The organism is Nocardioides sp. NPDC059952 (assembly GCF_042730435.1).
Classification (GTDB): domain Bacteria; phylum Actinomycetota; class Actinomycetes; order Propionibacteriales; family Nocardioidaceae; genus Nocardioides.
The window spans coordinates 1-55434 of the sequence record NZ_JBHWLY010000021.1; the positions used below are offsets into that span (position 1 = coordinate 1).

Here is a 55434-nt window from a genome sequence, read left to right on the forward strand (position 1 = left end):
TGTCTCGCGAAGCGAAGCGAGCGAGCCGGTCAGGATGAGCCGACTCGGCAGTTCTTTCAGAAACCTAGCTTGCGCAGCTGGCGCGGGTCGCGCTGCCAGTCCTTGGCGATCTTGACGTGCAGGTCGAGGTAGACCGGCATGCCGAGCAGCTCCTTGATCTGCAGGCGCGCGCGCTGCCCGACGTCCTTGAGCCGTGAGCCCTTGTGGCCGATCACGATGCCCTTCTGGGAGTCGCGCTCGACGTACAGGAAGGCGTGGATGTCCATCAGCGGCTTGTCCTCCGGGCGGTCCTCACGCAGGCGCATCTCCTCGACGACGACCGCGATGGAGTGCGGGAGCTCGTCGCGTACGCCTTCCAGGGCCGCCTCGCGGATCAGCTCGGCGATGATGATCTCCTCGGGAGAGTCGGTGAGCTCCCCGTCGGGGTAGAGCGGCGGGCCCTCGGGGAGGAGCTTGATGAGGAGCTCGGAGAGCAGATCGATCTGGTCGCCGCCGACGCTGGAGACGGGGACGATCTCGGCCCACTCGATGCCGAGCTCGACCCCGAGGGTCTGGATCGACATCAGGTGCTCGCCGATCTGCTCGGGGGTGGCGAGGTCGGTCTTGGTGGCGACCGCGACCCGCTTGATGCCCTTCTTGAGCTTGTTGGCGTTCTCCGCGATCCGGCGGTCACCGGGGCCGATCTTCTCGTTGCACGGGAAGCAGATCGCGACCACGTCGACCTCGGTCCAGGTGGCCTCGACGAGGTCGTTGAGGCGCTCGCCGAGCAGTGTGCGCGGCCGGTGGATGCCCGGGGTGTCGACGAGGATCAGCTGGCCGTCGGGCCGGTGGACGATGCCCTTGACCACGGTGCGGGTCGTCTGCGGCTTGTCGGAGGTGATCGCCACCTTGGTGCCGACCAGCGCGTTGGTCAGGGTCGACTTGCCCGCGTTGGGTCGTCCGACGAACGACACGAAGCCGCTCCGGAAAGCTGGCTGGATCTCCGGCTCGGTCACTGTTGCTCCTGTTGCTCGTCGTATCGCTGCCAGATCTGCTCGTCGGTGAGCCCCTGGGCCTTGCCCTCACGCCATACCGGTCCGGGATCGACCGAGCGCGGCTGCCGCTTCTGGCCGCCACCGCGCCAGTAGCCCATCACGTCGTAGGCGTGGGAGTCGAGCTTCCGCTCGCGCATCAGATGCTTGCGGATCGCCCGCATCTGGCTGGACTCACCGGCCATCCAGAAGTAGCCGTCGCCCTCGGGCCAGTCGATCTTCTCCACGGCCGCCGCCAGGTCGGAGGAGGTCTCCGAGGGCGGCGCGGACCAGGTGACCTCGGCGCTCCACGGGAGATATCCAGGCAGGTCGTCGGGGGTCTCCGCCCAGATCCGCGTCGGCAGCGTGGTGGTCTCGGCGATCCGCGCCATGGCCGGCATCGCGGTCAGGTCGCCGACCAGCAGCAGCCACCGGGCACCCTCGGGCGCCGCGTAGGAGCCCTTGGGCTCGGTGATCGTGACCGTCTGCCCCACCGGGTCGAGACGGGTGGCCCACTCGGTCACCAGCCCGACGTCGTGGACGACGACGTCGAGGGCCAGCTCGCCGTCCCGCCAGGACCGCACGGTGTAGTAGCGCGACTGGAACTGCCCCGGCACGATCAGGCCGACCCATTCGTCGGGGATCCCGGTGGACTCGAACCCGGCCAGGCCGGGGCCGCCGAGCACCAGGCGTACGAGGTGGGGCGTGATCTGCTCGCGCCGCAGCACCTCCGCGGCGTACTGCTGGGCCTTGACACTCATCGCCTCAAGGTTATCCGCGCAGACGCGGCCCGCCCGCATCAGCGGCGCACTCACTCGTGGCTGATGGCGAGCAGAGCCTCCCGAGTCGCGTCGTCGGCCGGGAACATCGCCTCGACCGCGATCTCGTCGACCGTCACGTCGCGAGGCGCGCCGATCACGGAGAGGACGTAGAGGAAGGACAGGTCACCGAGGCTCGTACGCAGCAGCAGCGGCAGCACCGGCAAGGCACCGTCCCTCGCGGTGACCGCCGGCGCCTCCACGCCGGCTCCGGCCGGCGCCGGATAGCCCTCGACGTCCTCGAGGAGCTCGGCCAGCCCGTCGGCCGCGGTGCGGTCGAGCTGCCGACGGATCCGGCGTACGACGTGGGCCCGCCACTGGGTGTAGTTGCGCACCTGCGACGCCAGACCGTCGGGATGCAACGTCGCGCGCAGCATGTTGAGCCGCGGCTGCCGCAGCGCGTCCGGCAGCGGAGCCAGGAAGAGGTCCATCGGCCGGTTGGTCGCGACCATGTCCCAGCGGACGTCGACCGCACAGGCCGGATAGGGCTCGTGGGCGGTGAGCACCGCCTCGACGGCGGACCTGGCAACGCCGAGGTCGTCGAGCGGCCGCTCCTGGTGGACGGGCGCGAACCCGGCCGCCAGATAGAGCCGGTTGCGCTCGCGCAGCGGCACCTCGAGCTCCTCGCAGAGCCGCTCGATCATCGTCCGGCTCGGACCCGACCGGCCGGTCTCGATGAAGCTGAGATGGCGAGCCGACACCTCGGCCGCGATCGCCACCTCGAGCTGCGAGCGACGGCGCCGCTCGCGCCAGTCACGAAGCAGCTCTCCGACGCTCAGCTGGGCCGTTGTCATGCGCCCAGGCTGCCGGGCCGAGCGCGGCGCGGCAACTACCCGCGAGGTAATCGACACAGTGCGCCCGAAGGCGGATCGTCGTGGCCATGACGACTGAAACCACACCCCGCTCACCTGCCGCCACCGCCGAGGCGTACGTCTCGTTCTGGAACCTCGCCGCCGACGAGCAGCGCACCCTCGGCGCCACCCTGTTCGCCTCCGACGTCGCTCGCTCCACCCCGATCGGCGAGTCCACCGGTCTCGAGGCGCTGATCGACTTCACCCGCCAGTTCACCGAGGGCGTCGGTGCCTACACGTTCGTGGCGCGCGCCGAGCCCGATTCACACCACGGGCACGTCCGGGTGCGCTGGGAGATCCTCAAGGAGGAGGGCTCGTTCGCCGAGGGCACCGACGTCCTCGGTCTGGACCGGTCCGGACGGATCGCCGCGATCACGGCGTTCATCGATCGCGCCCCCGAGGGCTTCGATCCCGACGCCCACCATGAGGAGGGCTGACGTTTCCTGATCAGGCGGAGCCACCACCCAGACCGATCTCGTTGCCGTCGGGGTCGCGGAAGATCGTCTTACGGACCCCGTTGCCGTACGTCTCCTGCGACTCCGGCCGCAGGCCGCGGTCGGCGATCGCGGCGAGGCGGGCGTCCAGGTCCTCGACGAAGAGGGTGAGGAAGCCACGCCCGGCGTGCCCCGGCTTCACCTCGACGTAGAGGTAGCCGTGCTCGACCACCTCGAAGACGGCCTCGACGTCGTTGGGGTAGAAGGCCGGCGGGCCACCGAGCAGCGCCTCGTACCAGCTGGCCGCTCGCGCCAGGTCGGCGACCGGAAGTCCGGCGAACAGGTCGGTCATCTCAGAACCTCCAGCGGGTCGCACCGTAGGGCTCGACGGTCGCGACCGCGTGGGCGGAGCTCGCGTCGATGCGGAAGACGTGCCAGGGCGCCGGACCGGCGCTCTGCGCGTTGAACGGCGCCGTGACGGCCTCGCCGGAGTCGTCGACCTCGGCCGGCCAGCCCTCGTCGTCGTGGTAGTGCTTGGCCACGCGCTCGAGCTCGTCGCCGAGGACCCGCGTCACGCGGCCCTCCACGACCAGGTCGAACTCACGCACCGTGAGCGACAGCGCACAGCGGGGATCGCGGGCGAGGTTGCGGCCACGCCGCGTCCCCGGGCCGGTGACCAGGTAGAAGCTGCCGTCGAGCCAGACCGCGCCGACGGCGTTCACGTGCGGACCGCCGTCGGCGTTGATCGTGCTCACCCAGGTCGTGTAGCGCCCGGGCTCGCCCTCCTGCGACCCGGGGCCCTGGTTGAAGCCCTGGTCGAGGCGAGCGGTCACCTCCTCCCAGGACATCGGCGGGGCGGCGTACATCTCAGCGAGGTTGTGGGTCTCCATGGCGGTGTCTCCTTCGACTGGTTCAGACTCTTCACCTGTTCCACGAAGGAGTCACCGCCATTTCGACAGTGCGACGATCTCTAGCTAGAAGGTGTGCCGCAGCGGGTAGCCCGAGCTCCCGTCCACCGTCTTGGTGGCCAGCACGTGGTGGAGCTGGATGTTGTTGCGCTCGAAGCCGATCCGGGAACCGGCCATGTAGATGCCCCAGACCTTCGCGGTGCCGAGGCCGACCTCGTTGACGCAGGCGTCCCAGTTGTCGCGCAGGTTGTCGTTCCACGCCGTGAGCGTCTTGGCGTAGTGGACCCGGATGTTCTCGTGGTGCTGCACCTCGAGGTCGGCGTTCTCGATCGCGGACACGATGGTGCCCGACCCGATCAGCTCCCCGTCGGGGAACACGTAGCGGTCGATGAAGGCCCCCGCGTTCGCCCGCGAGACGTTGTCGGGACGGGTGATGCAGTGGTTGAGCAGCCGGCCCCCGTCGCGCAGCTTGGACCTGATGAAGCCGAAGTAGGCCGGGTAGTTGGCCACCCCGATGTGCTCGGTGAGCCCGATGGAGCTGACCGCGTCGAAGTCCCCCTCGACCACGTCGCGGTAGTCGGAGAAGCGCACCTCGGCGACGTCGTCGAGACGATCGGCCTTGATCGCCTTCTGCGCCCAGTTGGCCTGCTCGCGCGAGAGCGTGACACCGAGCGCCTTGACCCCGTAGTGCTTGGCCGCGTGACGCACCATCCCGCCCCAGCCGCAGCCGATGTCGAGCAGCCGCATCCCGGGCTCGAGCCCGAGCTTGCGGCAGATCAGGTCGTACTTGGCCGCCTGCGCCTCCTCGAGCGTGGCGTCATCGGTCGGGTAGAGGGCACAGGTGTAGGTCATCGACGGGCCGAGGACGTACTCGTAGAAGGTGTTGGAGACGTCGTAGTGGTGGTGGATCGCGTCGGCGTCGCGCTCGTGCGAGTGCCGCGTCCACGGCAGCGCGCTGATGGCGCGACCGGAGAGGTGGCGTACGTTCTCGGCCCGCTGTCGCCACGCCGGCAGGTGCTCCTGCGGCGGTGGCTTGGGCGGGACGAAGTTCTTCACCCCCAGGGCGCGCACCATGTCGACCGTCTCCCGAGGGCTGGGCCGCTTGAAGTCGGTCTTGTCCAGGATCAGGTCCAGGAGCGGGTAGGGGTCGCCCGGGTGGATGCCGTGCAGGGCCATGTCACCGCTGACATAGGCACGTGCCAGCCCCAGATCGCCCGGCGCGGTCAGCAGGAACGCGAGCCCGCGCGGGTTGAGGATCTCCATCCCGAAGGGAGAGTCCGTGTCGCCGGCGACACTGCCGTCGTACGCGGTGAGCTTGATCGGCAGCCCACCGTCGAAGAGTTCGTTGATGGTCTCTGCAATATGGTTCACAGTCTCTTCACCGCCTTGCTGTACAGATCGGTCAACCGGTTGCCGGGGTCATACCTCGCCTTCACGGCAGCGAGGTTGTCCCCGTCATAGAGAGCGTCGAAGACATCCTTGTCGTAGAACGCCTCGGAGTAGAGCGATTTATGCCCGCCGAGCTCGTGGACCTGATCCTCGATCGCACGGTTCTTGGGGGCGTTGACGGCCCCGGGGCCGACGTGGACCGTCCCCCAGAAACCGACGTTGACGTACGTCCGGCCTGCCTCGAGCGGGTAGGTCGGCCATTTCTCTCCTGTGTTCGTCCCCCGGGACACCAGTGGGCACAGCCACACCGGCCGCATCCCGATCTCGGCGTCGAACCACTCCAGGAACGCCGGAAGGTTCTCGACCGGGACCTCGATGTCCTGGATCACCCGTTCCCGCAGGAGCCGTCCGGCACGGGCGTCGAGCTTGTCGGCGATGCCGAACCTGCGGTCCAGGCCGACAAGCTTCATGTAGACGTCCGAGCGCCGCAGCCGGCGCGGCCACACCCTGCGGAGGTACTTGTTCTGCGCGCCGAAGGCGCCCGAGCACCAGAACCAGTCGGTGTCCCAGCGCCACAGGTAGTCGTAGGTCGTCAGGAGGTCGACTCCGCCGTTTTCTTGGGAGAGCTGCTGGATCGAGCGGTAATAGATCTGCTGGCCGCCGTAGTCGCTCGGGGTCTGGGTGGCCCTCTCGGTCCAGGTCGCCAGGGTCAGGTAGTACTCCCCCGGCTCGAAGGCGACGCCGTCGAGCCCGTCGACCCGCTCCCCCTCGTACGTCCCGGTCTCGGTGATCTGCGCGATCGTCTTGGTGAGCAGGCCGAGGTCGTCGAAGCGCACGTGCCGCAGCGCGACGTATCCCGGCACCTTCTCCAGCTTGATCTTGAGCCGGGTGGCGTAGCCGAGCGAGCCGTAGGAGTTGGGGAAGGTGTCGAACAGGTCCTCCCCCGGCGTCGTGGTGACGATCTCGCCCGACCCGGTCAGGATGTCCATCTCCAGCACCGACTCGTGCGGCATCCCGTTGCGGAACGAGGTGGACTCGATGCCCATCCCCGTCACCGCGCCACCGAGCGTGATCGTGCGCAGCTGCGGGACGACGTACGGGATCATCCCGTACGCCAAGGTGACGTCGACGAGGTCCTCGTAGGTGCACATCCCCTGTACGTCGGCAGTGCCCGCCTCGGCGTCGACCTCGATCACGCCGCCCAGGCCGGAGACGTCGAGACCCGGGGCATCGGACGCCGCCCGGGCCCGGAAGAGGTTGGTGGTGCGTTTGGCCAGTCTGACGGGAGCGCCGTCAGGGATCCTCGCGTAGGAAGCCGTCAGCCGCTCGACGGCCTCGGTGTGTCGTTGCCAACCAGTCTCACCCGTCACTCCACGCACTTTACTCTCGCCCTGGGATCTCGGGTTTCGATTTTCACGTTCGGTCGCTTACAGTCACCAGCGCCGACTGCTCCCGTCGAGCGCCCCCATCTCGTGCACCCTGGAGGGTCCCCATGTCCAGTGCTGCCCATCGTGACGCTGTCTCCACGCTCGCCGAGAAGGCAACCCCCTACTTCACCGAGAATCAGGTCAAGTGGCGCAACAAGTCCGTGTCCCAGGCCCGGCTCGCGCTGGCGATCGACCAGATCGTCGTACACATGCGTGAGAAGGGCGTCGACATGGCGACCATGAACGGCCTCACCGCCTACCGGGACGAGGACGGGATCCACGTCACGATCGAGCTCGGCACCCTCCCGCTCCTCGCCGAGTCCGGCGGCGCCGGTGGGACCGGCGGCCACCGAGCCGCTCGCTGAGCGGCCCGCAGCAGCTCAGCGGAGGTTGCCGCGCGGATCGCCGACGAGGACAGGGACGTCCTCGCCCGCGAACTCCTTGACGATCGAGAGGTCGTTCGCGGAGGCCTCCTCGGCCTCGCCGAGCACGACCACGGCCTCGAGGCCCTTGGAGCCCGACGCCACCGCCATCGCCACACAGACACCGATCGCGGAGACCTGGAGCGAGGGCAGGTCCACGGTGGCGGCCGCGTAGGTGCGGCCGTCGAGGTCGCGTACGGCTGCTCCTTCGGTCGCGCCGGTGCGGGCGCGCGTCGCGCGGGCCAGGGTGACCAGCTTGCGGTCCTCCGCGGAGGGCTCACTCTGCTCGGGCATGGGCCTCTTTCTTCCTGTCCGTCTTCTCGCTCTGCTCGTCCTCGTCGTCGGCCTCGGGCTCGGCCGGGACGACGACGCTGATGCGTACGGTACCGATCTTGTTCCGCCTGCCGGCGGCCTCCTCGGCCACGAAGCAGAGCCCGTGGGCCTCCACCTCGGTCCCAGGGATCGGCACGAGGCCGAGATGCTTGGCCATCAGACCGCGGACGGAGTCGACGTCGTCCTCCTCGACGGCGACACCGATGAGCTCCTCGAGGTCGCTGACCAGGAAGCGGGAGGGCACCCGCCAGGAGCCGTCGCCGAGATGGAGGGGCTCGCGGTCCTCGATGTCGTACTCGTCGGTGATCTCGCCGACGATCTCCTCGAGGATGTCCTCGATGGTGATCAGGCCGGCGGTGCCGCCGTATTCGTCGACGACGACCGCGATGTGCTGGCGGTGCTGCTGCATCTCGGCCAGCAGCTCGTCGACCGGTTTGGAGTCGGGGACCCAGGTCGGCTTGCGCATCAGGGACTCGACCCGCTGGGTGGTCTCGACCTCCGGCGCCTCGAAGTCGCGCGCGACGACGTCCTTGAGGTAGACCATGCCGATGATGTCGTCGAGGCTGTCGTCGATCACCGGCATCCGGGAGTAGCCCGAGCGCAGGAACAGCGACAGCGCCTGGCGCAGGGTCTTGCGCCGCTCCAGGAAGACGATGTCACCTCGGGGCACCATCACCTCGCGGGCGCGGGTGTCGCCGAGCTCGAAGACCGAGTGGATCATCCGTCGCTCGTCGGCCTCGATCAGGTCGGAGGCCTCGGCGATGTCGACGAGCTCGCGCAGCTCGGTCTCCGTCGAGAACGGGCCCTTGCGGAAGCCCTTGCCAGGAGTGAGCGCGTTACCGAGCAGGATCAGCAGGCTCGGGATCGGGCCGAGGATGGCGGTGATCGCGCCGATCGGGCCGGCGACCGCGAGGGCGATGCCCTCGTGGTGCTGACGCCCGAGCGTGCGGGGAGCGACGCCGATGACGACGAAGGAGACCACGGTCATCGTCGCGGTCGCGGTGAGCACCGTCGGCCACCAACGTCCCTGGTAGAGGTCATAGGCCCACAACGTGACCAGGACGGTGGCGCCGATCTCGCACAGCATCCTGAGCAGCAGGACCGTGTTGACGTAGCGGGCGGGGTCGCCGACAACCGCGACCAGGCGCTTGGCGCCGGCACGGCCCTCGGAGACCAGCTCCGCGGCGCGGGCGCGGGAGAAGGCGCTGAGCGCCGCGTCGGCGGCGGAGAAGATGCCGGCGATCAGGACCAGAACTGCGGCTGCGATCAGCAGCCTCGCATCGTCCATGGGTGGTGGTGGTGCTCCTACTCGGGTGCGGTGGCCGAAGAGCCCCAGGCCTTGAGCAGCTTGGCCTGCAGCCCGAACATCTCGGCGTGCTCGTCGGGGTCCACGTGGTCGTAGCCGAGCAGGTGGAGAATACCGTGGGTGGTCAGCAGCTCGATCTCCGCCACGGTGCCGTGGCCGGCTGCCTCACCCTGCTTGGCCGCGATCGTCGGCGCGATGATGATGTCGCCGAGGTCGCCCTCCTCCGGCTCCTCGTCGAGACGCCCGGGAAGGAGCTCGTCGCCGGGGAAGGACAGCACGTCGGTCGGACCCTCGGTGTCGAAGTAGCGCTCGTTGAGCTCGGTGATCGTGGCCTCGTCGCCGAACTTGATCCGCAGGTCGGCCTGCGGGTGCACGCGCAGCTGCTCGAGCAGGAAACGAGCGAGCTTCGCGACGTGCTCGACGTCGATCTCCTGCTCGGACTCGTTGATGATCTCCGTGCTCATGCCGCCGCCTCCGTAGCGCAGGCGCAATCATACGGACGCGGCGGCCTGAGGCTTATGGTCGCTCGCTGGCGCTCGCTCATCAGCTCTCTCCCGAAGCCCGGGTCTGACTCCGTACGTCGTGCTCCTCGTAGGCGGCGACGATCTTGGCGACCAGCCGGTGGCGGACGACGTCGTGGCTGGTCAGGTTGTTGAAGCTGATGTCCTTGACGTCGTCGAGGATGCCCTCGACGACCCGCAGACCCGACTTCTGCCCGGAGGGGAGGTCGGTCTGGGTGACGTCGCCGGTGACCACGATCTTGGAGCCGAAGCCGAGACGGGTCAGGAACATCTTCATCTGCTCGGGCGTGGTGTTCTGCGCCTCGTCGAGAATGATGAAGGAGTCGTTGAGGCTGCGTCCGCGGAGGAACGCGAGCGGCGCCACCTCGATGGTCCCCGACGCCATCAGCTTGGGGATCATCTCCGGGTCCATCATGTCGTGCAGCGCGTCGTAGAGCGGGCGCAGGTAGGGGTCGATCTTCTCGGTCAGCGTGCCGGGCAGGAAGCCCAGCTTCTCGCCGGCCTCGACCGCGGGGCGGCTCAGGATGATCCGGTTGACCTGCTTGGACTGCAGCGCCTGGACCGCCTTGGCGACCGCAAGATAGGTCTTGCCGGTGCCTGCCGGGCCGATGCCGAAGGTGATCGTGTGCTTGTCGATCGCGTCGACATAGCGCTTCTGGTTGAGCGTCTTGGGACGGATGCTCCGGCCGCGGTTGGAGAGGATGTTGAGGCTGAGCACGTCGGCCGGCTTCTCCGTCGTGTCGGCCTGGAGCATGCCGATCACACGCTCGACCGTCTCGCCACTCACGCCCTGGCCGGTGCGGATGATCTGGACCAGCTCCTCCAGGACCCGCTCGATCATCGCGATCTCGCTCGGCTCGCCGTGGAGGGTGATCCGGTTGCCACGCACGTGCACGTCGGCGTCGAAGTGTGCCTCGATGATCCCGAGGTGCTCATCGGCCGGACCGAGGACGGTCACCATGTCGACGCTGTTCGGAACGACCACTGTGTGCTTGGTCGAGGTCGAGGTCGCCGTCGGAGCGGCGGTCGGGAGCGGACTTGGGTGTCGATCGGTCATGGATGCCCGGCAGGGCCCTTTCTGGTCACGAGGCTGATGCTCCCATGGTACGCGGGCCGCGGCCTTGGCTCCTACTGGATAGTTCGGCCCGCCCGCGTCAGCTGTTCAGCAGGATCTCGACGCGGGAGGTCTCTTCGGCGAGCTCGTCGCGCTCGTCGGGAGAGAGATCGCGGAGCAGCTTGACGACCTCGACCTTGCCGTCGACCGGCTTCCAGAGGCCGACGAGGTGGCCGCCGGCGATGATGACCGCGCCGCCACCCCCGATACCCCATTCCTTCCGGGTCCCCTTGGCGGTGATCCGCTCCCGGTCGGCGTGCGAGAGCCAGACGTTGTCGAACCGCCCCAGCAGCCGCACCGGGGCGTGCTCCTCGCCCGTGGCGAGCGGAGCGTCGGGGACGTCGTAGAGGGTCTTGCCGGCCTCGTCGCGGTAGGTCGCCAGCCCCTCGATCCGCTTGATCACCGGACCCAGTCGGGTCAACGACGACCAGGTGGTGATGTCTGCGGCGGTGGCCGGCCCGAAGGCGAGCAGGTAGCGACGTACGATCTCCGGCGCCAGCGTCGGGACGACATCGTCCACGGTCACCGGAGGCACGCCCGTCCAGCGCGGGAGCAGGTCGTAGACGAGCCCGCCCGAGCCCTTCCACAGCCCCCGCGGCGGCAGCTGGACCAGCGGCAGCTCGTTGCGCGCCCGCAGGCCGAGCGCCTTGGCCGGGACGCCGGGGAAGTGCTCGACCAGACCGGCCTCGAGGGCCGCGTTGGGCAGCGCCCCGAGAGCGAGTACGTCCTCGGCCGCCTCCACGAAACCCTCCAGCTGCGCCGCCGGGCGGACGATCTCGACCCGCTGGGTGTAGAAGTCATGGACCGGCTGGGTCCAGGCCCTGATCAGCGCCGCATCGGCGGCGGTGTGCATGTGGATCGTGGACCGCAGCGAGGAGAGCCGGACCAGCGCGCTCGACTCGAGCTGCGCGCTGAGCGCGTAGGGGTCGAACGACTCCAGCCGGGCGGCCAGCGCGAAGAACGGCGGCGACGTCTCCTGCGCCTGCAGGCCGACCAGATGCTCGATCATCTCGGCCGGGGTGAGAGAGGCCCGCGACAGCAGGTGCTGGCGGAGCAGGAGGGTCCGGTTGAGCTGCCGTTCGGTGAGGATCACGGTAGCGATGATCTCCTACTCGACGGTGATCCGTGCGCCGACTTCTTCAGAAGGCTTCCCCTCGCCGTCGGAGGTGTCGTCGGTGCGGGCGATGAAGAGGTACGTCCCGGGCTCGAGCTCGGAGACGTCGACTGTCGTCGTCCACGGATAGAGCTTGTCCATCCACCCCTCGGCGGTCGCGAACCCGTCCAGCACCGTCTCGCCGGTGGTGTCGCGGACCTCCCACGGCACGTTCGCCTCGTTCGAGTTGGCCTTGCCCGACGCCTCGAAGCTGTCGGAGACCGTCGCCCCCTCGGCCGGCGCCGCCAGCGTGATCAGAGCGGAGGTCCGTGGCAGCGTCGACGGCTCCTCGGACGGCTGGGTCGAGACCTCGGGGTCCTCGGCGACGGCATCGTCGCTGCCGCACCCACCGGCCAGTACGCCGCAGAGAGCAAGAGCGATGATGGCGCCCGCCGGACGCGTACGTGTGCTCCTCATGCCTCCATACTCACCCGGCGCCCCCGAAGGACGAACCCACCACGCCGAGCAGTCGGCGGTCAATCGGCCGGCCGGTCAGTCCCAGCGGCGGGTGCGGGCCAGCAGGGCGGCAGCGGCGGCGACGCCGGCGGTGGAGGTGCGCAGGACCTCGGCGCCGAGGCGGATGGTGGTGGCGCCGGCCTTCTCGAACTGGGCGATCTCGTCCTCCGTGAGGCCGCCCTCGGGGCCGACCACGACGAGGATGGTGCCCTCGTCGACGACAGGGACGGCCCCGAGCGGGAGGGTGCCCTCCTCGTGGAGCACGACGGCGACGTCGGCCGCCTCGATCTTGGCCACGACGGCGTCGGTGGTGGCCAGCGGCTCGACCTCGGGGTGCCACAGCCGGCGGGACTGCTTGGCGGCCTCCCGAGCGGTGGCTCGCCAGCGGGCGAGGGACTTGACCGCGCGCTCGCCCTTCCAGACGGCGACCGAGCGGGTCGCTGCCCACGGGACGATGCTGGCGGCGCCGATCTCGGTGAGCATCTCGACGGCGAGCTCGCCGCGGTCGCCCTTGGGGAGCGCCTGGACGACCGTCAGCGCGGGCTCGGGCGGCGCGTCGCCGAGGATGACGTCCTCGACACGTACGGTCATCGACTTCTTGGTGGTCTGCGTGATCGTGCCGGTGACGCCCTCGCCCGCGCCGTCGGTGAGCACGACCTCCTCGCCCACCCGGAGGCGGCGTACGACGACCGCGTGGTGGCCCTCGTCGCCGCTCACCTCGATGTCGTCGCCGACGCGGGTGCCGACGAGCGACTCGACGAGGTGAACGGGAAGGGTCATGTCAGCTCCGTGCCTGTCTCAGTGCCCGTTGAGGGTGTCCTTGAACCAGGAGAAGACGCCGCCCTTGTGGGCCGCCTTGAGCTGGCCCTGGACGGACTCCTCACCGCGCAGCTCGGCGAGCTGGCGCAGCAGCGCCTCCTGCTCGAGGTCGAGCTTGGTGGGGGTCTCCACGTTGATGGTCACGATGAGGTCGCCACGACCGCCCCGCAGACCGGGCACACCGCGGCCACGCAGGACGTGGTCGGTGCCGGACTGGGTGCCGGCCTTGAGGTCGATGTGGATCGAGGCGTCCTCGGGGTCGATCTGGTCGACGCCCTCGCCGACGAGGTCGGCCTCCAGCGTCGGCAGGTTGAGCGTGGTGCCGAGCGCGGCCGCGGTCATCGGCACCTTCGCGGTGCAGTGCAGGTCGTTGCCCCGGCGCGTGAAGGTGGCGTGCTTGGCGACGTGGATCTCGACGTAGAGGTCGCCGGCGGGGCCGCCGCCGGGGCCGATCTCACCCTGCTCGGCGAGCTGCACCCGGGTGCCGTCGTCGACGCCCGGCGGGATCTTGACGGTCAGGGTGCGGTGGGAGCGCACCCGGCCCTCGCCGCTGCAGTCGCGGCACGGGTCGGGGATGACGGTGCCGAAGCCGTTGCAGGCGCTGCACGGACGCAGCGTACGGATCTCGCCCAGGAAGGAGCGCTGCACGACCGCGACCTCGCCCTGGCCGTGGCAGGTCTCGCACGGGACCGGGTGGGAGCCCTCCGCGGCCCCCTCGCCGCCACAGGTGTCACAGACGACCGCGGTGTCGACCTTGAGGTCGCGGGTGACGCCGAAGGCCGCCTCGGCCAGGTCGATGTCAAGACGGATCAGGGCGTCTTGCCCGCGACGTACGCGCGGACGGGGCCCACGCCCCGCGCCGCCGGTGCCGGCACCGGCGCCGCCGAAGAAGGCGTCCATGATGTCGGTGAACGAGAAGCCCGCGCCCTGTGCGCCGAACCCGCCCGCGAACGGGTCGCCACCGCGGTCGTACGCAGCCCGCTTCTGCGGGTCGCTCAGCACCTCGTAGGCGTGGGAGATCTCCTTGAACTTCTCCTGCGACTCGGCGTCGGGGTTGACGTCCGGGTGGTACTGGCGCGCCAGCTTCCGGTAGGCCTTCTTGATCGTTGCGTCGTCGGCGTCCTTGTCGACACCGAGGAGCTCATAGGGGTCCAACGTCGGTCTTCCTGCCATCGAAGTTCGTTGCTCTTTCTTAAGCCTCGTCGAGGATCCGGGAGAGGTAGCGCGCCACCGCGCGCACCGCCGCCATGGATCCGGGGTAGTCCATCCGGGTCGGCCCGACCACGCCGAGCGTGGCCAGCGCCTCGTCGCCGGGTCCGTAGCCGGTCGCGACCACGCTGGTCTGCGACAGCTCCTGGTAGGGGCCCTCGGCGCCGATCCGCACCGTGACCAGCCCGCCCGCGGTCGCCTCGCCCATCAGCTTGAGCAGGACGACGTGCTCCTCCAGGGCCTCCAGGAGCGGGCGTACGGCAGTGTCGAAGCTGTCACCGAAGCGGGCCAGGTTGCTGGTGCCGCCGATCGAGATCCGCTCGTCGGAGCGGTGGTCGTTCATCGCCTCGATCAGAGCCTCTGCCACGGCGGCCGCGAGCCCATCCTTCAATGTATCCGTCTGCGGGCCGTCGACGGGCGCATCGGCCGGCCGGGCGATCGTGCGCAGCGCCTCCCCGGCCTCGGCGATGACGGCACCGACGACCGCGGTGTTGATCCGCGCGCGCAGCATAGCCAGGGTCTCCTCGGAGACCTCTTCGGCGACCTCGAGCAGTCGCTGCTCGACCCGGCCGGTGCTGAGGATGAGCACGAGGAGGAGCCTGGTCGGGGCCAGTGCGACCAGCTCGACGTGGCGGACGGTCGAGCGGCTCAGGGTCGGGTACTGCACGACCGCGACCTGGCGGGTCAGCTGGGAGAGCAACCGGGTGGAGCGGCTGACGACGTCGTCGAGGTCGACCGCGCCGTCGAGGAAGCCGGCGATCGCCCGCTTCTCGGCCGCGGTCATCGGCTTGACAGTGGTCAGCCGGTCGACGAAGAGCCGGTAGCCCTTGTCGGTGGGCACCCGGCCGGCGCTGGTGTGGGGGGCGGTGATGTAGCCCTCCTCCTCCAGCGCGGCCATGTCGTTGCGTACCGTCGCCGGGGAGACACCCAGACCGTGACGCTCCACGAGCGCCTTGGAGCCGACCGGCTCCTCGGTCTTCACATAGTCCTCGACGATCGCCCGGAGGACGGAGAGCCTGCGTTCGTTCTGCATCTGCGCCCTCCTGTCGTCCTGGCTGCCTGGCACTCATTCCGTGCGAGTGCCAATCCTACCGGTTCGGGTCACAGGAACCAGTTTCCGGTGGCCGCTCCACTCTGTGGAACGGGTTACTTCTCTCGCCATCGAGATAGCCTTAGGTTAGGCTGACCTTAGAGTCATTCGCTGCACTGCTTCCGCCCCACTGGAGAGTCCTATGATCGCCGACGATCTGCTGGTCCGCATCACGGCCCACGCCAACGACGAGCACCAGGCGGACCTGTGCCGCTCGCTCTCGGCACGGCTCGGGCTGCGACCGCGCCACATCGTGGGCGTACGTCTCTCCGACCTCACCGCCGAGAGCGTCGACGTCTCCTGGATCACGCTCGACGGCGGCCACCACGTGACCTTCCGGTTCCCGGAGACGGCAGCGACGCCGGACGAGGTTCTCGAGCAGCTCGGGCGCGTGCTCACCGGTTCTCGCTGCTGACTCCACTACCGTTCTCCGGATGAGCGATCGCTACGGCTCCGACGTCCTGGCCGGCGACTGGAAGAAGCCCAAGCACGGGCGTGCCGTCGAGACCCCGGCGGAGCTGGGCGCGGTGGTCGAGGAGATCGAGACCGATTTCGTCGGCGAGATCGTCCGGATCGACCGTGACCTGCACACGCTGACCCTGGAGGACCGGAAGGGCAAGCGGCGTACGTTCCCGCTCGGGCCGGGCTTCTGGCTCGAGGGCAAGCCGGTCATCCTCACTCCCCCGGTGACCCGCACGGCACCGGCGAAGCCGACCCGCACCGCGTCGGGCTCGGTGGCCGTGGACAAGGTCAAGGCCCGGGTCGCGCGCGAGTCGCGAATCTTCGTCGAGGGGCGTCACGACGCCGAGCTGGTCGAGAAGATCTGGGGCGACGACCTGCGGATCGAGGGCGTCGTCGTCGAATACCTGGGCGGTGTCGACGACCTCGCCGACCACCTGGTCGACTTCCGTCCCAGCCGCGAGCGGCGGGTCGGGGTGCTCGTCGACCACCTGGTCAAAGGCTCCAAGGAGGCCCGGATCGCGGAGTCGATCCGGCGCTCCAAGGTCGGCGAGCACGTGCTGATCGTCGGTCACCCGTTCATCGACGTGTGGCAGGCGGTCAAGCCGGCCAGGCTCGGGCTCGAGGCCTGGCCGAACGTGCCGCGCTCGATCGAGTGGAAGAAGGGCATCTGCCAGCACATGGGCTGGCCCCACCGCGATCAGGCCGACATCGCTCGGGCCTGGAAGCACATCCTCGGGCGGGTGAACTCCTTCGGCGACCTGGAGCCCGCCCTGCTCGGGCGGGTCGAGGAGCTGATCGACTTCGTGACCGAGCCCGTCTGAGCCTGTCGTCAGTAGGCCGACCGCTTCGGCATGATGATCCACAGCACGATGTAGACGATGAACTGCGGTCCGGGGAGCAGGCAGGAGATCACGAACGCCAGCCGGATCAGGTTCGAGTTGATACCGAAACGGGCGCCGAGACCGCCGCAGACGCCGGCGATCCATTTGTCGTTGCTGGGACGGGAAAGAGTTGTGGTTGCCATAGCTCCACTCTCCCCTGTCGGGCGCTCTTTACCAATCAGGATCACCCCTGATCCTTCGGTCAGGACCAAGGTCCCGGACTCAGGGATGCTCAGGGCTCCTCAGGGGAGCAGGTCTCGGACCACGGCGTCGGCGAGGAGTCTGCCGGTCTCGGTGAGGAGGATCGTGTCGTCGGCGACGGTGACCAGACCGCGGCGCACCTGCTCCGGAAGAGCGGCGCGGCCCTCGTCGTCGAGGGCGTCTGCCGGGAGGCCGTCGGCGAGTCTCAGCTCGAGCAGGACGCGCTCGACCCGCCGGTCCTCCTCGGCCAGGATCTCGCGGGCGTGCGCGGGACTCTGGTTGCTGCCGATGCGGTCCGCGTACGCCTTGGGGTGCTTGACGTTCCACCACCGGGTGCCGCCGACGTGGCTGTGGGCGCCGGGGCCGACGCCCCACCAGTCGCCGCCCTGCCAGTAGAGCATGTTGTGACGGCATCGCTGGGACTCGTCGGTGGCCCAGTTGGAGACCTCGTACCAGGTCAGACCGTGCTTTCGGAGGGCGGCGTCGGCCAGCTCGTACTTGTCGGCGAGGTCGTCCTCGTCGGGCATCTCGAGCTCGCCCCTGCGGACCCGCCGGGCCAGCGCGGTGCCGTCCTCGACGATGAGGGAGTAGGCCGAGATGTGGTCGGGCTCGCTGGCCAGCGCGGCCTCCAGGCTGGTCCGCCAGTCGTCGACCGACTCACCCGGGGTGCCGTAGATGAGGTCGAGGGAGACCTGCTCGAAGCCCGCCTCGCGGGCCCATTCCACGACCATCGGGACCCGCTCGGGGTCGTGGGTGCGGTCGAGGGTCTCGAGCACGTGGGGAACGGCCGACTGCATGCCGAAGCTGAGCCGGGTGAAGCCGCCCTCGCGCAGGGTGCGCAGGTAGTCCAGGTCGACGGAGTCGGGGTTGGCCTCCGTCGTCACCTCGACGTCGTGGGCGAGGCCGAACCCGTCCTTGATCGCTGTCAGGATGCCGGTCAGGTCCTGGGCCGGGAGGAGGGTCGGGGTGCCGCCGCCGAAGAAGACGGTGTCCACCTTCTTGTCACGCTCACCCAGCACCCGGCGCGCCAGCCTGACCTCCTCGATGGCCTGGTCGGCGTACGTCTGCCGGCTCACCCCGGGGCCCAGCTCGATCGCGGTGTAGGTGTTGAAGTCGCAGTAGCCGCATCTGACCGTGCAGAACGGGACGTGGACGTAGAAGCCCAGGCCCTTCTCCCCCAGCGTGCTCAGCGATTCGGCCGGCAGTGACCCGTCGGTGGGGGCGGGGTCGCCGGGAGGCAGAGCGGAAGGCACCCCTCCATTATCGATCCACCTGTCGAAAAGGGTTAACCGTGACTGGGGCCGTGGTGGGAAAATTCCGGGGTGTCCGTCTCGCAGCCTGATCTTCTTCTCGACGATGTTCTCGACAACCCGGTCTGGCACTCGCTGACCGGTGCGCACGCCCCGCTCGCCGAGGGCTCGGGGCTCGCTCGTCGCTACCGTCCCGACGTCTCGCCCTTCGCTGCCGTCTCCGACCCGGGTTCGGCTCAGGCATGGCGCGACCTGGCCGCAGCGGTCGGACCCGGTGGCACCGCGTTGATCACCGGAGCCGCCGGTGTCTGCGGGGAGGGCTGGGAGATGGTCGGCGGCGGTGAAGGGGTGCAGCTCGTCGAGACGTCACGGGTCGCGGCCGCACCTGACCCCGAGGCGGTCGTGCTCGGTGCCGCCGACGTGCCCGAGATGCTCGACCTCGTCGCCCGCACCGAACCGGGGCCGTTCGAGAAGTCGACCCACACGATGGGTACGTATCTCGGGCTGCGCCACGAGGGCCGCCTCGTCGCGATGGCCGGCCAGCGGATGCACCCGGGCGGGTGGATCGAGATCAGCGCCGTCTGCACCGCACCCGAGGCCCGTGGCCGCGGCCTCGCCGGCCGCCTCGTCCGCGCGGTCACCGCCGACATCCACGCCCGCGGCTCCCGTGCCCTGATGCACGCCTCGGTCGCCAACACCGGCGCCATCTCCGTCTACCTCGGTCTCGGGTTCGAGGAGCGGCGGCGTACGACCTTCGAGCTCTTCCGCGCGCCCGCCTGACCCTGCCGAGGCGTCACCCCCGTCGGCCGAAGCGTCACCCCGGTCGACCGAAACGTCACCCCCGTCGACCGAAACGTCACCCATTGCCCACTCGCCCGACCTACCTGACGCCTCGCCCGACCTACCTGACGCCTCGCCCGACCTAGCCGACGCCTCGCCCGACCTACCTGACGCCTCGCCCGACGTACGTGACGCCTCGCCCGACGTACGTGACGTCTCGGCCGACCTACCTGACCTCTCGGCCGACCTACCTGACCTCTCGGCCGACCTACCTGACGCCTCGCCCGACCTACCTGACGCCTCGCCCGACCTAGCCGACGTCTCGCCCGACCTAGCTGACGCCTCGGCGAGGGTCAGTGGAAGTCGCGGGAGCGGTGGCGGGCGGCGATGGCCCTGGCGGCCTCGGGGTGGATCTCCTCGAGCGGGGCGAGACGGTCGGCGACGAGGTTCGTCACTCCGTCGTTGCGCTCGAGGATGCCGCGAATGAGCATGACGGAGGTGGAGACGGCGATCTTGCGGTGCTTCCTCCACAGGCCGGCGGAGCAGACGACGTTGAGCATGCCGGTCTCGTCCTCGAGGTTGATGAAGGTGACGCCGCCTGCGGTCCCGGGACGCTGACGGTGGGTGACCAGGCCGGCGACGGTGATGCGTCGGCCGGGGTCCGAGGTGGGGAGGTCGCTGATCTTCGGGAGTCCCGCCGCGGTCAGGCCGGCACGGAGATGGGCGAAGGGATGGCTGCCGGGGGTCACGCCGGTCGCCCACAGGTCGGCCAGGGTCTCCTCGACCGGGTCGAGGCCGGGCAGCGCGGGGGTCTCGGCGGTGAACCTCACCCCTTCGATCTGGTCCTGGGTCTCGGTCCACCCCGCCTGCCACAGCGCCTGGCGACGGCTCGATGTGAACACCTCCAAACATCCAGCGGTCGCCAGTGCCTCGAGCTGGGCGCGTTCCAGCCCGGCGCGACGGGAGAGGTCGAGGGAGTCCTTGAACGGCGCCTCCTCGCGGGCCTTCACGATCCGTTCGGCAACGTCCTTGCCGATGCCGCGTACGGAGTCCAGGCCCAGCCGCACCGCGAAGTTGCCGTCACGCCGGTGCTCCGGGGTCGGGTCGGGAGTGCCGGGCACCCACGGGGTCTTCTCCCCGTCCAGCCGACAGTCCTCCTTCCCCGTGGCCGACACATCGACATCGAGCGACTCCAGGTCTGCGGCGGCCTGGCTGAGGACGAGGTCGGGGCGGCGTACCTCCACTCCATGGCGGCGGGCGTCCTGGGTCAGCGACTGCGGCGAGTAGAAGCCCATCGGCTGGGCTCGGAGCAGGCCGGCCAGGAAGGCGGCCGGGTAGTGGAGCTTGAACCACGACGAGGCGTAGACGAGCTTGGCGAAGCTCAGCGCGTGGGACTCGGCGAAGCCGAAGTTCGCGAAGGAGAGGATCTGGGTGTAGACCGCCTCCGCCGTCTGCTCGCTCATGCCCTTGGCGCGCATGCCCTGGTAGAGCTGCTCCTTGAGCGAGTCGATGCGCTCGAGCCCACGTTTCGAGCCCATCGCCCGGCGCAGCAGGTCGGCGTCGTCGTGGTCGAAGTCGCCCAGGACCCTGCCCATCTCCATGAGCTGCTCCTGGAACAGCGGCACCCCGCGAGTGCGCTCCAGCACCGGCTCGAGCAGTGGATGCGCGTAGCTGACCTCCTCGCGCCCGGTGGCCCGGCGTACGTAGGGATGGACCGCCCCGCCCTGCACCGGCCCGGGCCGGATGAGCGCGATCTCGATGGCCAGGTCGTAGAAGCAGCGCGGCTGCAGACGCGGCAGGGTGCCGATCTGCGCGCGCGACTCGACCTGGAAGACCCCGATCGAGTCGGCCCGGCAGAGCATGTCGTAGACCGCCGGCTCCTCCTTGGGGATGGTCGCGAGGGTCCACCCCTCGCCCAGATGCTCGAGAGCCAGATGCATCATGTGGTCGAGCGCCGCCAGCATCCCGAGCCCGAGCAGGTCGAACTTCACCAGCCCCATGTATTCGGCGGCGTCCTTGTCCCACTGGATCACGGTGCGTTTCTCCATGCGGGCGCGCTCGATGGGTACGACCTCGCCGATCGGCTCCTCGGTCAGCACCATGCCGCCGGAGTGGATGCCGAGATGGCGTGGGGCTCCGTGGATCTCCTCGGCCAGCGCGAGGACAGGAGCGGGGATGCCGACGTCGTCCGGCGCCTCGACGCGGGAGTAGCCGAGGTGTTTGGACCAGGCGTCCTGCTGGCCGGGGCTGTGGCCGAGCGCCTTGGCCGCGTCCCTGACCGCCATCTTCGGCCGGTAGCCGACGATGTTCGCGACCTGCGCGGCGTTGCGCCGGCCGTAGGTGTCGTAGACCCACTGGATCACCTGCTCGCGCTTGTCGGAATCGAAGTCGACGTCGATGTCGGGCTCCTCCTCCCGATGCACGGAGATGAACCGCTCGAACGGCAGCTCGTAGAAGACCGGGTCGATCGCGGTGATCCCGAGCGCGTAGCAGACCGCGGACGCCGCCGCCGACCCTCGCCCCTGGCAGAGGATGTCCTTGCTCCGGGCGAACTCGACGATGTCGTGCACGATCACGAAGTAGCCCGGGAAGTCCTTGCGCTCGATGACCTCGAGCTCATGGTCCACACGCTTGCGCGCCTTCGCGACGTGCTCGGGGTTGTCGGCGTACGCCTCCTCGTAGCGCTCCCGGAAACCCTCCTCGGTCAGATAGCGCAGCCGGCTCGCGGCGGTCTCGCCCTCGGGGATCCCGCGCTTGGGCAGCTTGGGGGTGGCCTTGCGCAGGTCGAAGGCGCACTCCTCGGCGATCTCGACGCTGTGTGCCACCGCGCCGGGGTAGCGCCGGAAGAGCTGCTCCATCTCCTCCCCCGACCTGACGTACGCCACCGGGCCGGCCGGGAGCCAGCCGGCGATGTCGCTCAGGGTGCGCCGCGCGCGGACCGCCGCGAGCGCGTCGGCCACCCGGTGCCGGTCGGGCGTGGCGTAGTGGACGTTGTTGGTGGCGACCGTGGGCAGACCGGCCTCGCGGGCGATGCCGGCGAGCAGGTCGTTGTCGTAGGAGTCGGTCGGATGGCCGCGGTCGGTCAGCTCGACGACGACGTTCTCGTGCCCGAAACGATCGGTGAGCTCGCGCAGCGCCCGGGCCGCGGCGATCGGGCCGGTGTCGGTGAGCGCCTGGCGTACGGCGCCCTTCCGACAGCCGGTCAGGAACAGCCAGTTGCCGGCGCGGGCCCGGTCGGCGAGCTCGTCGAGGTCGTAGGCCGGCCGCCCCTTCTCGTCGCCGCGCAGCTGCGCCTCGGTGATCGCGCCGGCCAGCTGCCGGTAGCCCTCGACACCCCGGGCGAGCACGAGGAGGTGGCTGCCCTCGGGGTCGGCGATCCCGTTCTGCGGCTTGGTCAGACCCAGGGACAGCTCGGCGCCGTAGATGGTCCGAAGCTGCGGCCCCTCGTTGGTCGAGCTTGTCGGGCCCAGCTTCTGCGCCGCCTCGGCGAAGGCCGGCGCCCCGTAGAACCCGTCGTGGTCGGTGATCGCGATCCCGTGCAGCCCCTGCCGGATCGCCTCAGCGACCAGAGCCGACGGCGAGCTCGCTCCGTCGAGGAAGGAGAAGTCGGAGTGGGCATGGAGCTCGGCGTACGGCACCACCGGGCCCTCCGGCCCGCGCACCTCCTCCTCGGTCAGCCGCTTCTTGCGGCGCGAGATCGGCGCGTCGCCGTAGGGATCCTTCGGCGGGCGGCCGGACAGCCGTCGCTCCAGCTCCTTCCAGGGGATCTCGGGGTTGTTCCAGCCCATCGGTCTGCCCCATCAGTCGTAGCTGGCTTCGGTGAGCCAGTGGTCGGTGTCGAAGGTGGCCAGCCAGGCGCGGCCGTCGACCCCGACGAGCTGGAAACGGGCGATCCGGCGCCCGCCGTCGGGCTCCCACCACCCCTCGGTCACCGGCCAGGGGCCGGCCCAGGAGGCCACCCGCTGCCAGGGCTCTGTAGATCCCGGGCCGGCCGAGGGCCGATAACGGGCCGGGTCGCCGGAGAGACCTCCACGCGGGAGAACCACTACCGGCCGGCCCGCCTGGTCACAGACCTCAGCGGGCCAGGGGTCCGCCAGTACGCGGGCAGGGGCCGGGGACGGGATCGACCCTGGCCAGGGCAGCGCGCGGTCACGCAGCGTGGTCGGACGATCTCCCCACGGCACCTGCGCCTGCCGATCACGCGGCGAACGGCCGCCCTGGAGCACCGGCCGCACCACCCCTTCGTGCCCGATCAGCCCCTGCACCCGGGCGACGCCCCGTTCCACGCGCTCATCGGTGCCGCCCCACAGGCCGTCGGCGTGCACCGATTCGGGCACCACCACCTCCGGCACGAACCTGACCCCGGTCACCGCCGACCTGATGTCCCCGACCCTCAGCGTCCCGACCAGCTGCCAGTGAAGCCGGTCGATCAGGTCTGCCGCTGAGAACCATCGCGGGTGCGCCCAGACTCTGGTGGGTTGTGAACCTGAGAGTGACCCAGGGGCCACGCTCAGGTTCACAACCTCTGTCTCCACCTCGATCCGCACCTCGACACACACCTCTTGGCGCGCTGCCAGCCCTTTCACAAGGCCTTCCGCGCTCTGCCGGGCCGAGAAGCAGACCGCCTCGGCGGAGTCGAGCGGCGGCTCGAAAGCGACCTCGGTGGCGAGCTCGGGCGGTGGCGTACGCCCGGTCACCGGCCGCGCTCCCTCACCGTGGATCACCTGGCGGACCCAGGCGGCCTGCGCGCCGAAGCGCGCCTTGACGTCGGCGCCGGGCAGGTCGGCGAGGCCGCCGAGCGTGGTCAGGCCGAGCCGCTGCAGCAGGCTGACCGCGTTCGCGTCCTCGAGGACATGGACCGGCAGGGCGCGCAGGAACGCGGTGGAGCCACCGTCTGCCGGGACGGCGTACGTCTCCTGCAGCCCGGCGCTCCGCGCGGCCTGCTCGGCGGTGAAGAGCTCATCGGCGATGCCGATCCGGACGTCCCAGATCCCGAGCCCGACCACACACTCGGCGATCGCCGCGCCGGCCTCGGCCTCGCCGCCGTAGAAGCGTGCGGGCGAGCGCAGCGCGACCAGCCCGGGACGCATCGGCATGACACCGGGGCGCAGCTCCTCCAGGCGCACCAGCACCTCCTCGAAGACCCGCGCGTCACGGGCCTCGTCGGCGGCGAGCACCTGCACCTCCGGGCAGCGCGACTGGGCGTCCCGGCGCCGCATCCCGCGCTTGATCCCGAACTCGCGCGCCGCCTGGTTGTAGGCCTGGACCCGGTTCTGCGCAAAGACCGCCGCGGGCAGATGGCGCGGCAGGCCGGCATCACCCAGCGCCGCGGCAACCGGCCAGTCGGCGCACCAGACCACCAGGGTGCGGCTCTTCTGGATGGTCATGCCGACTCCTGTTTCCGCAGGTCAGCGAGGTCCGCGACAGGCTCGAGGACACGCCCGAGGGTGCCGTCCTCGGCCGGGAACCAGAGCGCCGTACGCCGCGGCGGAGCCGTCCCGCGCACCGCCTCGACCACCATCCTTCTCGCCCGGAGATGGCCGTCGCCGTTGCCCAGCCCGACCCAGCGCGGCTCGGTCGCCCGCAGGCGTACGTCCACTCTCGGCCACTCCCCCAGCGCGACCAGCGCGGCGCCGCGGGTGCGCAGCCGGGCGCCGATCTTCTCGGCGACGCTCGGGGTCACCCGTCCTGTCGGCCGGACCAGCACCAGCGTGGTCACATCGACCAGCGCCGCGGTCGCCTCCAGCCAGGAGTCCTTGGGCCGTGGCACCAGGATGGTCCGCTCCAGGTCGACCCCGGTCTCGGCCGCCGCCTCGACGCCGAAGTCCTCGACCCCGACGACGGCGGTCCACTCCCCCGCTCCCGACGGCCCCGCCAGCAGCAGCATCGCCAGCGCCAGCGAGTCGGCCGCGTACGTCCCTCCGGCCCGCAGCTGCACCACCCCACCCAGCGCCTCGTGCGTCGCCAGCTCCGCGCCCATGCCCGGCTTCTGCTCCAGCCGTCGCACCTTCGACCGGAGCTGCTCGATCTGAGCCAGCTTCTGGTGTTGCTCAATCCCCGCTACCACTCCCACTCAATGAGTATCGAACATTTGTTCGAACAGAGCAAGGCCGCCGAGGCGTCACTCCCGCAGGCCGAGGCGTCAGTTGCGTCGGCCGAGTGGGCAGTTCATTGCCAACTCGGCCGACGCGAGTGACGTCTCGGGCGACGCTGGCGACGCCTCGGCAGGAGGGTCAGCCGCGGAGAGCGGAGGCGAGGTAGGTGAGGCGGGGGTGGTCGGAGGTGGGGAAGGCCGAGACGACGGCCTTCGCGCCCACCGCGATCTTCCAGTACGTCGCGCCGGCGACGACGAGGAAGTCGGCCTTGGACGAGCCATCGCCGGACAAGGGCGTGGTGATCAGCTCGGGCACGCCGAAGGCGCGGAGGGCGGCGATGACCGGGGAGTCCTCCTCGAGGGCCGCGCGGGCGGCGGCGACGAGGCCCTCGTGCGCATCCGGGACCGCCACCACCCGCAGGGTCTGGATGCGCGGCTCAGCCTCCGGGGAGAGCATGACCTCGATGTCGTAACGGCCCTTCTCCGCCGGCACCACGGCCAGCGCGACGCCCATCGCGCGCCCGAAGTAGCCGTAGGGCGCGCCGCCGAGCGGCAGCCCGACCTTCGCGCGCGCCTGGGTGATCTGGACGCGCCGGGCGGCGTCGGGAGCGTCGAGCTCGACGTTGTCAGCGAACAGCGACGGCAGCGCGAAGACCTCCGGACCCGCCGGGTCGAACGTACGCAGCCGCTCGACCGCGACCTCCAGCGCCGAGTCGAGCCGCGGACGCAGGCCCTTGACCACCGTCGAGAACCGGTGCGGACCACCGTCGGCGAGCTCGTCCGACACCAGCGAACGCAGCGCGGTCATCGCGGTCACCCCGGCGCCGGCGTACGTGCTGTTGGACAGCGTGATCACACCGAGACCGGACGCGGGGTGCCAGACCATCCGCGAGCCGTAGCCGGGGTAGCCGCCGGAGTGGTGGACGAACTGCCCGAGCCGGCTGTCGTGGTCGACCATGAGGCCGTAGCCGTAGCCCACGGCGACCGCCCTGATCCCGGCCTCAGGCCCGGAGAGCTCCACCGACGAGGACACCCCGCCGAACCGGTTCAGCTGCTGCATCTCCCGCCGCGACGCCTTCGACAGCGGGTGCCCGTCGACCTCAGCGGAGAAGGCCGACACGAACCCACCGACCCAGCGCGCCAGGTCGGCGACCGAGGAGTGCATGCCGCCCATCGCCGCGAACGACCCCGACGCCACCGGCGGCACCTCCGTCCAGGTCGGCGGGCCCGACAACCGGTCCCCCGCCCACGCCGGGTGCAGCGGCGGCACATGACCAGGCACCCGATTCGGAACCGCGGACGGCGAGTAGGCCGAGGAGGTCATCCCCAACGGCGCCAGCAGCTCGTGCTCGATGAAGTCCCGGTTGGCCCCCTCGGGAGAGGAACCACCGACGACGTTCTCGATCGCGCGACCGAGCAGCGCATAGCCGAGGTTGGAGTATTCGAACCCGACCCCCGGCTCCTGTCCGGTCGAGAAGCCTCCGTCGAGGAACGTCCCGAAGTCGTCGTACGACAACGACTCCTGCCGGTCGCCCCACGGGTCGTCGGTCGGCAGCCCGGCCGACATCGAGAGCAGCAGCCTCAGCGTCACCGCCGGTGAGTCGGCGGAGTAGGGCGCCTGGTCGACGAGCTCGGGTACGTACTGCGCGATCGCCTCGTCCAGGTCGACCAGCCCGCGGTCGCGCAGCAGCAGCACCGCGGCCGCCGTGAACGACTTCGACATCGACGCGATCCGGAAGACGCTCTCCGCGGTCGGCGCCGGGCCACCGTCCCGGACCGCACCGAAGGCTCCGGAGTGGAGCAGCTCGGAGCCGCGTACGACCCCATAGGCCAGCCCCGGAGTCAGGTTCTCCTCGAAGCGCTGCTGGAAGAGCTCGTCGACGACAGAGAGGTTCATACGCGCGTTCCTTCGGTGGCAGGTTGCTCGACGCGTTGCAGCCTAACCACCGACGGCACCGAGAGCGCGGCAAGGCAGACCGCGGCGTAGAGCACGCCGCTGACCAGGAAGACCGGGCGCTCCCCGAACCAGCCCGCCAACGGCCCGTAGAGCAGCTGTCCGACCGGCATCGCGAGGAACGAGCCGAGCGCGTCGTAGGAGTAGGCACGCGAGAGCATCTCGCCCGGGACGTTCTCCTGCATGGCGAGGCTCCAGCCGAGACTGAAGATCTCGATCCCGGCGCCGGCGACGGCCATCGCCACGATGAGCGGCAGCGTCTCCGGCCACAGCGCGAGCGCGAAGAAGGGCAGCGAGAACGCCATGATCCCGAACATCCCCGCCCGCAGCGGGCGCCGGATCGTGGCCCGCATCAGCACGATGGTCATGATGAGCATCCCCGCCGCGAGCGCCGAGTTGGCCAGGCCCCAGCCCTCGACACCGAGCGAGGTGGACTTGGCGTACGCCGGCCCCAGCACGTTGAGCCCACCCGACTGGATCGCGTTGAGGACCATGAAGGCCACCACCACGACCCACAGCCAGGTGGTGCTGCGGAAGTAGGTCCACCCCGCCCGGAGATCCTCGAGAGCCGAGGTCTTCTCCTCGTCCGCCGGGCGCGGCGGGATCCGCACCGGGAGCAGGAAGAGCGCCGCGAGCAGCCAGGTCAGAGCGTCGACCGCCAGCGCCCAGCCGGCACCGACGCCGACCACGAGAGCGGCCGCGACCGACGGGCCCAGGACCGTCAGCGTGCCGCGCGACATCGAGAGCAGCAGGTTGGCCGGTTGCAGGTCCTTCTTCGCCACGAGCTGCGGCACCATCCCCTGCATCGCCGGGAAGGCCATCGCCATCGTGGTGCCGTTCATCGCCTGCAGGACGACCAGATGCCAGATCTCCGCGTGCCCGGTGATGACCAGCGCTGCCGCGGCCGCCTGGGTCAAGGCCGAGGCCACGTTGCTCAGCTGCAGCACCAGCCGCCGCGGGAACCGGTCGGCGATCACGCCTCCGACCAGCAGGAACACGACCATCGGGATGGTGTGCGCGGCGACCACATAGCCCAGCGCCGAGGCCGAGTCGGTCACCTCCAGCACCGCGAACGCGAGCGCCACGTGCGACATCGAGGACCCGGCGAGGTTCACGAACCGCGAGGCGAAGAACCATCCGAAGTCGCGATCCTTGAGGACGAAGAGGCTCTCCCGGATGCTCACCGGCGCAGTCTGTCGCTCGACCGCGTCGACGTCCAACGGGTTTTCGGATGCGGTTCGCATCGCGACTAAACCGATAATGGCGCCCGTGCGTCACTCAGGCGTGAGCCGAAAAGAGTTCTCCGACTTCTACGTCGGTGCCAAGGACCGCTGCCTGCGTGCGGCGATCGCGACCGGCATGGACCCAGGGCGAGCCGAGGAAGCGATCGCCGAGGCCTTCGCGCGCGCCTGGTCGCGCTGGCCGACGGTCAGACTGGCCAGTTCCCCGGCGGCATGGGTGGTGCGCACCGCGATCAACGTCGACATCTCCTGGTGGCGCAAGCGCCGCCGCGAGCTGATCGTTCCCGAAACTCCCGAAGAGCTCCCCCGCCACGGATCCGACGACAACGGCCACGACCTGTTGGATGCCATACGCCGGCTGCCACCGCGTCAACGCCAGGTGATTGCGCTGCGCTACTTCCTCGACCTCGATGCCGAGACGACCGCCCACGAGCTCGGGATCGCTCGCGGCACCGTCTCCGCCACGCTCCACCACGCCCTCAAGGCCCTGCGGCTGCAGCTGTCCGACCCCGAAGGGATGCTGTCATGAACGACATCGAGACCTTGCTGCGCAACAGCGGTCGCCAGACCCTGGACGTACCTGCCGACGAGATCCTGCGCCGGGGGGATCGGATGCGCCTCCGCCGGCGCGGCTCCAAGGCGGTCGCCGCGGTCGCCGCCCTCTCGCTCGCCGGGGTCATGGCGTACGTCGCGATCCCTGATCGGCTGATCGACTCGAACATCGCCACCCCCGAACCGTCGAGGACGGCCGCGCCCGGGCAGAAGACTCCGGTCGACTGGTCGGGCAACCCGACCAACCTCACGTCCGAGGAGCTCGACACGCTGAGCGAGCGGTGCCTGGAGACCGCCTGGCAGGAGATCGAGTCCATGTATGCCTTCTCCCCCGAAGCGGACAATGTCCTCGACCCCGATGACTACGAGAAGATCCCGGCGGGCAGCTGGCCCTTCCTCGCCGAGAAGCGTGGATCAAAGGCCTCGGCGATCTTCGACGGCCCCGGCTATGCCGTGACCTGCGCGACGCCGGAGTTCATCGATTCAGAGCCCGAGGCCGACCGCGAGCTCAACCTGGCGGACGCCTATGGCCAACCCCAGGTCTGGGGTGCCTTCGCGGAGACCGGGCCATGGGAGGACTTCACCAGGGGAGGTGCCGGCGACGGCACAGAGTTCCTGCTCCCCCTCCCCGAAAAGGTGAACGTCGCCAGAGTGGTCTTCACCTCGGACGGTGAAGACTTCCCGGCGACCATCGTCAACGGCGTGGCGGTTGCGTGGACCGACCACCGGGTCGACGTCGAGTCAGCAAGCTTCCGCGCCTACGACGCCGACGGAGATCTGGTCTATCCCGAGCCGGATGAGACGAGGCGGCAACCGCCGACCATCGAGTGGACCGAGACCGCAGAAGGGGTCCGGGTGACGCGATCGCTCGGCAACGAGACGCTGGAGTCCGCCTGGTTCTGGGTCGGCAAGCAGCGGTTCGACGCGACCATCACCGACGACAACGTGGCAGTCGCGCTGATCCCGACCGGGAAGCTCACCACCGACCAGCTGGACAAGCTGGAGATCCAGGGCGTCTCGGCCGAGGGTTACTACTTGCGTGGCTGCAGCGGAAAGCCCTGCGGTCCTTAGGGCCTGGCGGCGACGTACTTCTCCGCCTTGCCCCGCGGCTTGCCCCCGAGCCCCTCGATCCCGATGAGGCTCGGGAGCAGGCTGCGGTCGGTGGTGAGGGCCCGGAACAGGGTCGAGACGGTGATGTCGTGGTCGGGGCGGTGGACGACGACGATCTCGTCACCGGCCTGCAGCTCGCCCTCCTCGAGGACCCGCAGGTAGGGCCCGGGGCGCCCCTCAGCGGTGAACCGCTTGACCCAACGGGCGTCGTCGTACCCCGAGACACCCATCCAGTTCTTGAAGTCGTTGCACGGCGTACGCACGCTGCAGACCTGCAGCAGCACCGTCCCGATCCGCCATTGCTCCCCGACCAGGGCCTCGTTGACGTCGATCCCCTCGGTGGTGAGGTTCTCGGCGAACTGGCCGTCGCGCAGCGTCGTGCCCAGGCGGGTGCCCCATGCATCGAGGTCCTCGCGGGCGAAGGCGTAGACGGCCTGCTCCTCGCCGCCGTGGTGGCGGCGGTCGGTCTGGGTGTCGGTGACGATGCCCTCCTTGCCGACCGTCACCGGCCCGGGCGTCGCCAGCTTCTCCATCGAGGTGGCGCCCACCTCCGCCCACTCCGCGGGCTTGGACTGACCGATGTTGACGCTTCGCACGATGGGCACGGAGCGATTCTCCCCCGGCACGCGACGGCGGTCGAACGGGTTTCAGTCCTGGACCGCCTTGGTCACCGAGACCATCGCGGTGATCCACTCCTTGTCAGGCGCCTGGTTGTCCTCGACCTCGTCCTTGACGTTGACCATCAAGCGCAGCACCGTCCAGGCGCGGGCCCGGTCCTCGTCGAGCTCGGCGGCGTCGACGAGGGCGAAGAAGCGGTCGCGTGCGCCGTCCCGGATCCGCCCCGCATACTCGTCGAAGCGATTCCAGAGCATCGGCGCGAGCTCGTAGTGCGGGTCGCCGGAGAGCGGCTTCGGGTCGATGACCAGCCACTCCTCACGATCGCCCCGCAGGACGTTCTCGTAGTGGAGATCGGTGTGGATCAGCGTCCCGTCGGTCGCCTCGTCAGTAGCGAAGTCGCGAGCGATCGACCGGGCCTGCTCGACCATCCGCGGCGGCACCGGAAGCCGCCGGCTCTTGTCCCCCAACTCGCTCGCCCAGCGTGCGGCCTGCGCCGACAACGTACGCAGCTGCGGCGGAGCCGGGACGTGCAGCTGCCGGTAGAACCCGCCCACGATCTCGCACGCCTGCACGTCCCACATCTCCGTGAGGTCCGAAGGATGCAGCCGTTCGAGCAGCAGCGCGAACCGCTTCGGGTCAGCCCGCAGCAGGCGTACGGCACCGCGACCGCCCCACACCTGCAGCGCCAGCGCCTCGTGCTCGGCCTCCCAGTGCGGCCAGCCGACCTTCAGCACGGCGGCCTCGCCGTCGGCGGTGCGGACCGGGAGGACGACCGCGCAGCTGCCGTGGGTGGTCGGACCGTCCACGCTCAGCGACCACTCCTCGACCAGGTCGCGAAGGAGACCCGGGAGGTCGTCGAGCCACGCGGCCCAGGACGGCCCGTTGGCCGCGAGCGCCAGGAAGGAGTCCGGGACGAGGGTCACGGCTGCAACCCTACTGACGCGACTTCTAATGGGCTTCCCAACGCCGAGCGGATCGGGCAGGTTGAGGCCATGTCACTTCCAGAGTCGATGGGGACCCGAGGTGTTCCCTACCCGCCCGAGCGCTACGACGGCGAGGCCGGTGAGGTCTCGGCGTTCCACCGTCCCGACAAGACCGCTCCCGACCTCGAATATCCCAACGGGGTGAAGGTCGACTATCTCGCCACCGGCGCGACGACCGCGGGCGACTACGGGCTCTACCGCTGGCACTTCGGTCCCAACGAGACCGGCCCCGGGCCCCACTTCCACCGTGCCGTGGCCGAGTCGTTCTACGTGCTGACCGGGACCGTGCGGATCTACAACGGCGAGGAGTGGATCCCGGCCGGTGCCGGCGACTTCGTGCATGTGCCGGTCGGCGGCCTGCACGGCTTCCGCAACACCACCGACGAGCCCGCCTCGATGCTGCTCCACTTCACCCCGGGCGCACCGCGGGAGGGCTACTTCGAGGGGCTGCGCGAGCTGGCCGAGGGCACCGAGCTCGGTCCGGACGAGATGGCCGAGTTCTACAAGCTCCACGACAACTACTGGGTCGACTGAGCGACCTTCAGGGCCTCGATCCCCATCCGGACGATCGGGCTGGTGGAGTCGGCCCCGATCGCGGGGTCGTCCAGCCCGACCCAGGCGGCGAAGTCGGTGGTTCCGTCGACCTCCAGCGTGCCCAGCTCGCCTCCGACGATCCGTGCCTCGAAGACCACCCGGGTGGACTGGTAGGGCCGGCGACCGGGGTCGAACGGCACCACGAACACGTCGGTCGTCAGTGGAGCCCCGACCTCGACGTCGTAGCCGGTCTCCTCCTTCACCTCGCGCACGACCGCGGCGGGCATCTGCTCGCCGTAGTCGACGCCACCACCCGGCAGCGTCCACCCCGGGTCGTTGCGATGGTTGCCGTTGAACCAGCTCAGCAGGATCCGCCCCGCGTCGTCGACGATGACGGCGTACGCCGCTACCCGAGTGTCGTAGTCCGTGAAGTGCATCCCTGCGAGACTAGCGCGGTCCAGCCGAAAGTCAGTCGAAGACGAAGGCGGTCGCGTCCTTCGGGAACGAGGTCCAGGCCCGGATGCGCCGTGGATGCACCGCCGGCGCGCCCTCGATGTAGTGCTTGGCCTCGAAGACGTTCTCGCCGTACTCGGGATACTTCGCGTTCAGCAGCCTCGCGATCTCCTCGGCGACCTCCGGCGCGAACCTCGACTCCCGCACCTCGCCCTCGACGACGACCAGCTTCCACGGATCCGGCAGGTTGACCGTCACCTTCGGATGCTCGGCCGCGAGCCGCCGGTGCAACGTCTCGGGGCTGCCGCCGTAGACCAGCTCGTCCTCGAACCAGATCCCGTCCAGCGGCGTCACGTGCGGACTCCGCCCCGGCCTCTCGAACGCGAACCAGAACTGCTTCGCCTCGACCAGGCGCTGACGTACGTCCTCCCACGCCAGCAACTCGCTCGGCGTGCCGTATCCCTCCGGAAACCGGATCTGTTCTGTACGCATGCGCCTCACTCAACCAGCGCCCGCCCCCGGCCGACCCGACCGTTCTTGCGCAGCTGTGATGAACTGGCCGGCATGCAATTTCGGGCTGCAACCTTGATCGTCCTGCTCTCCGCGACCTCGGCCTGCGGGTCCGGATCGGCTCCGGTGACCACGAACGCACCGACGCCGTTCTCGGCGTCGGCCACCTCGACACCGGACGGGTTCACCGCGGCCGAGTGTCCGGGGGTGGTCGGCGACAGGCGGGTGATCTTGAAGCTGGACGTGCCGGAGGAGTTCGAGTCGGAGTCCACCGCTCCCAGCGACCAGACCCCCGACGGCCAGTGCACCTGGCACACCTCCGAGGACCGCTTCTTCAGCGTCGAGATCGGCGAGAAGGAGTCGCTCGCGGACCTGAACGACGAGCTGAAGGAGTACGAGGACATCGGCGGTGACGACGAGGTCAAGGACGTCACCTACGACGCCCCGGCCGACACCTTCGGCGACCTGGAGGGCGAGCGGCTCAGCTGGTGGTCCTACTCCGACGGCATGCCGGCCGACTGCGTCCACGTCCAGGCCAACGGCATCCGCGTGTTCTGGCAGAACCCCGACGACATCGACCAGCGGCTCGATGACCTCGACCTCGTCCTCGACAGCATCGAGCTCATCCGCTCCTGACGCGGCTCTCGACCGGCGCCGCAGCGGCTCGCCTGCCGCTCGCGATGGTCAGCACCACGAGCATCACGGGCACGATCACCGTCCACGAGGTGGGGAGCAGCCCGGCGGCGCACCCGATCGTCGTCAGGACGAATCCTCGCCTCGGCCGTCGGGGCAGCAGGAGCGTCCCGGCCAGGACCAGCGCCCCACCTCCGACGAGCGTGCCGAACCAGAACAGGAGACCGCCGTCGCCGCTGCGTACGACTCGAACGGTCTCCGCCGCTCCCGCCGCGAGGAGCAGACAGCCGAGGAACAACCCGTACCACCAGATCCAGCCGCGCCGCTTCATCATCGGGCCTCCTCGCGCCACACGATTCCGAGCAGAGCATCGGCCGGCACGTCCCCGACGATCCGCAGGCTCACCGTGTGCGCCTCCTCGGGCGTCAGGACGAGTCCTGGCCCGCCGTCACCGAGGATCAGCCCCGTCTCGGGCCGTCCGTCGACGTAGACCTGCACCTCCTGGCTGCCCGAGCCCGATGTGTACCAGTCCACCTCGACCGGGAGAGCCCGGGAGGAGTACGTCGAGGAGAGGACCCGAGTGCCCGGCATGGACTCCTCCCGCCTGACCAGGCGGAACTCGCTTCCGCCATCCATCTCCAGTGCCTGAACCTGGTGGCCGGCAACCGTGGCCGCGGGCTCGGGAAGCCGGTAGACGGCAGCGCCGATCTGTCCGTCCGCGGGTGGCGCCTCCGCTCGCCCGGACGTGCTGGTCAGCCAGAGCCGAAGCGTGTGCGTGCCCTCCTGCGGATACTCCGGCCCGAGCTGGTAGGAGATCCAGCGGCCCGAGAGGAGCTCCACGTCGCAGGGCAGCTGGCCGGGCTCGCCGTCGTCCAGCGACAGGTGCAGCGTGTAGCCACTGCCGACTCCTCGGCAGACCGCCCTCCACTCGGTGTTGCGAGAGGCCTCGGCGGTGAACGAGAGCTCGCTCCTCCCGGTGGCGATCTCGGAGTCGATCAAGGTCCGACCCGCGTACGTCCCCACGAACGGCCCGTTCGAGGGCACCGGCCTCACTACCGGTGCCGTCCGATCGAACGGGTTCGCGCCGAGCGAGGCCATCACCGCCACCGGAACCACGATCACCGCGACCGCAGCCACGACCAGCGCCCGACGGAGCCGGATCGTCGCGGCCCTGCGACGGACAGCCGGACCACGACCGAGGACCGTGTCGTCCCCGATCGTCGCGGCATGTGCCCGCAACGTCTCCTGAAGCTGTTCGATGCTCATCGGGCCACCTCCCCGTGCGTCTCCTCGGCGAGCGCGCCGTCGAGGCGCAGCTTGGCCAACGCCTTCACCCGCTGGCTCTTCACGGTGCCGACCGAGCAGCCGAGCAGGCGGGCCGTCTCGGCCTCGCTGAGATCCTCCATGTATCGCAGCACGATCACCGCCCGCTGCCTCGCTGGAAGCCTCCCCAGCGCCGCCCACAGGTCGTGGGTCTCCGCACGGTCCTCGTCGTACCCGGCCTCCGGCAGCTCAGGCGTCGGACGCTCGCCGTTCCACCGGCGCCGCCACCAGGTGGCGTAGGTGTTGACGAGGATCTTGTTCACGTACGCGACTGGGTCGCTCTCGATCCGCGACCAGGACAACCACGCCTTGACCAGCGCCGTCTGCAGCAGGTCCTCGGCGCGCCCGCGGTCGTGGGTCAGCAGGTAGGCGGTCCGCAACAGCCGCGTGGAGCAGGACGCCACGAAGTCGTCGAACTCCCGAGCAGCCCCGGCCCTGCTCCCCTTGCCCGAGACCTGGATGGCATCCACGTCCCCTCCCCGCTCGGCGTCCCCCGACGGGGCGCCCCTACCCAGGACGACCAGGTCGACCCCGGGAAAGGTTGTCCATCACCGAGCGTAGGGCGTCACTTCTTGTCTGTGGAGGCCTGAGTGGTGGAGAGAGCGGCGACGAAGGCTTCCTGGGGGACCTCGACGCGGCCGACCATCTTCATCCGCTTCTTGCCCTCCTTCTGCTTCTCCAGCAGCTTGCGCTTACGCGAGATGTCGCCGCCGTAGCACTTGGCGAGGACGTCCTTGCGGATGGCGCGGATGGTCTCGCGCGCGATGACGCGGGCGCCGATCGCGGCCTGGATCGGCACTTCGAACTGCTGGCGCGGGATGAGCTCCTTGAGCTTGCCGGCCATCATCACGCCGTAGTTGTACGCGGCGTCGCGGTGGACGATCGCGGAGAACGCGTCGACGGGCTCGCCCTGCAGCAGGATGTCGACCTTGACCAGGTCGGCCGCCTGATCGCCGCTGAACTCGTAGTTCAGCGAGGCGTACCCCTTCGTCGAGGACTTGAGCTGGTCGAAGAAGTCGAAGGCGATCTCGCCCATGGGGAGGACGTAGCGCATCTCGACGCGGTCCTCGGAGAGGTAGTCCATGCCGCCGAGCGTGCCGCGCTTCCTCTGGCACAGCTCCATGATCGTGCCGATGTAGTCGGACGGCGAGAGGATCGTGGCATTGACGACCGGCTCGCGCACCTCGCGGATCTTGCCCTCGGGGAACTCCGAGGGGTTGGTCACGATGTGCTCGGAGCCGTCCTCCATGATCACGTCGTAGACCACGTTGGGAGCCGTCGAGATGAGGTCGAGGTTGAACTCGCGCTCGAGACGGTCGCGGGTGATCTCCATGTGCAGCAGGCCGAGGAACCCGACGCGGAAGCCGAAGCCGAGCGCGCCCGACGTCTCCGGCTCGTACGTCAGGGCAGCGTCGTTGAGCTGAAGCTTGTCGAGCGCCTCGCGCAGCACCGGGTACTGGTCGCCGTCGATCGGGTAGAGCCCCGCGAAGACCATCGGGTTGGGGTGGGAGTAGCCGCCGAGCATCTCCTTGGCCGGGCGGTTGTTGCCGGTGACGGTGTCACCCACCCGCGACTGGCGTACGTCCTTCACGCCGGTGATCAGGTAGCCGGTCTCGCCGACCCCGATGTGGTCGGCCTTGACCGGCTCCGGGCTGATCACGCCGAGCTCGAGCATCTCGTGGACCGCGCCGGTCGACATCATCTTGATCTTGTCGCGGTGGGTCAGCTTGCCGTCGAAGACCCGGACGTAGGTCACCACGCCGCGGTAGGTGTCGTAGACGGAGTCGAAGATCAGCGCCCGCGCCGGGGCGTCCGGGTCGCCCACCGGCGGCGGGGTCTCAGAGACGATGTGGTTGAGCAGGTCCTCGACGCCGAGCCCGGTCTTGGCCGAGACCTTGAGCACGTCCTCCGGCTCGCAGCCGACCAGGTTGGCCAGCTCCAGGGCGTACTTCTCGACGTTGGCCGAGGGCAGGTCGATCTTGTTGAGCACCGGGATGATGTGCAGGTCGGCACCCATCGCCAGGTAGAGGTTGGCGAGGGTCTGCGCCTCGATGCCCTGCGCCGCGTCGACGAGCAGGATCGCCGCCTCGCACGCCTGCAGCGACCGGGACACCTCGTAGGTGAAGTCGACGTGACCGGGGGTGTCGATCATGTTCAGCACGAACGTCTTGTCGGCGTCGTCGCCCTCGGTGACCGTCCACGGCATCCGCACGGCCTGGGACTTGATCGTGATCCCGCGCTCGCGCTCGATGTCCATCCGGTCGAGGTATTGCGCCCGCGCGGCACGCTCGTCGACCACACCGGTCAGCTGCAGCATCCGGTCGGCCAACGTCGACTTGCCGTGGTCGATGTGGGCGATGATGCAGAAGTTGCGGATGATCGCCGGATCAGTGGAGCCGGGCTGTGGCGCGGAGTGAGTCACAGGCTGCTTTCGTAGATGCTCAAGAACGGGGCGGGTACGTCACCGCCTATTGTCCCACGCTCAGTACTGATGGAACCAAAGCGGCAGCTGAACCGACTCGCCCGGGCAGGTCACGTTGCGATCGCGGCCGTCCTCGAGCCACTGCACCATCACCGCTGCACCGCCCTGGAACATCCACTCGCCACCGCACCGCTCTAGGGCCGCGGCCCGCGATGCCTCGCCCGCCGGGCGCCACTCGGGAAGCTGCAGCTGCAGGTCGCCGACGATCGGCGTCCACAGGCCCTCGATCGAGTAGACCCCGACCCGCTTCCCGGCGTCCTGATAGCCGGCCAGGGCGCCCTTGACCACCGCCTGGTTGGCCTCGATGTCGTCGGACCACTCCCAGACCGCGACCGGCTCGACGTCGACCCAGACCGAGGGCGACTCCAGACCGGCGCGCTCCATCTCCTCGAGATTCCACACCGCCTGCTGATAGCCGACGTTGGTCAGTCGGCCGATCTTCGTGTCCGGGTCGCCCGGCCCTTCGCCGCCGTACTGACGGATCGTGGCGTCACGGGGATAGGAGGTGACCGCATAGGCCGAGGTCATCACCTTGTTCGTCTTCGCCCACTCGACCTGCGAGGCCAGGCACGGGTTGGGGGTGAACGCCGGCCCGTTGGTGAGGCCGATGACCACGTACTCCGCCGAGTCGAGCGGCATCGGCAGCCCCAGCGTCCGACGCTCCTTGATACCCATCCCCTCGGGACACTGCGGCCAGCTCATGTCACCACCCTCGACGATCCCGCGATCATCGGCGGGTGGGACGGATGGGATCTCGAGCGACTCCGGTGCACGTGGCGGCGGGCTCGGCGACGTCTCGGTCTCCGGACTCGCGAGCATCGACGGCGAGGCGGACCCCGCGTCGGCCGGAGGCTCGGTGGCGCAACCGAACAGCACCGGCGCCACCAGGAGCAGCAACGCAGCGGCGTACACGTTCTTTCTCGGCCACATCACCGCAGATACTGCCACCCGCATCCCAGCGGGTCACCTCGGACCGGATCTCCGCGGCGTACGTGTTCACCGACACGACCCGCGGAACTCACCGGTCGTTCCGCCGGGATCGGCAGGTTTGGGTCATGACCCCACTCAACCGCCGCTCCGTCCTCGGCCTCGGTGCCGCCGCCGGTGTCGGACTCGTCATCCCCACGACCGCAGCAACCGCCCACGCCGCCGTCCCCACCTCCGCCCCCGCGTTCGTCCGTGGCAACCGCCCGAGCCTGACCCACGGCGTCCAGTCGGGCGACGTCGGCGCCCGAGGCGGCGTCCTGTGGAGCCGCGCGGACAAGACCTCGCGCCTGGTCGCGGAGATCTCGGCCGACGAGTCCTTCCGCCGCGCCCGTCCGGTCAACGGTCCCGTCGTGACCGCCAGGAGCGACTTCACCGGGGAGCTGAAGGTCAACGGCCTCGAAGCGGGGCGCGACTACTTCTACCGGATCCGTGCCGTCGACGCCGACGACCCGCGCCGCGGCAGCGCCTGGGAGCTGGGCCGTCTCCGCACGGCGCCGAACAAGCGTCAGGACATCCGGTTCCTGTGGTCCGGCGACATCGCCGGCCAGGGCTGGGGCGCCAACCCCGACTTCGGTGGCTTCCGGATCGCGCCGGCGATGGCGGCGCGCGAGGCCGACTTCTTCCTGAGCTCGGGTGACAACGTCTACGCCGACGGCCCGCTCACCTCGACCGTGACGCTTCCCGACGGTCGGGTCTGGAACAACATCGTCACCGAGGAGAAGGGCAAGGTCGCCGAGACGCTGACCGAGTTCCGCGGGCAGTACGCCTACAACCTGCTCGCCGACAACTGGCGTGCCTTCCTCGCCCAGACGCCGATCGCGGCGCAGTGGGACGACCACGAGGTCACCAACAACTGGTACCCGGGCGAGATCCTCCCCGACGACGGCCGCTACACCGAGCGCCGCGTGGACGTCCTCGCGGCCCGCGCCAAGCAGGCCTTCCACGAGTACATCCCGGTCGGCGACGCCTCCCCCGACCCGGACGGCCGGATCTACCGCAAGCTCTCCTACGGCCCGCTGATGGACCTCTTCGTCCTCGACATGCGCACCCACAAGGACGCCAACACGACCAACGCCGAGACGAGCGCCGACGGCGGTGTCCTCGGCGAGCGCCAGACCCGCTGGCTGCTGCGCGAGCTGGCCGCCTCCCGCGCCACCTGGAAGGTCATCGCGGCCGACCTGCCGATCGGCCTGGTCGTCCCTGACGGCACCCTGCAGGAGGGCATCTCCCAGGGCGACGGCGGCGCCCCGCTCGGCCGCGAGCTCGACATCGCCAAGGTCTTGACCGGGCTCAAGCGCCTCGGCATCCGCAACCACGTCTGGCTGACCGCCGACGTCCACTACACGGCCGCGCACTCCTACTCCCCCGACCGGGCGGCCTACCAGGACTTCGACCCGTTCTGGGAGTTCGTCTCCGGACCGCTCAACGCCGGCGCCTTCGGCCCCAACAAGCTGGACCCCACCTTCGGTCCGGCCGCCGAGTTCGTGGCCGCTCCTCCGGCGGCCAACACCTCACCCGCCGACGGCTTCCAGTTCTTCGGCGAGGTCGAGATCGACGCACGTACGCAGCAGCTCACCGTTACCCTCCGGGACATCGACGGCGGCGCTCTTTTTACGAAGACGCTGGACCCGAGTTTCCGTTAGGGTCTGCGGGCTAGGGCGTGTCTCTACGAAGACACGCCCTAGCCGTCTCCCGTTCGGGCCCAGGAGGACCAGCAGACCATGAGTGAGATTCATGTCGTCCCCAAGGACATGAAGGCATCCATCGGCATCGCCACGGACGCCGAGAGTGCCGTACGCAAAGCCGATTCCGCCGGCCATCTGACCAAGGCAGGCGCTGCGGTCCCGGGGGCGGAGTCGGTCGGCTACATGTCCGATCTCGGCACCCGCTGGACCGATGAGACCAAGGCCGCGGCCGACAGCTCGCAGAAGCTCGCCGCGGAGATGCAGAAGGCGCTCAACGAGTTCGAGGCCGCCGACGCCGCGGCCGGCCAGAAGGGCGGAAAGGTCATGGGCCCCAACTGATGGCGATCACCTTCGGCCAGGTCAAGACCTGGAAGGCCGCACCGCTCGGTGACGCCGGCGACGGGCTCAAGGCCGACCTCCGCAACCTGGAGACCAGCCGCGACGAGCTCGAGGCCAACGGCGTGGCCAAGTCCTGGACCGGCGCCGCCGCCGACGCCGCCCGAGGCCACCGCGACAAGCTCGTCACAGACCTCAGCAACCACATCACCGGCAAACAGGGCATGCAGAAAGCCCTCTACTCCGCCGAGACCCAGGTCGAAGCCATCGAACGCATCGTCCAGGGCATCCTCGACCGCGCCAAGACCCAGGAGTTCGCCGTCGGCGACGACGGCTCGGTCACCAGCACCGCCACGCCGCCCACCTTCCACAACCGCTACGAGGCCGAGGAATGGGGCAACAGCCGCCAGACCATCGCCCAGGAGCTCGCCGACGACATCACCGACGCCCTCGCCAAGGCGGCCGGGGTCGACCAGATCCTCACCGACGGCATCCCGGCCGGCACTGACGCGGACCTCGACCAGACCCGCGATCAGCGCGGGATGGCTTCCCCCGAGACCGCCGAGCGGTGGGCCCAGCTCACCGATGCCGAGCGCAAGGCGATCATCGACCAGAAGATCGAGGAGCTCGCCAAGGAGTACGGCGTCGATGTCGAGGACATCGTCTGGGACGCGAAGGGCAGCACCAACGGCTACTGGAGCGAGGACGACCACACGGTGCACCTCAATCCGGGCAACGTCGACAATCCCGACATCCTGCACACCGTGGCTCACGAGATGCGCCATGCCCGGCAGTACGAGGCGATCGACGACAACAACGACTTCCAGTTCTGGTGGGAGGACGACCCCTTCGACATGCACGAAGAGGACGGCATCACCGAGGAGCAGGCCGAGTCGTGGGAGGAGAACTTCGACGACTACAAGAGCACCGACAACGGCGACACCTACGAGGAGTACTACAACCAGCCCGTCGAGGCCGATGCCCGCAAGTCCGGCCGCGAATATCTCGACAACCTGACGCCCGCTGAGCTCGACCGCCTCCTGAAGGAGTCGAAATGACGACGTACGCCGACCTGGTCACCGCCTACCTCGACGACCCCGGCCCCGAGACGCTGGCTCCGCTGCGCCGCGCGGTCCGCAACTCGGCCAACTTCACCATCGACCTCGACCTGGGTGCGATCGACAAGCTGCTCGCCGAGGGTGCCTACGCCGAGGCCGCGACCGCGCTGCGCGCCCTCATGCCCGGCGCGATCTTCAGCCCGTCGGCCCACCTGCGTCTGGCGACCGCGCTGGAGCGCTCCGGTGAGGAGCGCTCCGCCGCCCGCGAGCGCCAGGTGGCCAGCGCCGCCCTGCGGAGCATCCGGGCGACCGGTGACGGCACCGAGGAGCACCCCTGGACGGTGCTGCGGATCAACGACGAGTACGACCTGCTCCGCGCCCTCAACAAGGTGCCCGGACGACAGGACCTCCTCGAGGCCGACGGGCGGCGTATCGACCGCCACACCTGCACCGACGGGACCTTCGCTCACTTCGACGCGACCGCGCTCGTCTGATGACGATCACGTTCGGCCAGGTCAAGACCTGGAAGGCGGCACCTTTGGGTGATGCCGGCGACGGGCTCAAGGCTGACCTCCGCAACCTGGAGACCAGCCGCGACGAGCTCGAGGCCAACGGCGTGGCCAAGTCCTGGACCGGCGCCGCCGCGGACGCTGCTCGCGGCCACCGCGACAAGCTCGTCACAGACCTCGGCACCCACATCACCGCCAAGCAGGAGATGCAGAAGGCGCTCTACACCGCCGAGCCCGAGGTCGAGGCCATCGAGCGTCTCGTCCAGGGCGTCCTCGACCGCGCCAAGACCCAGGAGTTCACCGTCGGCGACGACGGCTCGGTCACCAGCACCGCCACCCCACCGACGTTCAAGAGCCGCTTCGAGGCGGAGGAGTGGGGCAACAGCCGCCAGACCATCGCCCAGGAGCTCGCCGACGAGATCGAGAAGGCCCTCGCCAAGGCGGTCGGCGTCGACGCCATCCTCGCGCGCGGCCTGCCGACCGGAATCGACGAGCAGGGCGACGAGTACGGCAACATCGACCCGGCCATCGCGGAGAAGTGGGAGACCCTCACCATCGAGGAGCGCAAGGCGGTGCTCGAGGAGATGGTCAAGAAGATCGCCGCGGAGAGCGGCGTCGACATGCCCACCATCGACTGGAGCGACCTGGGCAACGACACCTGGGACGACGGCAGCATCACCTACGGCTACTGGAGCGACGAAGAGCCCACGATGGCGCTCAACCCCAACGTGCTCGACGACCCCGGCCAGCTGATCAACACCGTGGCCCACGAGGTCCGGCACGGTCGCCAGCACGAGGCCATCGACGACAAGAACGACTGGCAGTTCTGGTGGGAGGACGACCCGTTCGACGAGCACAAGGCGGACGGGATCAGCGAGGAGCAGGCCGAGGAGTGGGAGGAGAACTTCGACGACTACAAGAGCACCGACAACGGCGCCACATTCGACGAGTACTACAACCAGCCCGTCGAGAAGGATGCCCGCAACGCCGGCCGCGACTACCTGAACAACCTCACCGAGGAGGAGTTCAACCGGATCCTGGAGGAGTCGCGATGACGACGTACGCCGATCTGGTCGCCGCCTACCTCGACGACCCCGGTCCCGAGACTCTCGGGCCGCTTCGCCGCGCGGTCCGCGGCTCGGCCGGTTTCACCCCCGACCTCGACCTCGACTCGGTGGACAGGCTGCTCGCCGAGGGGTCCTACGCCGCGGCCGCCGCCGAGCTGAAGCGGGTCATGCCGGGGGCGATCTTCAGCCCCTCGGCGCATCTGCGGATGGCCACCGCGCTGGCGGGATCCGGGGATGAGCGGGCCGCGGCGCGCGAGCGCCAGGTCGCCCGGGCCGCGCTGCGCAGCATCCGCTCCACCGGCGACGGCAGCGAGCAACATCCGTGGTCGGTGCTGCGTATCAACGACGAGTACGACATGCTCCGATCCCTCGACAAGGTCCGCGACCGCCAGGATCTCGTCGAGACCGGAGACCGTCGCCTCGACCGCCTCACCTGCACCGACGGCACCGTCGTCCACTTCGACGTCACCTCGTTCGCCTGATCCCCAGAAGGACCGATGAAACCCCGAACGTACGTCCTCAGCGTCCCGATCGTCGGCGTGCTCGCCGCTGCGCTCCTGGCCGGCTGCGCAAGCGACCCCGACCAGGACGGCTGCGACATCTCCTCGCTGGGAACGTCCGGCGGCTCGATCAGCCTGGCCGCCGCGGTCATGCCGTCGCGGGTCGACGCCGGCTCGCTGGCCGCCGACGGGACGTACGTCGTCGCCAGCTGCACCGACGGCACTTGTCGCTGGAACGCCGCCGGCGGTGCGTACGAGACGGTCTCCGAGACCGGCTACGGCGCCATCAGCCCGGACCTGACCCTGGCGGCGCGGAAGGTCGGCTGCTCGGACATCGCGCTGGTCGAGGTCGACAGCGACGAGGAGGTCCAGCGGCTCGAGGGCCTGCCGAACCCGAAGGTCACCGACGCGAGCCCGGTCGGCGAGATCGCGTTCAGCCCCGACGGCCGGCTCGTGGCCGGCGCCGGGCTCGAGGGTGACCTGATCATCTGGTCGGTCGAGGACGGCGACGAGGTGGCGAGCACGGATCTTGGCAACGGGATCGGGTCGATCTCGTTCAGCCCCGACGGTGACCTGGTGGCGGTTGCCTCCGGCGACAGCGTCTCGATCCTCGAGGCCGACTCGGGCGACGAGGTCGGCACCGTCGCCGCCGCGAACGGGGCCGACCCGGTCTGGAGCCCCGACGGGCGCTGGATCGCCGGTGCCACCACCGAGGGCTACCCGACACTGTGGGACGCCGAGACGTTCGATGCTGCCGAGTCGCTTCCCGGCATCGATGCCAGCGCGCTCACCTTCTCGCCGGACGGGCGCTCCCTGGCTACCGCCGACGCCTCCGGCCAGGCGCCGTTGACCCTGTGGACGCCCACGGCACTGGGTGGTTCGGCGGGTTCTCGCGCGATCACGCCGGCGGCGGTGGCGGGATCGAAGCTGATCTTCAGCTCCGACGGCAAGACCCTCTACACCGCCTCGGCCGAGGACGGCGTGGCCGCCTGGGATGTCGCCACCGGCAAGGCCGCCGGGCAGTTCGACCAACCGCCGATGCCTCAGTAGCGCATCCGGGGCGGCGTACACAAGGATGTCCGTCGTGACCGCGATCCCGACGAACATCCCGCACGGGCAGACCGCCCGCCGCCTGGAGTGGCCCCACCTGCCCCCGTTCCTGCGGTCCGCGATCGAGAAGCGGCTCGGAGGCGGGCCGGTGGTCTCGGCGGAGTCGTGGGGGGCCGGGTTCACGCCTGGGTTCGCCTCGGTGCTGACCTGCCAGGACGGCTCCCAGCACTTCGTGAAGGCGGCCTCCGCCAAGGCCCAGCGCGACTCCGCGGCGCTTTATCGCGAGGAGGCGGCGAAGCTGAAGAAGCTCGCCGGCTGGGTCCCCGCCCCGAAGCTGAAGTGGTTCGACGACGGTGAGTGGGTGGTCCTCGCCTTCGAGCACGTCGAGGCGCGGCTGCCCTCGCGGCCGTGGACCGCACCGGATCTCGAGCTCGTCTCGCAGGCGCTGGTCGAGACCGCCGCCGCGCTCACCCCCGCCCCGGGCATCGGCTGGCCCACCTTCGCCGAGGAGCACGCCGCCTATCCGGGACTGTGGGACCGGGTCGCCGGCTACCCGCATGCCGAGCGGGCGGCCTCCCTGGCAGCGGGGTTCGCGGAGCACACCGCCGGCGAGACGCTGGTCCACCTGGACGTACGCGACGACACCGTCCTCATCCGCCCCGACGGTGGCGTCCTGCTGGTCGAGTGGACCTGGCCGGTCCTCGGCGCCGACTGGATCGACTCGCTCCTGCTGCTCGTCGGGCCGCGCGGCGACGGCCTCGACACCGAGTCGTTCCTGGCCACCCATCCGCTGCTGTCACGGGCCGCACCGGAGGCCATCGACTCGGTGCTGGCTCTCTTCGCCGGCTACTTCCTGGCCGCCGCCGACCAGCCGGTCAAGACGACCTCGCCCCACCTCCGCAGGATGCAGCGGTGGCAGGGCGAGGTGTGTCTGGACTGGCTGGTGGAGCGCCAGGGCTGGGATCAGGATCCCGCGTAGAACGCGTCGATCCGCGCCTGCTCCTTGGCCTCGACGACGTTGCGCTTCACCTTCAGCGACGGGGTCAGCTCACCGCTCTCGACGGTCAGGTCGTGCTCGAGGATCTCCCACTTCTTGATGGTCTCCCAGCGGTTGAGGCTCGCGTTGAGCTCGTCGACGTAGCCGCCGATCAGCTCGCGCACCTGCGGCGAGGTGACGATCTCCTCGTAGGACTTCCCCTCCAGCCCGTTGGCCGCGCCCCAGGCGCCGATCGCCTCGGGGTCGAGCGCGATCAGCGCGCTGACGAAGTTGCGGTTGGCACCGAAGACGAGGAACTGGCTGGTGTAGGGGCACAGCGCGGCGAACTTCGACTCGATCGCCGGCGGCGCGACGTACTTGCCGCCCGAGGTCTTGAAGAGCTCCTTGATCCGGCCGGTGATGGTGATGTAACCCTCATCGTCGATCGAGGCCTTGTCACCGGTGTGGTACCAGCCCTCGGCGTCGAGCGCCTTGGCCGTCTCCTCGGGCAGGTTGTGGTAGCCCGGCATCACGTGCGGGCCGCGGATGAGCAGCTCGTCGTTCTCGCCGATCTTCACCTCGCTGCCAGGGAACGCCTTGCCGACGGTGCCGAGCTTGTTCTCCGTCAGGGTGCCGACGGACGCGCCCGCGGCGTTCTCCGTCGAGCCGTAACCCTCCATGATCAGGATCCCGGCGGCGCGGAACCACTCGGCGATGTCGCGGTTGAGCGGAGCGGAGCCGGAGATGAAGAAACGTACGCGCCCACCGAAGCGGTCACGGACCTTGCTGAGCACGAGCTTGTCGAGCACCGCGTGCTTGAGGGCGATGGCGGTCGGCACGGACTTGCCCTCGCGCTGCAGCCGGTCGCGGGCGATGCCGTTGGCGAAGGCGGCGTCGAAGAGCTTCTTCTTCACGCCACCGTCGTTCTCGACCATCATCGTGATCTTGGCGTGAACCTTCTCGAAGATGCGCGGGGCCGCACCCATGAAGGTCGGCTTCACGATCGCCAGGTTGTCGACGATCTTGTCCATCCGGCCGTCGATCGCGGTCGGGAAGCCGCAGGCGATCTGGATCGAGAGCAGCACCTTGCCGAACACGTGGGACATCGGCAGCCACAGGAACTGCAGGTCGTCGGGGCCGAGCACGTCGCCCTGGACCCGGACGGCCTCGCCCTCGTAGACCCACGCACGGTGGAGCAGGCGCACGCCCTTCGGCCGGCCGGTGGTGCCCGAGGTGTAGACCAGCGTTGCCAGGTGGTCCGGGGTGATCGTGGCGGCGGTCTCCTCGATCACGTCCGGGTGGTCGGCGAGGTACTTGTCGCCGATCGCGGCCAGGTCGTCCAGGCCGATGACCCGCTCACCGTCGGTGGCGCCGTCGAAGGTGATGACCTTGACGACCTCGGGCAGGTCGGCGGCCTTCTCGGCGATCTTGGCGAGCTGGCCGTCGTCCTCGGCGAAGACGAAGCGGCACCCGGCGTCGCCGAGGATGTAGGCGGTGTCCTCGACGTTGGTCGTCGGGTAGACCGTCGTGGTCGCGCCGCCGGCGAGCATCACTGCGAGGTCGGCGATGATCCACTCGTAGCGGGTGGTCGAGGCGATGCCGACCCGCTGCTCGTGCTCGAGGCCGAGAGAGATCAGGCCCGCGGCGAGGCGGCTGGCCAGGTCGCTGGCCTCCTTCCAGGTCAGCGACTTCCACTCCTCTCCGCCGGCCTCGGTCGTCGAGCCGACCACGGGATAGCGGAACGCCTCCGCATTCGGGGTCGCCTTGACCCGGTTGAGGAAGTGAAGGGCGAAGTTCGCCGGCATCTCGTCGAGGAATGCGAGATCGATCGCGGACTGGGTCGGCATGATTCTCCTGGCCTGCAGTGTGTGCGTGGGGGTGAACGGTGGGCGGTTAGCACGAGAGGGACCGCGCGGGGGACCCTAGACGCTGGAGCCGAGCCGCAACAGGGGGTTCCGCCGGAAATCTCGTGACCGAGATCACCACAGCCTACCCCGGAGTAGCTAGGTGACGTACGGCGATTTGAGGCCAAACCACGCGAGTCTGTAATCTTGACCGCAAGCGTGTTCGCGTAGGCCTCTCCCCTCTCATTTCCCCGAGGGGCCGGATTGAGAGCTCGCACCACCACACGTCGAAGCACTGGAGATCATTCACCCATGGCGAACATCAAGTCGCAGATCAAGCGCAACAAGCAGAACGAGAAGGCGCACGAGCGCAACAAGGCCGTCAAGAGCGAGCTCAAGACCGTCATCCGCAAGTTCCACGCCGCCGCTGAGGCCGGCGAGAAGGACGCTGCGGTCGAGACCGCCAAGGTCGCCACCAAGAAGCTCGACAAGGCCGTCTCCAAGGGCGTCATCCACAAGAACCAGGCCGCCAACCGCAAGTCGGCGATCGCCAAGAAGGCTTCCTCCCTCTGAGGTAAGCCCCACCGAAGCCCCCGTCCTCCGCGACGGGGGCTTTGTTCATTTGCCGAGAAGTCGCCCCCGTCGGCCGAGTTGCACGTGCGTCGGCCGAGTGGGCACCGTGCTGCCATCTCGGCCGACCGTGCTGCCATCTCGGCCGACAGGGGTGACGCCTCGGCCGACGGGGGTGGCGCCTCGGCAGGGTCAGCGTTGGCGGAGGGCGGCGATGGTGAGGACGAGACGCTCGAGCGTGTACGCCGGGTCGCTGGCGGCGCCCTTGAGGTCGGCGTCGGCTCGGGCTACCGAGCGGAGGGCCTCGCCGATGCCCTCGCGGGACCAGCCGCGGGCCAGGCCTGCGACGGACTTCTGCTTCCAGGGCGGGGTGCTGCTGTCTCGGATGCCGGCGACGTGGTTGGCGACGGTGCGCAGCTGACCGGCCACGGCGGAGAGGACGTAGACCGGGGAGGAACCGGTGTCGAGGGCCCAGCGGATCTCCTCGAGAGCCTTGACCCTGTCTCCGGAGATGATCGCGTCGGCGATCACGTAGTTCTTCACCTCGGCCCGGCCGCCGAAGTACTGCTTGACGTGCTCCAGGCCGAGTCGCTTGGCCTCGTTGTCGTTGGCGAGCTGGCTCGCCGCGGCGGACAGGGCACGGAGATCCTGGCCGACCGCCTGGATCAGGAACTCGGCGCCCTCCTCGTCGAGGGTCGCGCCGTGCAGCCGCAGCTCGGCCTTCACGAAGCTGCCGAACTCACGCGCCTTCAGCTCGACGGACTTGTGCTCGGTCACCTTCGGGAGCTTGCGGAGCTTGGCGAGGGTGCCGCTGCCCTTCTGCCCACCACCGTGGACGAGGACGAGCGCGACGTCCTCCGAGGGCATCCCGGCATAGTCCACCAGGCCCGCGACCGACTCGTCGGGCAGGTTCTCCAGGTTGCGGACCACCACGCAGCGGATGCTCGAGAAGAGCGAAGGTGCGCTCAGCTCGCCGAGCGTCGCCAGCGTCAAGTCGGCGGCGGTCGCCTCGGAGACCTCCGCCTCGGCGTCATAGGCCTTGACCGCGGCCTTCGCCGACGCGACCGTACGCTCCCCCAGGAACTCCTCCTTGCCGGTCACCAGCGTCACCCGACCCAGGACGTCGGAGGCAGACAGGTTGCCCGTGGGGCTCGGTGCGGAGGCGGTGCGTGCCATGCTCAAACCCTCCCACACAGCACCGACACTTACTGCGTCACCACGGCCACCTCACCTCCCGACTCGAGGACCGCGACCGAGCCGTCACGGTCGGTGCGGTAGACCTCGGTGCCGCTCTCCTCGAGCCCCTGGACCGTGGCCGTGGCGGGATGGCCGTAGTCGTTGCCGGCACCGACCGATGTGAGCGCGACCTGAGCCCGCAGCGTACGCAGCCAGTCGAGGTCCTGGTAGCGAGAGCCGTGGTGGGGCACCTTGAGCACGTCGATGTCGAGCTCGGTCAGATCGTCGGCGAGCTGGTCCTGTCCCTCCGGCTCGATGTCGCCGGTCAGCAGCAGACGCAGGCCGCGGGACTCGACGAGGAGGACCACGCTCGCGTCGTTGGCGGTGGAGCCGTCCCCGGGGCCGCGGGTGTCGGACTCGCCTGTCGGCCAGAGCACCTGGATCCGCACCTCGCCGATGGTGGCCGTGGCCGCGTAGGGAGCCGGAACCGGCACCACCCCGGCCGCACCGGCGGCCTCCCCGAGAACCCGCACGCCCTCGGGCGGGTCCTGGAGCCGCGAGGTCCACAGCTCACCGACCTGCCGCCCGGCGAAGACGCCCTCGACGCCGTTGACGTGGTCGGCGTGGAAGTGGGTGATCACGGCGAGCGGAACCTCCTCGATCTCGAGGTGGTCGAGGCAGTCGTCGACGAGGTCCGGATCGGGCCCGGCGTCCACGACGACGGCGCTGCCCGACCCGGTGCGCACCACCAGGGCGTCTCCTTGTCCCACGTCGCACATCACGAGCACCCACCCCGGCGGCGGCCAACCCGGGCTCGGCAGTCGCACCAGCGCGACCGCGAGCAGCACCAGACATCCGGCCACGCCGGTGACCGGATGGCGCAGGATCCGAGGCGCCAGGAAGGCGATCGCGGCGCAGACGACCACCAGCGCCGCCAGGGCCGGCGGGCCGGTCGCCCAGCCGACCTCCGCGGTCGGCAGCCCGGCACCGAAGCGAGCCACCGCGATGATCCAGGCGACGCACCAGGTCGCGATCGTGCCGGCGACCATGCCGAGCGGATCCCAGACCAGCCCGAGCAGGCCTCCGAGGAGCCCGAGCACCGTCGCGGGTGCGACAGCGGGCTCGACGAGCAGGTTGGCGAGCACCGCGACGAGGCTGACCTGGCCGGAGATGGCGGCGACCACCGGAGTGCATGCCAGCTGCGCCGCCGCAGGGACCGCGATCGCCTCCGCACACCACTGCGGCATCCAACGCCTCAGGGCGTCGCGCCACGGTGGCCCGAAGAGCAGGATGCCGGCCGTGGCCAGGACCGAGAGGGTGAACCCGATCGAGATCGCCAGCCCCGGGTCGATCAGCAGCAGCCCGATCACCGCCGCACCGAGCCCGCGCAACGCTCGCTGGCGTCCGTTGTGCGTCATCGCGAGAAGCCCGACCGCACCCATCGCGGCGGCCCGCACCACGCTCGGCTCGGTGCGGGCGAGCACGATGAACCCGAGGATGCCGAGCACGCCGACGGCGTACAGCCCTCTCCCCCGCACCCCGGCCCAGCGGGCCACGATGAGCAGAAACCCCACGACCAGGGTCAGGTTGGTGCCCGAGACCGCGAGCAGGTGGGTGAGTCCGGTCGTGCGGAAGTCGTCCGCCAGATCGTCGGAGAGGCCGGTGTCGTCGCCGTCGACCAGCGCCGGGACCAGCGCTGCCTGGTCGGGTGGCCGGTGTGCCACTGCGTCCCGGATCGAGCCACGCAGCGTCTCGGAGGCTCGCCACCAGATCCCCGGACCGGAGACGACCCGCGGCTCGCCGGCGATCAGCAGAGCCGACTCCTCGTGCGAGTCACTCCTCGCCAGGCGTCCATTCGTCGACACCGTCGCTCCCAGCGGGATGTCCGCCCAGGCGTCGTCGCCGAGCACGACCACCGGCGTACGCAGCCGGTAGACCACTCCACGGCCCCTGATCTCCCGCACGCTGGCGCGCCGGAGCTGGTACGTCGCGTGCTGACCGCGCACCTCCTTCGGGTCGGTCGTGACCGTGGCGATCACCCGCACCTGCGCCTTGCGCTCGGCCAGGTCCGCCACCGGGTTGTCGCTGACACGGGCGGCGTGCAGGCCCGCGACGACCGCGGTTCCGGCGATCATCAGCACCAGCCCCAACGCCGTCGGGCGGCGCTTCCGAACGGCCCATCCACCGCCGATGCCGACGACGACAACGAGGACCACCAGCAGAGTCACGCCCCACCGTCCGCCGGTCACCACGACCGGTCCGGCCAATGCCCCCGCCCACGCACCGGCCCCGAGAAACGGCAGTCGCAGGTCCTTCACAACGTCACCAGAGGTGCCAACGACTCGTAGGTCTTCGGCCCGATCCCGTCGACCTCGAGCAGCTCGTCGACGGAGGTGAACGCGCCGTTGGTGGTGCGCCAGTCGATGATCGCCTGCGCCGTCACCGGCCCCACCCCGGGCAACGTCTCCAGCTCCTCCATGGAGGCGGTGTTGAGACTCACCCCCGCCCCGGGCGCACCGGCCGCCGGGGCACCTGAGCCCGGCGGCCCGCCTGCCGGCCCGTTCGGCGCTCCCACCACGATCTGCTGACCGTCGCTGAGCAGGGCAGCGAGGTTGAGCCCGGCGAGCTGCTTGTGGGAAGCCCCGCCGGCAGCCTCGACGGCATCCACCACCCGCGAGCCCACCGGCAGCACGACGATGCCGGGCTTGGGCACCTTGCCCTCCACGTCGACCGTCACCGTCCCCGCCGATGCTCCGCCCGACGGCACCGCGGCCACGCTCCCGGGCGCGGCCGAGCCGGTCGGCAGCGCGACCAGCGGGGAGGCCGAGGGCGAGGCGCGGGCGGCCGGCACCACCTCCGGGTCGGCGCGGATCATCCACCAGCAGGCCAGCGCCAGACCGACGACCAGCACCAGCGCGACGACGACGAGATGCCAGGGACCGAGGCTCACCCGCCCGCGCAGCGGCTCCGGCAGCACCGCGTCGGGCGAGATCACGACCTGACGCCGAGACGCGTGGCGCCCCGGGACCGGCACCAACGGATCCAGCTCCGCGGTGTCGGTCGCTCTCGGCCCGTCCCACCAGGGCGGCTGCCAGTCCTCCTCGCCCTCGTCCTCCTCTCCCGGTGGGTCGATCTCGGCGCGCAGCTGCTCCAGCCGCCGGGCGACGGCATCGGCGTGATCAGAGGTCGGTCGGGTCCGCATGACGCCGAAGCTATGCGCCCGCGCCGACACTTCCGAGCGCGTTCTCAGCGCCTGTGGACAACCCGATCCTCAACGGCCCCTGTGGACGGTAACCGGCCCGAGAAAGGGGTCAGAATCAGAGCTTGGGCCCCACGACGACCGCCACACAACCGGGCCCCACATGCGCACCGAGCACCGCACCCAGCTCCCCGACACGTACGTCGCCGTTGACCTTGCCGTTCAGCTCCTCGCACAGCCCCGAGGCCATCGCACCGGCCCGATCCGGGCTGCCCAGGTGGGCGACGACGACCTCGACCCCGTCAACGTCCTCACCGGCCTCGACCCCGAGCGCCTGCAGCCGCGCGATCGCCCGCTCAGCGGTACGCACGCGCTCGTGCGGCACGACCCGCCCCTCCTCGATCGTGAGCAGCGGCTTGACCGCCAGCGCCGTCCCGAGCAGCGCGGCAGCAGCACCGATCCGCCCGCCGCGGCGTAGATACTCGAGGGTGTCCACGTAGAAGTAGGAACGCGTCGCCGCGACCTGTGACAAGGCAGCCTCCCGCGCCTCGGCAGCGCTCCCGCCCCGACCGGCCACTGCCGCGGCCGCCATCACCGCGAACCCGACGCCGGGCCCGACCAGCCGCGTGTCCACGGTGACCACCGGCACCGGAGCCTCCCGCGCCGCGAGCATCGAGGACTCGCACGTCGCGCTCAGCTCCGCGGAGAGGTGGATGGAGACGATCTCCTCGAACCCCTGCGCCGCGAGCTTCGCGTACGCCTCGGCCAGCAGCGCCGGCGAGGGCCGTGAGGTCGTCACCGTCTTGTGCGCCGCCAACGCCGTCAGCAGCGCTTCGGGCGAGGTCTCCTCCACCCCGTCGTCGTACGACGTCCCATCCACGATCACCTGCAACGGCACCGATGTGATCAGCTCCGCGGCATCCCCGAGATCGGATGGAAGCATCGCGGTCGAGTCGGTCACGATCGCTACCCGGGCCATGTCAGAAGCCTACAGATCGAGCCATCGCGTCGACAGCGCGAGTGAGCCGATCAGACGACGATGTTGACCAGCTTCGGCGCGCGGACGATGACCTTGCGCACGGTCTGGCCCTCGATCGCGGCCGCGATCGTCGGGTCGGCCAGCGCGGCGGCCTCCAGGTCGGCCTCGGAGATCGAGGGCGAGACCTCCAGGCGCGCACGCACCTTGCCCTTGATCTGCACGACAGCGGTCACGACGTCCTCCACGAGCAGCTCGGGCAGAGGCGTCGGCCACGCAGCCCGCGCGACCGTCGGCTCGTGCCCCAGACGCTCCCACATCTCCTCGGCGGTGTAGGGCGCGACCAGCGAGAGCAGGATCGCGACCGTCTCCGCGGCCTCGCGTACGGCAGGATCGGCCGGACCACAACCCGAGTCGATCGCCTTCCGGGTCGCGTTGACCAGCTCCATTACGCGGGCCACGACCACGTTGAACCGGTAGGACTCGATCAGCTGCTCGGCCTCGGCGATGGTCTTGTGGGTCGTACGACGCAGCGCCACGTCCCCATCAGACAGATCGACACCCGGCGCGGACGTCACGTCCCCGGCCAGCCGCCAGGCCCGCTGCAGGAACTTCACCGAACCGGCCGGCGAGACGTCGGCCCAGTCGATGTTGTCCTCCGGCGGGGAGGCGAAGACCAGGGTCAGCCGGGTCGCGTCGACGCCGAACTCCTCCAGCACGTCCGACAGGTTCACGCCGTTGCCCAGCGACTTCGACATCTTCTTGCCGCCGTTGATCACCTTGCCCTGCGACAGGTAGGCCGAGAACGGCTCGTCCCAGTCGATCAGGCCGATGTCGCGCAGCGCCTTGGTGAAGAAGCGGGCGTACATCAGGTGCAGCACGGCATGCTCGTCGCCGCCCAGGTAGAAGTCGACCGGACCCCACTCGCTGGCCAGATCGGAGGAGAACGCCTGGGTCTCGTCCGTCGGCGACAGGTAGCGCAGGAAGTACCACGACGAGTCCACGAAGGTGTCCATCGTGTCCGAGTCGCGCGTGGCCGGGCCGCCACACTTCGGGCAGGAGACGTTGACCCACTCGGAGGCCGCCGCCAGCGGCGAGACGCCCTTCGGCTTCAGGTCGGCCCCGGCCAGATCGGGCAGCTGCACCGGCAGCTGGTCGTCCGGCACCGCCACCTCACCGTCGACCGGGCAGTGCACGATCGGGATCGGCGCACCCCAGTAGCGCTGCCGCGACAGCAGCCAGTCACGCAGCCGGTAGTTGATCGTGCCCTTGCCGTGGCCCTCGGCCTCCAGCTTCTCGATGATCTTGTGGATGCCGCTCGCCTTGTCGGCCACGCCCTCCAGCTCCGGGGAGTTGACGTACGCACCGTCACCCGCGGTCGCGACGTACGTCTCCTCGGGGTTGTCGGCGCCCGGCACGTCCACGACGCGACGCACCGGCAGCGAGAACGCCTTGGCGAAGTCCAGGTCGCGCTGGTCGTGGGCCGGAACGGCCATCACCGCGCCGGTGCCGTAGTCGGCCAGCACGTAGTCGGCCGCCCACACCGGGATCTGCTCGCCGTTGACGGGGTTGGTCGCGGTGACGCCCAGGTCGACACCGGTCTTGGGACGGTCGGTCGCCAGCCGGTCGATGTCGGAGGCCTTGCGTACGTCCTCCAGGTAGCCCTCCAGCGCGGCGGCCCGCTCGGGCGCGACGATCTCGGCAGCCAGGTCGGCGTCGGCGGCGACGACCATGAAGGTCGCGCCGTAGAGCGTGTCGGGGCGGGTGGTGAAGACCGTCACCGTCCGCTTCTCACCAGAGGTCAGCGAGATCTCGAAGTCGACGTGCGCGCCTTCGGACCGGCCGATCCAGTTGCGCTGCATGTTGACGACCTTGCCGATCCAGGTGTCCTGCAGCTGGTCCAGGCCGTTGTACAGCTCCTCGGCATAGGCGGTCGTGCGGAAGTACCACTGCGTCAGGTCACGCTTGGTGACCACCGCGCCGCAGCGCTCGCACTCGCCGTTGACGACCTGCTCGTTGGCCAGCACGGTCTGGTCGTTGGGGCACCAGTTGACCGGGGACTTCTTGCGGTAGGCCAGGCCGGCCTCGTACAGCTTCAGGAAGATCCACTGCGTCCACTTGTAGTACTCCGGGTCGGAGGTGTGCAGACGGCGCGACCAGTCGAAGGAGATGCCGTAGCG

56 protein-coding genes and 1 pseudogene (1 of these 57 only partly in view) are annotated in these 55434 nt (G+C 69.8%); 19 read left to right on the top strand and 38 right to left on the bottom strand.

Annotated features, from left to right (window positions below; genetic code table 11):
• Nucleotides 1-56: 56 nt before the first annotated feature.
• Genes era through ACFV9G_RS11910 form a run of 3 tightly spaced genes read right to left on the bottom strand, consistent with a single transcriptional unit; the run spans nucleotide 57 to nucleotide 2622 of the window.
• Nucleotides 57-995 (bottom strand): GTPase Era, encoded by a 939-nt coding sequence (gene era / locus ACFV9G_RS11900; protein ID WP_378727685.1) that lies wholly within the window; start codon nucleotides 993-995, stop codon nucleotides 57-59.
• The gene (locus tag ACFV9G_RS11905; protein WP_378727686.1) at nucleotides 992-1771 is read right to left on the bottom strand and encodes a siderophore-interacting protein; all 780 of its coding nucleotides are present in this window, start codon (nucleotides 1769-1771) and stop codon (nucleotides 992-994) included. The genes era and ACFV9G_RS11905 overlap by 4 nt, the downstream gene beginning before the upstream one ends.
• A 50-nt stretch (nucleotides 1772-1821) precedes the next feature.
• Entirely contained in the window at nucleotides 1822-2622 is an 801-nt protein-coding gene (locus ACFV9G_RS11910) for a helix-turn-helix domain-containing protein (protein WP_378727687.1), read from the bottom strand.
• Nucleotides 2623-2708: 86 nt separating this feature from the next.
• Between ACFV9G_RS11910 and ACFV9G_RS11915 the strand changes: the two genes are divergently transcribed.
• A complete protein-coding gene (locus ACFV9G_RS11915; RefSeq protein ID WP_378727688.1) occupies nucleotides 2709-3116 on the top strand; it encodes an isomerase in 408 nt (135 codons plus the stop codon).
• A 10-nt stretch (nucleotides 3117-3126) separates the two neighbouring features.
• Here the strand turns inward: ACFV9G_RS11915 and ACFV9G_RS11920 are convergent, their stop codons facing one another.
• The 4 genes from ACFV9G_RS11920 to ACFV9G_RS11935 form a co-directional block, all read right to left on the bottom strand.
• Nucleotides 3127-3465 (bottom strand): VOC family protein, encoded by a 339-nt coding sequence (locus ACFV9G_RS11920; RefSeq protein ID WP_378727689.1) that lies wholly within the window; start codon nucleotides 3463-3465, stop codon nucleotides 3127-3129.
• 1 nt (nucleotide 3466) lies between these two features.
• Nucleotides 3467-4003, bottom strand: a complete 537-nt coding sequence (locus ACFV9G_RS11925) for a pyridoxamine 5'-phosphate oxidase family protein (RefSeq protein WP_378727690.1) — start codon at nucleotides 4001-4003, stop codon at nucleotides 3467-3469.
• A gap of 84 nt (nucleotides 4004-4087) precedes the next feature.
• The gene (locus tag ACFV9G_RS11930; RefSeq protein ID WP_378727691.1) at nucleotides 4088-5392 is read right to left on the bottom strand and encodes a class I SAM-dependent methyltransferase; all 1305 of its coding nucleotides are present in this window, start codon (nucleotides 5390-5392) and stop codon (nucleotides 4088-4090) included.
• Entirely contained in the window at nucleotides 5389-6780 is a 1392-nt protein-coding gene (locus tag ACFV9G_RS11935; RefSeq protein ID WP_378727692.1) for an FAD-binding oxidoreductase, read from the bottom strand. The genes ACFV9G_RS11930 and ACFV9G_RS11935 overlap by 4 nt, the downstream gene beginning before the upstream one ends.
• Before the next feature lie 122 nt (nucleotides 6781-6902).
• Between ACFV9G_RS11935 and ACFV9G_RS11940 the strand changes: the two genes are divergently transcribed.
• Nucleotides 6903-7202, top strand: a complete 300-nt coding sequence (locus tag ACFV9G_RS11940; RefSeq protein ID WP_091048540.1) for a hypothetical protein — start codon at nucleotides 6903-6905, stop codon at nucleotides 7200-7202.
• 15 nt (nucleotides 7203-7217) lie between these two features.
• Here the strand turns inward: ACFV9G_RS11940 and ACFV9G_RS11945 are convergent, their stop codons facing one another.
• The 9 genes from ACFV9G_RS11945 to hrcA all read right to left on the bottom strand — a co-directional run bounded on the left by ACFV9G_RS11945 (nucleotide 7218) and on the right by hrcA (nucleotide 15203).
• Nucleotides 7218-7553, bottom strand: coding sequence for a cytidine deaminase (locus ACFV9G_RS11945; RefSeq protein WP_091048537.1), 336 nt, complete (start codon nucleotides 7551-7553; stop codon nucleotides 7218-7220).
• The gene (locus tag ACFV9G_RS11950; protein WP_378727693.1) at nucleotides 7537-8880 is read right to left on the bottom strand and encodes a hemolysin family protein; all 1344 of its coding nucleotides are present in this window, start codon (nucleotides 8878-8880) and stop codon (nucleotides 7537-7539) included. The genes ACFV9G_RS11945 and ACFV9G_RS11950 overlap by 17 nt, the downstream gene beginning before the upstream one ends.
• 17 nt (nucleotides 8881-8897) lie before the next feature.
• Nucleotides 8898-9362 (bottom strand): rRNA maturation RNase YbeY, encoded by a 465-nt coding sequence (gene ybeY, locus ACFV9G_RS11955; RefSeq protein WP_008363762.1) that lies wholly within the window; start codon nucleotides 9360-9362, stop codon nucleotides 8898-8900.
• A gap of 79 nt (nucleotides 9363-9441) precedes the next feature.
• Entirely contained in the window at nucleotides 9442-10476 is a 1035-nt protein-coding gene (locus ACFV9G_RS11960) for a PhoH family protein (RefSeq protein ID WP_378727694.1), read from the bottom strand.
• 97 nt (nucleotides 10477-10573) lie between these two features.
• Complete coding sequence (locus ACFV9G_RS11965) at nucleotides 10574-11626, bottom strand: winged helix DNA-binding domain-containing protein (RefSeq protein WP_378727695.1); 1053 nt, start codon at nucleotides 11624-11626, stop codon at nucleotides 10574-10576.
• A gap of 15 nt (nucleotides 11627-11641) precedes the next feature.
• A complete protein-coding gene (locus ACFV9G_RS11970; protein ID WP_378727696.1) occupies nucleotides 11642-12103 on the bottom strand; it encodes a Gmad2 immunoglobulin-like domain-containing protein in 462 nt (153 codons plus the stop codon).
• 75 nt (nucleotides 12104-12178) lie between these two features.
• A complete protein-coding gene (locus tag ACFV9G_RS11975) occupies nucleotides 12179-12922 on the bottom strand; it encodes a 16S rRNA (uracil(1498)-N(3))-methyltransferase (protein WP_378727697.1) in 744 nt (247 codons plus the stop codon).
• 18 nt (nucleotides 12923-12940) lie between these two features.
• Nucleotides 12941-14134, bottom strand: a complete 1194-nt coding sequence (gene dnaJ, locus ACFV9G_RS11980) for a molecular chaperone DnaJ (RefSeq protein WP_378727698.1) — start codon at nucleotides 14132-14134, stop codon at nucleotides 12941-12943.
• A gap of 19 nt (nucleotides 14135-14153) precedes the next feature.
• Nucleotides 14154-15203: a heat-inducible transcriptional repressor HrcA gene (hrcA, locus tag ACFV9G_RS11985; protein WP_378727699.1), complete on the bottom strand. Its 1050-nt coding sequence runs from the start codon at nucleotides 15201-15203 to the stop codon at nucleotides 14154-14156.
• Nucleotides 15204-15402: 199 nt separating this feature from the next.
• Between hrcA and ACFV9G_RS11990 the strand changes: the two genes are divergently transcribed.
• Nucleotides 15403-15675: a hypothetical protein gene (locus tag ACFV9G_RS11990; protein ID WP_378727700.1), complete on the top strand. Its 273-nt coding sequence runs from the start codon at nucleotides 15403-15405 to the stop codon at nucleotides 15673-15675.
• Nucleotides 15676-15694: 19 nt separating this feature from the next.
• Nucleotides 15695-16543, top strand: coding sequence for a DUF3097 domain-containing protein (locus ACFV9G_RS11995; RefSeq protein WP_378727701.1), 849 nt, complete (start codon nucleotides 15695-15697; stop codon nucleotides 16541-16543).
• A gap of 8 nt (nucleotides 16544-16551) precedes the next feature.
• Here the strand turns inward: ACFV9G_RS11995 and ACFV9G_RS12000 are convergent, their stop codons facing one another.
• Both ACFV9G_RS12000 and hemW read right to left on the bottom strand, forming a co-directional pair.
• Nucleotides 16552-16746 carry a PspC domain-containing protein gene (locus ACFV9G_RS12000; RefSeq protein WP_378727702.1) on the bottom strand — a complete coding sequence of 65 codons (195 nt, stop codon included), beginning with the start codon at nucleotides 16744-16746 and terminating at the stop codon, nucleotides 16552-16554.
• 99 nt (nucleotides 16747-16845) lie between these two features.
• Entirely contained in the window at nucleotides 16846-18057 is a 1212-nt protein-coding gene (hemW, locus tag ACFV9G_RS12005; RefSeq protein ID WP_378727703.1) for a radical SAM family heme chaperone HemW, read from the bottom strand.
• Between the two features lie 69 nt (nucleotides 18058-18126).
• Here hemW and ACFV9G_RS12010 point away from each other — a divergent pair, with 69 nt between their 5' ends.
• Entirely contained in the window at nucleotides 18127-18834 is a 708-nt protein-coding gene (locus ACFV9G_RS12010) for a GNAT family N-acetyltransferase (protein ID WP_378727704.1), read from the top strand.
• Between the two features lie 152 nt (nucleotides 18835-18986).
• Nucleotides 18987-19148 (top strand): annotated as a pseudogene (locus tag ACFV9G_RS12015) (hypothetical protein); the annotation flags it as partial.
• A gap of 39 nt (nucleotides 19149-19187) precedes the next feature.
• On the opposite strand, the gene ACFV9G_RS12020 reads toward ACFV9G_RS12015, so the two are convergent.
• From ACFV9G_RS12020 to ACFV9G_RS12040, 5 genes are all read right to left on the bottom strand, one after another.
• Nucleotides 19188-22622: an error-prone DNA polymerase gene (locus ACFV9G_RS12020; protein ID WP_378727705.1), complete on the bottom strand. Its 3435-nt coding sequence runs from the start codon at nucleotides 22620-22622 to the stop codon at nucleotides 19188-19190.
• Nucleotides 22623-22634: 12 nt separating this feature from the next.
• Entirely contained in the window at nucleotides 22635-24221 is a 1587-nt protein-coding gene (locus ACFV9G_RS12025) for a Y-family DNA polymerase (protein ID WP_378727706.1), read from the bottom strand.
• Nucleotides 24218-24907, bottom strand: coding sequence for a hypothetical protein (locus ACFV9G_RS12030; RefSeq protein WP_378727707.1), 690 nt, complete (start codon nucleotides 24905-24907; stop codon nucleotides 24218-24220). The genes ACFV9G_RS12025 and ACFV9G_RS12030 overlap by 4 nt, the downstream gene beginning before the upstream one ends.
• A 160-nt stretch (nucleotides 24908-25067) precedes the next feature.
• The gene (locus ACFV9G_RS12035) at nucleotides 25068-26825 is read right to left on the bottom strand and encodes a serine hydrolase domain-containing protein (protein WP_378727708.1); all 1758 of its coding nucleotides are present in this window, start codon (nucleotides 26823-26825) and stop codon (nucleotides 25068-25070) included.
• Nucleotides 26822-28126: an MFS transporter gene (locus tag ACFV9G_RS12040; RefSeq protein ID WP_378727709.1), complete on the bottom strand. Its 1305-nt coding sequence runs from the start codon at nucleotides 28124-28126 to the stop codon at nucleotides 26822-26824. The genes ACFV9G_RS12035 and ACFV9G_RS12040 overlap by 4 nt, the downstream gene beginning before the upstream one ends.
• Before the next feature lie 25 nt (nucleotides 28127-28151).
• Between ACFV9G_RS12040 and ACFV9G_RS12045 the strand changes: the two genes are divergently transcribed.
• Together ACFV9G_RS12045 and ACFV9G_RS12050 are read left to right on the top strand one after the other, a co-directional pair.
• Nucleotides 28152-28652 carry a sigma-70 family RNA polymerase sigma factor gene (locus ACFV9G_RS12045; RefSeq protein WP_378727710.1) on the top strand — a complete coding sequence of 167 codons (501 nt, stop codon included), beginning with the start codon at nucleotides 28152-28154 and terminating at the stop codon, nucleotides 28650-28652.
• Nucleotides 28649-29746 (top strand): hypothetical protein, encoded by a 1098-nt coding sequence (locus ACFV9G_RS12050; RefSeq protein WP_378727711.1) that lies wholly within the window; start codon nucleotides 28649-28651, stop codon nucleotides 29744-29746. The genes ACFV9G_RS12045 and ACFV9G_RS12050 overlap by 4 nt, the downstream gene beginning before the upstream one ends.
• Here the strand turns inward: ACFV9G_RS12050 and ACFV9G_RS12055 are convergent.
• Nucleotides 29743-30390, bottom strand: a complete 648-nt coding sequence (locus ACFV9G_RS12055) for an MOSC domain-containing protein (RefSeq protein ID WP_378727712.1) — start codon at nucleotides 30388-30390, stop codon at nucleotides 29743-29745. The genes ACFV9G_RS12050 and ACFV9G_RS12055 overlap by 4 nt on opposite strands.
• A 42-nt stretch (nucleotides 30391-30432) precedes the next feature.
• Nucleotides 30433-31326: an aminoglycoside phosphotransferase family protein gene (locus tag ACFV9G_RS12060; RefSeq protein ID WP_378727713.1), complete on the bottom strand. Its 894-nt coding sequence runs from the start codon at nucleotides 31324-31326 to the stop codon at nucleotides 30433-30435.
• Between the two features lie 69 nt (nucleotides 31327-31395).
• On the opposite strand from ACFV9G_RS12060, the gene ACFV9G_RS12065 reads away from it, so the two are divergent.
• On the top strand, nucleotides 31396-31920 hold the full coding sequence (locus ACFV9G_RS12065) for a cupin domain-containing protein (protein WP_378727714.1): 525 nt from the start codon (nucleotides 31396-31398) through the stop codon (nucleotides 31918-31920).
• Here the strand turns inward: ACFV9G_RS12065 and ACFV9G_RS12070 are convergent.
• Both ACFV9G_RS12070 and ACFV9G_RS12075 read right to left on the bottom strand, forming a co-directional pair.
• Nucleotides 31905-32357 (bottom strand): NUDIX hydrolase, encoded by a 453-nt coding sequence (locus ACFV9G_RS12070; RefSeq protein WP_378727715.1) that lies wholly within the window; start codon nucleotides 32355-32357, stop codon nucleotides 31905-31907. The two genes, ACFV9G_RS12065 and ACFV9G_RS12070, sit on opposite strands and share 16 nt — an antisense overlap.
• Nucleotides 32358-32388: 31 nt before the next feature.
• Nucleotides 32389-32865 (bottom strand): pyridoxamine 5'-phosphate oxidase family protein, encoded by a 477-nt coding sequence (locus ACFV9G_RS12075; protein WP_378727716.1) that lies wholly within the window; start codon nucleotides 32863-32865, stop codon nucleotides 32389-32391.
• A gap of 144 nt (nucleotides 32866-33009) precedes the next feature.
• Here ACFV9G_RS12075 and ACFV9G_RS12080 point away from each other — a divergent pair, with 144 nt between their 5' ends.
• The gene (locus ACFV9G_RS12080) at nucleotides 33010-33519 is read left to right on the top strand and encodes a hypothetical protein (RefSeq protein WP_378727717.1); all 510 of its coding nucleotides are present in this window, start codon (nucleotides 33010-33012) and stop codon (nucleotides 33517-33519) included.
• Here ACFV9G_RS12080 and ACFV9G_RS12085 read toward each other — a convergent pair.
• The 5 genes from ACFV9G_RS12085 to ACFV9G_RS12105 all read right to left on the bottom strand — a co-directional run bounded on the left by ACFV9G_RS12085 (nucleotide 33506) and on the right by ACFV9G_RS12105 (nucleotide 38251).
• Entirely contained in the window at nucleotides 33506-33850 is a 345-nt protein-coding gene (locus tag ACFV9G_RS12085) for a hypothetical protein (protein WP_378727718.1), read from the bottom strand. The genes ACFV9G_RS12080 and ACFV9G_RS12085 overlap by 14 nt on opposite strands.
• Nucleotides 33847-34782, bottom strand: coding sequence for a hypothetical protein (locus tag ACFV9G_RS12090; RefSeq protein WP_378727719.1), 936 nt, complete (start codon nucleotides 34780-34782; stop codon nucleotides 33847-33849). The genes ACFV9G_RS12085 and ACFV9G_RS12090 overlap by 4 nt, the downstream gene beginning before the upstream one ends.
• Nucleotides 34779-35309, bottom strand: a complete 531-nt coding sequence (locus ACFV9G_RS12095; protein WP_378727720.1) for a SigE family RNA polymerase sigma factor — start codon at nucleotides 35307-35309, stop codon at nucleotides 34779-34781. Before ACFV9G_RS12095 ends, ACFV9G_RS12090 begins: the two co-directional genes overlap by 4 nt.
• A gap of 95 nt (nucleotides 35310-35404) precedes the next feature.
• A complete protein-coding gene (lepA, locus tag ACFV9G_RS12100; RefSeq protein WP_378727721.1) occupies nucleotides 35405-37261 on the bottom strand; it encodes a translation elongation factor 4 in 1857 nt (618 codons plus the stop codon).
• A 60-nt stretch (nucleotides 37262-37321) separates the two neighbouring features.
• A complete protein-coding gene (locus tag ACFV9G_RS12105) occupies nucleotides 37322-38251 on the bottom strand; it encodes a hypothetical protein (RefSeq protein WP_378727722.1) in 930 nt (309 codons plus the stop codon).
• A 125-nt stretch (nucleotides 38252-38376) separates the two neighbouring features.
• On the opposite strand from ACFV9G_RS12105, the gene ACFV9G_RS12110 reads away from it, so the two are divergent.
• The 8 genes from ACFV9G_RS12110 (at nucleotide 38377) to ACFV9G_RS12145 (ending at nucleotide 45492) form a co-directional block, all read left to right on the top strand.
• On the top strand, nucleotides 38377-39951 hold the full coding sequence (locus ACFV9G_RS12110; protein WP_378727723.1) for an alkaline phosphatase D family protein: 1575 nt from the start codon (nucleotides 38377-38379) through the stop codon (nucleotides 39949-39951).
• Nucleotides 39952-40029: 78 nt separating this feature from the next.
• Nucleotides 40030-40332 carry a hypothetical protein gene (locus tag ACFV9G_RS12115; protein ID WP_378727724.1) on the top strand — a complete coding sequence of 101 codons (303 nt, stop codon included), beginning with the start codon at nucleotides 40030-40032 and terminating at the stop codon, nucleotides 40330-40332.
• The gene (locus tag ACFV9G_RS12120) at nucleotides 40332-41387 is read left to right on the top strand and encodes a hypothetical protein (RefSeq protein ID WP_378727725.1); all 1056 of its coding nucleotides are present in this window, start codon (nucleotides 40332-40334) and stop codon (nucleotides 41385-41387) included. Before ACFV9G_RS12115 ends, ACFV9G_RS12120 begins: the two co-directional genes overlap by 1 nt.
• Complete coding sequence (locus tag ACFV9G_RS12125; protein ID WP_378727726.1) at nucleotides 41384-41881, top strand: DUF4919 domain-containing protein; 498 nt, start codon at nucleotides 41384-41386, stop codon at nucleotides 41879-41881. Before ACFV9G_RS12120 ends, ACFV9G_RS12125 begins: the two co-directional genes overlap by 4 nt.
• Nucleotides 41881-42951: a hypothetical protein gene (locus tag ACFV9G_RS12130; protein WP_378727727.1), complete on the top strand. Its 1071-nt coding sequence runs from the start codon at nucleotides 41881-41883 to the stop codon at nucleotides 42949-42951. The genes ACFV9G_RS12125 and ACFV9G_RS12130 overlap by 1 nt, the downstream gene beginning before the upstream one ends.
• Nucleotides 42948-43445: a DUF4919 domain-containing protein gene (locus ACFV9G_RS12135; protein WP_378727728.1), complete on the top strand. Its 498-nt coding sequence runs from the start codon at nucleotides 42948-42950 to the stop codon at nucleotides 43443-43445. The genes ACFV9G_RS12130 and ACFV9G_RS12135 overlap by 4 nt, the downstream gene beginning before the upstream one ends.
• A gap of 15 nt (nucleotides 43446-43460) precedes the next feature.
• The gene (locus ACFV9G_RS12140) at nucleotides 43461-44513 is read left to right on the top strand and encodes a WD40 repeat domain-containing protein (RefSeq protein WP_378727729.1); all 1053 of its coding nucleotides are present in this window, start codon (nucleotides 43461-43463) and stop codon (nucleotides 44511-44513) included.
• A 25-nt stretch (nucleotides 44514-44538) separates the two neighbouring features.
• On the top strand, nucleotides 44539-45492 hold the full coding sequence (locus ACFV9G_RS12145; RefSeq protein WP_378727730.1) for a hypothetical protein: 954 nt from the start codon (nucleotides 44539-44541) through the stop codon (nucleotides 45490-45492).
• Here the strand turns inward: ACFV9G_RS12145 and ACFV9G_RS12150 are convergent.
• Nucleotides 45477-47336 carry an AMP-dependent synthetase/ligase gene (locus tag ACFV9G_RS12150; protein ID WP_378727731.1) on the bottom strand — a complete coding sequence of 620 codons (1860 nt, stop codon included), beginning with the start codon at nucleotides 47334-47336 and terminating at the stop codon, nucleotides 45477-45479. The genes ACFV9G_RS12145 and ACFV9G_RS12150 overlap by 16 nt on opposite strands.
• 309 nt (nucleotides 47337-47645) lie before the next feature.
• On the opposite strand from ACFV9G_RS12150, the gene rpsT reads away from it, so the two are divergent.
• Entirely contained in the window at nucleotides 47646-47906 is a 261-nt protein-coding gene (gene rpsT / locus ACFV9G_RS12155) for a 30S ribosomal protein S20 (protein ID WP_091048431.1), read from the top strand.
• 189 nt (nucleotides 47907-48095) lie between these two features.
• On the opposite strand, the gene holA is transcribed toward rpsT, so the two are convergent.
• The 5 genes from holA to leuS form a co-directional block, all read right to left on the bottom strand.
• A complete protein-coding gene (holA, locus tag ACFV9G_RS12160; protein WP_378727732.1) occupies nucleotides 48096-49079 on the bottom strand; it encodes a DNA polymerase III subunit delta in 984 nt (327 codons plus the stop codon).
• Between the two features lie 29 nt (nucleotides 49080-49108).
• A complete protein-coding gene (locus tag ACFV9G_RS12165; protein WP_378727733.1) occupies nucleotides 49109-51397 on the bottom strand; it encodes a ComEC/Rec2 family competence protein in 2289 nt (762 codons plus the stop codon).
• On the bottom strand, nucleotides 51394-52281 hold the full coding sequence (locus ACFV9G_RS12170; RefSeq protein ID WP_378727734.1) for a helix-hairpin-helix domain-containing protein: 888 nt from the start codon (nucleotides 52279-52281) through the stop codon (nucleotides 51394-51396). The genes ACFV9G_RS12165 and ACFV9G_RS12170 overlap by 4 nt, the downstream gene beginning before the upstream one ends.
• 115 nt (nucleotides 52282-52396) lie before the next feature.
• Nucleotides 52397-53257 (bottom strand): DegV family protein, encoded by an 861-nt coding sequence (locus ACFV9G_RS12175; protein WP_378727735.1) that lies wholly within the window; start codon nucleotides 53255-53257, stop codon nucleotides 52397-52399.
• A 50-nt stretch (nucleotides 53258-53307) separates the two neighbouring features.
• A protein-coding gene (leuS, locus tag ACFV9G_RS12180) for a leucine--tRNA ligase (protein WP_378727736.1) crosses the window boundary here: on the bottom strand, nucleotides 53308-55434 show its 3' portion. Its footprint extends 357 nt past the window's final position; only the last 2127 of its 2484 coding nucleotides appear in the window; the start codon falls outside the window, past its right edge — the gene reads right to left on this strand; it ends in the stop codon at nucleotides 53308-53310.

Coding starts and splice junctions, on each gene's coding strand:
- ACFV9G_RS12110 (WP_378727723.1), top strand. CDS start 38,377: ATGACCCCACTCAACCGCCGCTCCGTCCTCGGCCTCGGTGCCGCCGCC.
- ACFV9G_RS11945 (WP_091048537.1), bottom strand. CDS start 7,553: ATGCCCGAGCAGAGTGAGCCCTCCGCGGAGGACCGCAAGCTGGTCACC.
- ACFV9G_RS11960 (WP_378727694.1), bottom strand. CDS start 10,476: ATGACCGATCGACACCCAAGTCCGCTCCCGACCGCCGCTCCGACGGCG.
- holA (WP_378727732.1), bottom strand. CDS start 49,079: ATGGCACGCACCGCCTCCGCACCGAGCCCCACGGGCAACCTGTCTGCC.
- ACFV9G_RS11920 (WP_378727689.1), bottom strand. CDS start 3,465: ATGACCGACCTGTTCGCCGGACTTCCGGTCGCCGACCTGGCGCGAGCG.
- ACFV9G_RS12025 (WP_378727706.1), bottom strand. CDS start 24,221: ATGACCATCCAGAAGAGCCGCACCCTGGTGGTCTGGTGCGCCGACTGG.
- hrcA (WP_378727699.1), bottom strand. CDS start 15,203: ATGCAGAACGAACGCAGGCTCTCCGTCCTCCGGGCGATCGTCGAGGAC.
- ACFV9G_RS12090 (WP_378727719.1), bottom strand. CDS start 34,782: ATGAGCATCGAACAGCTTCAGGAGACGTTGCGGGCACATGCCGCGACG.
- ACFV9G_RS11995 (WP_378727701.1), top strand. CDS start 15,695: ATGAGCGATCGCTACGGCTCCGACGTCCTGGCCGGCGACTGGAAGAAG.
- ACFV9G_RS12035 (WP_378727708.1), bottom strand. CDS start 26,825: ATGAACCTCTCTGTCGTCGACGAGCTCTTCCAGCAGCGCTTCGAGGAG.
- ACFV9G_RS12085 (WP_378727718.1), bottom strand. CDS start 33,850: ATGATGAAGCGGCGCGGCTGGATCTGGTGGTACGGGTTGTTCCTCGGC.
- ACFV9G_RS12130 (WP_378727727.1), top strand. CDS start 41,881: ATGACGATCACGTTCGGCCAGGTCAAGACCTGGAAGGCGGCACCTTTG.
- ACFV9G_RS11915 (WP_378727688.1), top strand. CDS start 2,709: ATGACGACTGAAACCACACCCCGCTCACCTGCCGCCACCGCCGAGGCG.
- ACFV9G_RS11905 (WP_378727686.1), bottom strand. CDS start 1,771: ATGAGTGTCAAGGCCCAGCAGTACGCCGCGGAGGTGCTGCGGCGCGAG.
- ACFV9G_RS12070 (WP_378727715.1), bottom strand. CDS start 32,357: ATGCACTTCACGGACTACGACACTCGGGTAGCGGCGTACGCCGTCATC.
- ACFV9G_RS12140 (WP_378727729.1), top strand. CDS start 43,461: ATGAAACCCCGAACGTACGTCCTCAGCGTCCCGATCGTCGGCGTGCTC.
- ACFV9G_RS11925 (WP_378727690.1), bottom strand. CDS start 4,003: ATGGAGACCCACAACCTCGCTGAGATGTACGCCGCCCCGCCGATGTCC.
- ACFV9G_RS12040 (WP_378727709.1), bottom strand. CDS start 28,126: ATGCGAACCGCATCCGAAAACCCGTTGGACGTCGACGCGGTCGAGCGA.
- ACFV9G_RS12125 (WP_378727726.1), top strand. CDS start 41,384: ATGACGACGTACGCCGACCTGGTCACCGCCTACCTCGACGACCCCGGC.
- ACFV9G_RS11950 (WP_378727693.1), bottom strand. CDS start 8,880: ATGGACGATGCGAGGCTGCTGATCGCAGCCGCAGTTCTGGTCCTGATC.
- ACFV9G_RS12115 (WP_378727724.1), top strand. CDS start 40,030: ATGAGTGAGATTCATGTCGTCCCCAAGGACATGAAGGCATCCATCGGC.
- ACFV9G_RS12145 (WP_378727730.1), top strand. CDS start 44,539: ATGTCCGTCGTGACCGCGATCCCGACGAACATCCCGCACGGGCAGACC.
- ACFV9G_RS11910 (WP_378727687.1), bottom strand. CDS start 2,622: ATGACAACGGCCCAGCTGAGCGTCGGAGAGCTGCTTCGTGACTGGCGC.
- ACFV9G_RS12175 (WP_378727735.1), bottom strand. CDS start 53,257: ATGGCCCGGGTAGCGATCGTGACCGACTCGACCGCGATGCTTCCATCC.
- ACFV9G_RS11975 (WP_378727697.1), bottom strand. CDS start 12,922: ATGACCCTTCCCGTTCACCTCGTCGAGTCGCTCGTCGGCACCCGCGTC.
- ACFV9G_RS11990 (WP_378727700.1), top strand. CDS start 15,403: ATGATCGCCGACGATCTGCTGGTCCGCATCACGGCCCACGCCAACGAC.
- ybeY (WP_008363762.1), bottom strand. CDS start 9,362: ATGAGCACGGAGATCATCAACGAGTCCGAGCAGGAGATCGACGTCGAG.
- ACFV9G_RS12150 (WP_378727731.1), bottom strand. CDS start 47,336: ATGCCGACCCAGTCCGCGATCGATCTCGCATTCCTCGACGAGATGCCG.
- ACFV9G_RS12020 (WP_378727705.1), bottom strand. CDS start 22,622: ATGGGCTGGAACAACCCCGAGATCCCCTGGAAGGAGCTGGAGCGACGG.
- ACFV9G_RS12050 (WP_378727711.1), top strand. CDS start 28,649: ATGAACGACATCGAGACCTTGCTGCGCAACAGCGGTCGCCAGACCCTG.
- dnaJ (WP_378727698.1), bottom strand. CDS start 14,134: ATGGCAGGAAGACCGACGTTGGACCCCTATGAGCTCCTCGGTGTCGAC.
- ACFV9G_RS12170 (WP_378727734.1), bottom strand. CDS start 52,281: ATGCGGACCCGACCGACCTCTGATCACGCCGATGCCGTCGCCCGGCGG.
- ACFV9G_RS11970 (WP_378727696.1), bottom strand. CDS start 12,103: ATGAGGAGCACACGTACGCGTCCGGCGGGCGCCATCATCGCTCTTGCT.
- ACFV9G_RS12075 (WP_378727716.1), bottom strand. CDS start 32,865: ATGCGTACAGAACAGATCCGGTTTCCGGAGGGATACGGCACGCCGAGC.
- ACFV9G_RS12000 (WP_378727702.1), bottom strand. CDS start 16,746: ATGGCAACCACAACTCTTTCCCGTCCCAGCAACGACAAATGGATCGCC.
- ACFV9G_RS11940 (WP_091048540.1), top strand. CDS start 6,903: ATGTCCAGTGCTGCCCATCGTGACGCTGTCTCCACGCTCGCCGAGAAG.
- ACFV9G_RS12105 (WP_378727722.1), bottom strand. CDS start 38,251: ATGTGGCCGAGAAAGAACGTGTACGCCGCTGCGTTGCTGCTCCTGGTG.
- ACFV9G_RS12065 (WP_378727714.1), top strand. CDS start 31,396: ATGTCACTTCCAGAGTCGATGGGGACCCGAGGTGTTCCCTACCCGCCC.
- ACFV9G_RS12135 (WP_378727728.1), top strand. CDS start 42,948: ATGACGACGTACGCCGATCTGGTCGCCGCCTACCTCGACGACCCCGGT.
- ACFV9G_RS12120 (WP_378727725.1), top strand. CDS start 40,332: ATGGCGATCACCTTCGGCCAGGTCAAGACCTGGAAGGCCGCACCGCTC.
- rpsT (WP_091048431.1), top strand. CDS start 47,646: ATGGCGAACATCAAGTCGCAGATCAAGCGCAACAAGCAGAACGAGAAG.